Below are 47,321 nucleotides of genomic sequence, written 5' to 3'. Positions count from 1 at the left end.
GGCCTCGGCCGAACGACTGAGCTACCGATCCGGCGGCCCTGCACCGGCGTGGAGCGCGCCCGGCGATCGCCCGCCTCCCTTGCTCGACACGTCCGCCCGCGCCCGCGGTCACCTCCAGGCGCATGCTGAAGGTGTTGTCGTCGTTGACGGTGAGGAGGTCGAGGTCCTCCTCGCGGCCCAGCTCCGTCTGGTTCGGGTCGACGGGCCGCAGGCGTTCGGCGATGTCGGCCCTGGCCCGGGCGTCCGCCTCCCGCAGGAAGGTGCCCGGGATGGTGATGACAAATGTGGTCACGAGAGGGTCCTCCGTTTCTCGGCGCTTGTCGGCGCCGCCTCACAGATGCTCGGCGACGGCCTTCCGGGCGTTCGACGGGAGCACGCGGACGGCGTCGGACGCGCCGCGCAGGGTCCCCGCGGCGTCCCGCCCCGCCCGCCGCGCGGACTTGCGTCCGCTCGCCACGGCGCCGCGCGCCCGGTAGGCGACCGACGGCTTCCCGTGCGTGTCCGCGGCGGCGATGAGCAGGCCGCCGATCAGGGAGAGGTTCTTCATGAACTGCGTCCGCTGCAGCGCGCGCTTCTCGGGGTCCTTCTCCTTCCACCAGGCGTGTCCCGCGAGCGTCGTCGGCACGAGCGAACCGGCGAGCGCGAGCGAGGCGACGCGCGGCATCCTGCCCGCCGCGAGCAGCAGCCCGGCTCCGACCTGCACCGCGGCGTTGATCCTGACGAGCTCCTCGGGATCCTCCGGCAGGGGCGGGACGCGTCGCGCGACGGGCGTCGCCACCGGCTCGGCGGCGGGCGCGACCCGCGCCGGGTCGCGCAGCGTGGTCAGCCCGCTGGTCACGAAGACCGAAGCGAGCATCGGACGTGCGGCTTTCCTCAGTACGGTCATGCCCGCACGTGTTCCCCGGCTCGCCGCGCTCAGTCCGCGACCGTACCCGTCGGGAGCAACGGCGGTCAGGCCGCGGTGGCGTGATGTCCGGACGGCGGCGTCCGGTCGCGGCTCGCGCGCCGTCCGACGGGGACGAGGCGCGGATGGCGTACGCGCCGGCCGGTCGCCGGACGCGTCTCCTCGTTGAGCAGGTCCTCGATCCGGTCCATGGCGATCATCAGGAGCCCCATGACCGGCAAGAGCAAAAGAGCGACAACCAGCATCGGCAGCGTCCTCCTCGCGGCGTCCTGTCCCGACTGCCCCTGAGGGGTGCGCCCAGCGTCCCGGCGATACGAGGACTCCGCAACGGCACTTTCACGGCGTTCGTCCCGACCGGCCGCGTCTCGGCCACCCGAACGGTCCGCGCTCGTACGCCACTACCTGCGTTTGCATTTAACCCGCGTGCGCAACTATTGTTTCCGCTCGTAAGGCGCTCGCGCATCAACCGCGCGGCGCGACCGCACGGCACGTAAGGCAAGGGACGCACACATGTCCACCCTCCCCACCGTCACCCTCAACAACGGCGTCACCATGCCGCAGCTCGGCTTCGGCGTCTTCCAGGTGCCCGACGACGAGACCACCGCCGCCGTGGCCACCGCCCTCGAAGCGGGCTACCGCAGCATCGACACCGCCGCGATCTACGGCAACGAGCGCGGCGTGGGCCGGGCGCTCGCCGAGTCCGGGATCGCCCGCGAAGAGCTGTTCGTCACGACCAAGCTGTGGAACGCCGACCAGGGCTACGACACCACCCTCGCCGCCTTCGACGCCTCCCTCGACAAGCTCGGCCTCGACCACGTCGACCTGTACCTGATCCACTGGCCGACCCCGGCCCGCGACCTCTACGCCGACACCTGGCGCGCCCTGGAGAAGCTGTACGCCGACGGCCGCGCCCGCGCCATCGGCGTCTCCAACTTCCAACCCGCCCACCTGGAGCGCCTCCTCGCCGAGGGCTCGGTCGTCCCGGCCGTCAACCAGATCGAGCTGCACCCCGGGCTCCAGCAGCGCGAACTGCGCGACTTCCACGCGCGGCACGGCATCGTCACCGAGGCGTGGAGCCCGCTCGCCCAGGGCGCCGTCCTCAAGGACGAGGCGGTCACCGCGATCGCCGCGCGCCACGGCAAGAGCCCGGCCCAGGTCGTCCTGCGCTGGCACCTCCAGATCGGCAACGTGGTCATCCCCAAGTCGGTCACCGAGACCCGCATCCGCGAGAACCTCGACGTCTTCGACTTCGAGCTGTCCGCCGACGAGCTGGCCGCGCTCGCCGCCACCGACCGCGGCCTGCGCACGGGCCCGGACCCGGACACCCTGAACTGAGCCCGGCGAGGCGTCAGCCGAGCGTGTGGCCGCCGTTGACCCGTATGCGCTCGCCGGTGACGAACGCCGCCCCCGGCGAGGCGAGGTAGGAGACGGCGGCGGCCACGTCTTCGGGGTCGCCCATGCGGCGCAGCGGGACCGCCGCGGCGTAGGCGGCCAGCGCTTCGGCGGGCGCGCCCGCGTGCCGCTCGACCGGGATCCAGCCCGGCGCGACGGTGTTGACGGTGATCCCGTCGGGGCCGAGCGCGCGGGCCCAGACCTCGGTGAGGCTGTGCTGTGCGGCCTTCGCGGCGGTGTACGCGGACATCTCGGGGAGTACGCGTTCGAGCACGTCGGAGCCGATCTGCACGATGCGGCCGCCGCCGCGCTCCCGCATGGCGGGAACGACCGCCTGCATCAGCAGGGTGGGGCTCTTGACGAAGAAGGTGAGCTGGTCGAGGTGGTCCTGCCAGGTCACCGTCGTCGGGTCGGCCTCGGGCTGCGGCCCGGTGGCGTTGACGACGAGGGTGGTGACGGGGCCGAGCCGGTCGGTGACGTCGGCCACCAGCCGCGTCACCGCGGCCTCGTCCGTCACGTCGGCGGCGAACGCCTCCGCGGTGCCGCCCTTCGCGCGGATGTCCGCCACCACGGCATCCGCCGCCTCCGTGCCCGAGCGGTAGACGACCGCGACCGGGTGCCCGTCGTCCGCGAGGCGGCGGGCGATCACGGCGCCGAGGCCGCGCGACGAGCCGGTGATCAAGGCCGTACCAGGGGTTTCTGCGTGTGTCATGGCGTCAACGTAGGGCTCAGCCGAGCACGAGGGGAAGCCGCCCGGCGAACTCGCCCAGCGCCGTCGTCTGCTCCGCCGTCGGCGCCCGGCGCCCCGTCCCGACCAGCAGGGCGTCGGTGTCGGTGAACGAGGCCGGGAACGCGGCACCGGCGATCGTCTCCAGCGCTGCGCGCGCCACCGCGAGCGTCTCGGCGGGCGGCCGCGGGGCTGCGGGCAGGTGGGCGATCAGGTCCAGGTGGTGCAGGGTCCACTCCAGGACGTACGCGGACAGGTAGTCGCCGACGGTCAGCACCTTGTCCTGGGTCGTGACCAGGGCGGCGGGGTCGGCGAGCGCGGCGGCGCGCCCGGCGGCGGAGCCGACGTCGTCGAGGTGGAAGGCGAGCAGGCGCGGATCGCCGTACGCGGCGGCGAGGCGCGGGATCAGCGCGTCCAGGGGGTCGTCGCCGGACGGCGGCTCGGAGAGGAGGTCCCAGTACCCGGCGGCGTCGACGGTGGCCTCGCCCTCCGCGGGCGTGACCAGGGTGATCAGCACGTCCTGGGCGTCGATGACCAGGTGGCACACCAGGTCCCGGACGAGCCACCCGGCGCAGCCGGACGGTCGCGCGTAGTCCGCGTCGGCGAGGTCCGCGACGGCCGCGCGCAGGGCCGCCCATGCGGTGATGAAGGGGTCCACGGAGGGCACGGTAGGGGCACCGGACGAGCCCGTACAAGCACATACCGGCGCCCGTACAAGCACATGCCGACGCCCTTACAAGCTCACGCCGGACAGCCCCAAAGCGGCGCTATGACATCCCATAACCGCGGCTTATGAGCCCATAGACCGGACCCGCCTGCCAACTAAGGCTCGCCTTACCTTAAGATCAGTGGTGTACTCACGCTTTCCTTCGAAGGGAACCTGCACATGCCTCGCCCCCTGCGGGTCGCCATTGTCGGAGCGGGCCCCGCCGGCATCTACGCCGCCGACGCTCTGCTGAAGTCCGCAGTGGCCACCGAACCCGGCGTGTCCATCGACCTGTTCGAGCGCATGCCCGCCCCCTTCGGTCTCATCCGCTACGGCGTGGCGCCCGACCACCCGCGCATCAAGGGCATCGTCACCGCCCTGCACCAGGTCCTCGACAAGCCGCAGATCCGCCTCTTCGGCAACGTCGACTACCCGCGCGACATCGACCTGGACGACCTGCGCAGCTTCTACGACGCCGTCGTCTTCTCGACCGGCGCCACCGCCGACCGCCACCTCGACATCCCCGGCATCGACCTCGACGGCTCCTACGGCGCCGCCGACTTCGTCTCCTGGTACGACGGCCACCCGGACGTGCCCCGCACCTGGCCGCTGGACGCGGAGAAGGTCGCCGTCCTCGGCGTCGGCAACGTCGCCCTCGACGTCGCCCGCATCCTCGCCAAGACCGCCGAGGAGCTCCTGCCGACCGAGATCCCGCCGAACGTGCACGAGGGCCTGAAGGCCAACAAAGCGCGCGAGATCCACGTCTTCGGCCGCCGCGGGCCCGCGCAGGCCAAGTTCAGCCCCATGGAGCTGCGCGAGCTGGACCACTCGCCCACCATCGAGGTCATCGTCAACCCCGAGGACATCGACTACGACGAGGGCTCCATCGCCACGCGCCGCGCCAACAAGCAGGCCGACATGGTCGCCAAGACCCTGGAGAACTGGGCGATCCGCGACATCGGCGAGCGCCCGCACAAGCTGTTCCTGCACTTCTTCGAGTCGCCCACCGAGATCCTCGGCGAGGACGGCAAGGTCACCGGGCTGCGCACCGAGCGCACCGAGCTGGACGGCACCGGCGGCGTCAAGGGCACCGGGAACTTCACCGACTGGGACGTCACCGCCGTCTACCGCGCGGTCGGCTACCTCTCCGACGAGCTGCCCAAGCTGCCCTGGGACGTGGCCACCGGCACCGTCCCGGACGAGGGCGGCCGCGTCATCCAGGAGTCCGGCGAGCACCTGCAGTCCACCTACGTCACCGGCTGGATCCGGCGCGGCCCGATCGGCCTGATCGGCCACACCAAGGGCGACGCCAACGAGACGGTCGCCAACCTCCTGGAGGACTTCGAGGGCGGCCGGCTGCACACCCCCGCCTCGCCCGACCCGGAGGCCGTCGAGGCGTTCCTGGGCGAGCGCGGTGTCCGCTACACCACCTGGGACGGCTGGTACAAGCTCGACGCGGCCGAGAAGGCGCTCGGCGAGCCGCAGTCCCGCGAGCGCGTGAAGATCGTCGAGCGTGAGGCGATGCTCGACGCCAGTGGCGCCTGACCCGGCGCGCTGAACAGGGAGAAGGCCCCTGCCGCATGGTGCGGCAGGGGCCTTCTCGTCGTTCCGGAGCCGACGCTTCAAAGGCGACGCTTCGGAGGCGACGGTGTCTCAGACCGGCTCGTCGAACGGTGTCACCCGGTGGTACGCGGCCCGCGCGTGCAGCACCCGGCCCGCGACCGTCCCCACGACCGCCGCCGCGAGCAGGCACGCCATCCAGCCCGGATCGCGGTGCCCGGCCCACGACAGCTCACCGGCGGGCTCGGTGCCGAGGACGTTCAGGGACGTCCAGCACAGCAGCGCGGTGCCGGGGGCCGCGATGAAGCGGCCCCGCAGGCCGAGGAGCGCCGCGAGCAGCATGAGCACCAGCAGCGCGAGGCCCGTACGGTCGAGGAAGCCGAGCACGTCGAGCAGGACGACGAGCGCGAAGGCGCCCAGGTAGGCGGCGGTCCATATGAGAGGGGTCGCCCACGGTTCCGGGACCTGCCGGACGCTCCGCCCGATCGGTCTCCACTCCACCATCACCGGCTCCCTCCCGCCCGCCCCGTCCACCGCAGCACGCTACCGCCCGTCGCGGTGTACGGGGTCAGCCGGTGGCCGAGTCCGCGCGCTTCGGCAGCTTCCAGTTCGGGCGGGGGAAGTGGCAGGTGTAGCCGTTCGGGTAGCGCACCAGGTAGTCCTGGTGCTCCGGCTCGGCCTCCCAGAAGTCACCGAGCGGCTGCACCTCGGTGACCACCTTGCCCGGCCAGAGGCCGCTCGCGTCGACGTCGGCGATGGTGTCCTCGGCGACGGCCCGCTGCGCCTCGTCGGCGTAGAAGATGGCCGAGCGGTAGCTGCGGCCGATGTCGTTGCCCTGGCGGTCCCGGGTCGTCGGGTCGTGGATCTGGAAGAAGAACTCCAGCAGATCCCGGTAGCTGGTCACGGACGGATCGAAGATGATCTCGATCGACTCGGCGTGGTCGCCGTGGTTGCGGTAGGTGGCGTTGGGGGTGTCACCGCCGCTATAGCCCACGCGCGTGGAGACCACTCCGGGCTGCTTGCGGATCAGGTCCTCCATGCCCCAGAAGCAGCCTCCGGCCAGCACAGCCCTCTCGGTTCCCACGGTCATGCGAAACTCCTGCCCAGATCGGTGGTGACGGCCCGTTCTCGCTGTTCGGACCACAGCAGCTTCAACGCACGACGGCCCCGGCGGATTCCCTTCCACAACCGGCCCGGAGAACATGCCGCGCAGGCCGCTCCCCGGCGCGCGGTGCATATGTGGTGCATCTCAGGTGCGATTGTGGTTCACTCGGACATCCGGTCCGCGACTCTGCCCACGAGGGAGCCCACCATGGCAGGACACCCCGATCACCCGCCCAGCGAGCGTTTCTCCGTCACCCTTGCGCCGCCCGCCGTCGTCGCCGTCAACGAGTTGGCCGAGACCGGCGGCGTCAGCAAGGCGGACGTCATCAACCGTGCCGTGCTGCTGCTCGGCTTCGTGGAGCGTGAGCGTGCCAAGGGGCACGAGCTCATGATCCGCGGGACGGACGGTGAGCTGGAACGCCTCCACATCCTCTGATCGTTCGCGGGGCGCTCAGTCGTCCGCGCCGGGCAGCCGGGTGTCCCCGTCCGACCAGTGGTTGATCCAGCCGCACCCGCCGCAGGCGTAGCGGCCGTTGATGCCCGCGACGACGGTTCCGCAGCCTCCGCACTGCTTCTCCGTGACCTGCTGCCCGGCCAGGAACTCCGCGGCAGCGGCCGCCGTCTCCACGTTCCGATCATGCGCGTCCATGGCGCGCCCCTACCCCGCGGGGCGCGCCTCAACAATCTTCGACCATCCCCCGCGCCCTACCTCCGGCTGCGTACCAGCAGGTACACGAAGTACGGCGTCCCGATGACGGCCGTCATCAACCCCGCGCCCAACTGCGCCGGCGCGATGACCGTACGGCCGAGCAGGTCGGAGGCGCACACCAGGGTCGCGCCGAGCAGCATCGCGACGGGGACGACCCTGACGTGCCTGCGGCCCACGAGGGCGCGTGCCGCGTGCGGGGCGACGAGGCCGACGAAGCCGATCGTGCCCGCGGCGGCGACGGCCGTGGCGGCGAGGAGCACGCTGAGGACGAGGAAGCCGAGCCGGCCACGCGCGAGGTCGAGGCCGAGCAGGCGCGGCGTGTCCTCGTCGAGGGAGACCAGGTCGAGCTCCCGGCGCCGGGCGACCGCGACGGCGGTGGCGATGACGAGGACCGCCGCCACCGGGAGCACGTCGGTACCGTCCCGACCGTACGTCGAACCCGACAGCCAGATCAGGGCCTTGGTGGCGCTGAACCGGTCGGTGAGCACGATGAGGAGGCTGATCAGCGCGGTCGTGCCGGTGGCGACGCCCATGCCGATGAGGACCAGCCTGCTCTGCTGGAACCCGCCCTTCGCCGCGAGCCCGAACACGAGGGCCGAGCTGAGCGCGGCGCCCGCGAGCGCCGCGCCCGCGACGGCCCAGGCCCCGGCACCCGGCGCGGTGGTGACGAGCAGGACGGCGCCGAGCCCCGCGCCGCCGGAGACGCCGAGGGTGCCGGGTTCGGCGAGCGGGTTGCGGCTGACGGACTGCACGAGGGTGCCGGAGAGGGCGAGCGCCGCGCCCGCGGTGAGGGCGGCCAGGACGCGCGGCACCCGGGTGTCGAGGACGAAGCCGACGGCCTGCCCCGCCTGTCCGGTCAGCCAGTTGGTGACATCGCCCAGGAGGAGCGTGTTGTCGCCGACGAGGACCCCTGCGACCGTCACGCCGACGAGGACGGCCACGAGCACGAGCACGGTGAGGGTGAACGCGGTCCGGCTCGGGATGCGCAGGTGCTCCTGCGCGGCGGCGGCGTCGCCGTCCCGCATCCGTACGGCGATGACGACGAGGAAGACGGCGCCGATGACACTGGTGACGACGCCGGTCGGTACGGTCACGGCGGTCTCGGCGGAGGTCACGGTGCGCAGCAGCACGTCGGCGCCGAGCACGAGCCCCGCGCCGACGAGCCCGGCGACGGGGATCCGCAGCCGGTGTCGTACGAACGGACGGACGCGGCGCGCGAGCGGACGGACGAGGGCCGGTGCGCACAGGCCGACGAAGCCGATGGGCCCGGCGAGCGTGACGGACGCCGCCGAGAGCAGCGCGGCGAGGACGACGGCGGTCACGCGGGTGGAGCGGACGGGGACGCCCAGGCCGCGCGCCGCCTCGTCGCCGAGGGCGAGGGCGTCGACGCGCCGGGCGAGGAAGAGGAGGGCGGTCAGGGCGGCGAGCACGACCGGGGCCATGCGGACGACGCCGCTGAACCCGTTCTGGCCGATGCTGCCCTGGGCCCACTGGTAGAGGCCGTCGGTGGACTCGGGGAAGAGCAGGAGCAGCGCCTCGACGACGGCGTTGAGGCCGAGGGTCAGCGCGCTGCCCGCGAGGACGAGCCGGACGGACCCTGCGCCGCGTCCGGCGAGGCCGAGGACGACGGCGGCCGCCGCGAGGCCGCCGAGGAACGCGACCGATGACGACGCGAGCAGCGGCAGGCTGACGCCGGTCACGGTGAGCACGCCGAGGGCGAGGTAGGAACCGGCGTTGACGGCGAGGGTGTCGGGCGCGGCGAGCACATTGCGGCTCACGGCCTGGAGGACGGCGCCGGCCGCGCCGAGCGCGACGCCGACGAGGACCCCGGCGGCCATGCGCGGCAGCCGGGAGGCGACGACCACGGAGGCGTCGCCCTCCTCGGCGTGGCCGGTGAGCGCCTTCCACACCTGGCTCGCGCCGACGGAGGCGGTGCCCTGGGTGATGTCGACGACGGCGAGCGCGGCGACGACCAGGAGGAGCCCGACCGTCACCGCGACCGCGCCCGTGGGGGACGGGGCCGTGCGCTCGGGCGTGGCGGCGGGGGTTGCGGTGACGGTCATGGCCTACTTCGTGAGAGTGCTGACGACCGCGTCGATGTACAGCTCCATCGACTTCGGCCCACCGAACATCCAGATGCCGTCGTCGAGACGGTGCACGTGGCCGGACTTGACGAAGGGCAGCGACTTCCAGACGGAGTTGTCCGCGAGGTCCTTGGTGAAGACGTCGGTCTCGGACTTGTTGCCGATGTAGAGGAACCGTGTGTCCTCGCCGAGCCCGGTGAGCCCTTCCACGTCGGTGGTGGCGAGGCCGTAGTCCTTGTCGCCCTTGGGCTTCCAGGCGTTCTTCAGGCCGAGCGCCTCGTTGACGGCCCCGAGCTGGGAGCCGCTGGTGTAGGCGCGCACGGAGACCTGGTTGGAGGCGGAGTAGCCGTCGGCCATGGCGACCCGCGTTCCGGCGAGGCCCGCGTCCTTCAGCGCCTTCCTGCCCTCGGCGACCTTGGCCTCGAACTCGGTTCTGGCGGCCTTGGCCGCGGTCTCCTTGCCGGTCGCCTTGGCGATGACGTCGAGCGTGTCGTTCATCTGCCCGATCTGGTCGGCGCCGTTCGCGGACGTGACCTGGAGGACGGGGGCGATCTTCTTCATCTGCTTGACCGCGGACGCCGACAGGTCGGTGGTGGCGACGATCAGGTCGGGGGCGAGCCCGGCGATGGTGTCCATGCTGGGTTCGCCGCGGGTGCCGATGTCCTTGGGCGAGCCGACCAGCGGGGCGGCCTTGTCCCACGTCGTGTAGCCCTTGACGTCGGCGACGCCCACGGGGTCGACGCCGAGGGTGACCAGGGACTCGACGACGTTCCACTCGGTGCCGACGACCTTGGTCGCCGCGTGGTCGAGCGTCACCTTCGCGCCGTCGGCGCCGGTGACGGTGATCTTCTCGGACTTGGCTCCGGCCGAGTCCTTGGCGGGCTCCGACGAACCGCAGCCGGACAGGGCGAGGGCTGCCGCGGTGGCGGCGGCCGCGGTGATGAGGAGTCGTCTCATGGCGTGCTGTGGAGCCTTTCGCTTCTGCTGTGGTGCCGGCCGATCGCGCGGGTGCGCAGCCGGCCGGTGAGAGGGTCGGTGTCGACGTCGATGCGGATGCCGTACGTCGCGGAGAGCCGTTCCGCCTCGAGCACTTGCTCGGGCGGGCCGTCGGCGACGATGCGGCCCGCGCTGAGCAGGGCGATGCGGTCGGCGACGGCGGCGGCCTGGTCGAGGTCGTGCAGGACGACGCCGACGGCGATGCCGTCGTCGTCCGCGAGGTCACGCATCAGGTCGAGGAGTTCGACCTGGTAGCGCAGGTCGAGGTAGGTGGTGGGTTCGTCGAGCAGGAGCACGCCGGTCTGCTGGGCGAGGCAGCCCGCGAGCCACACCCGCTGCAACTGGCCGCCGGACAACTGGTCGACGGCGCGCTCGGCCAACTCCGCGACCCCGGTCATGGCGAGCACGCGCTCGACGACGGCGGCGCCGTCGGGGTCGGTGCGGCCGAAGCGCCCCCGGTACGGGTAGCGGCCGAACTCGACCACGTCGCGGACGGTCAGCCCGGCGGGCGTCGGCCTGCTCTGCGTCAACAGGGCGACCCTGCGCGCGAACTGACGGGTCGTGAGGCCGAACCCGTCGGTCGCGTCGGCCGTTCCGGGGTCGAGGGTCAGCGTGCCCGTGCGGGCGCCCTGGAGCCGGGCGATGGTGCGCAGCAAGGTCGACTTGCCGCTGCCGTTGGGGCCGACCAGGGCGGTCACTTCGCCGGGCCGCAGGACGAGGGCCGCGTCGTGCACGACGTCGACGCCGTCGTACGACACGGTCACCTGCGCGGCGGACAGCTCGTGACCGCGCGGACGTGGGGCGCTGCCTGCGCGTTCACCAGATCTCACGCTTCGAAGGTTAGCCTAACCTTATCTGGCGCGAAACCACCCCTCACCTGTGCACACGCGGCCCGCGCCTCCGCCTGCGTGACGGCAGGGGCGGGTGGTAATGTTCTCGGACCTTTCGCGTGAACCGAGGAGCCGAACATGGTGGGTGACGACGACATCTCCGGATGAGATCCGGAGCTGACAGGCCATCGGCCGGTGCCACGCATGGCGCGCACCTCGCGCATGCCGTGGAGCATCGCACGCCGTCATGGCCTCGCAGTCGTCCCCTTTTCCCTGTTCCGGGTGGCCCGTTCCCTGCCACCCGTCTCGCGCCGTGAGGTCTTCGCATGTCCGACACATCCGTCATCTGCTCGAACCTGTCCTTCTCCTGGCCGGACGACACCCCCGTGCTCGACTCCCTGTCGTTCACCGTGCCCGCGGGCCGCACCGGCCTCGTGGCGCCGAACGGCTCCGGCAAGAGCACCCTGCTGCGGCTCATCGCCGGGGAGCTGAAGCCCACCAAGGGCTCGGTCACCGTCCACGGCGCCCTCGGGTACCTCCCGCAGACGCTCCCGCTCAGCGGCGGCCTGACCGTGGCGGAGGTCCTCGGCGTCGACGCCGTGATCCGCGCCCTGGACGCGGTGGAGTCCGGCGACGTCGCCGAGGAGCACTTCACCGTCATCGGCGACGACTGGGACATCGAGGAGCGCACCCGCGCCCAGCTCGACGCCCTCGGCCTCGGCGGCATCGCCCTCGACCGCCGCCTCCGCACCCTCAGCGGCGGCCAGGCCGTCTCGCTCGGCCTCGCCGCGCAGCTGCTCGGGCGCCCGGACGTGCTGCTCCTGGACGAGCCGACCAACAACCTCGACCTCGACGCCCGCCACCACCTCTACGACGTCCTGGAGCAGTGGTCCGGCACGCTCCTCCTGGTCAGCCACGACCGCGCGCTGCTCGACCGCATGGACCGCATCGCCGAGCTCCACGCCGGTGAACTCCGCCTGTTCGGCGGCAACTTCACCGCCTACGAGGACGCCGTACGGGCCGAGCAGGAGGTCGCCGAGAAGAATGTCCGCAACGCCGAGCAGGAGGTCAAGCGCGAGAAGCGCGAGCTCCAGCAGGCCCGCGAACGCGCCGACCGGCGCGCCTCCAACGCCGCCCGCAACCTCAAGAACGCCGGGCTCCCCCGGATCTTCGCCGGAAACATGAAGCGCGGGGCGCAGGAGGCGGCGGGCCGGGCCGGGCAGACCCACGCCCACCGCGTCGGCGAGGCGCAGGCGCGGCTCGACGCGGCCGAGCGCGCCCTGCGCGACGAGCCCACCCTCGCCCTCGATCTGCCGGACACGCGCGTGCCCGCCGGGCGCACCGTCTTCCACGGCGAGGGGCTGCGCCTCAGGCGCGGCGAGCGGGACCTGTTCGCGGGCGACGGCGTCGACCTGACCGTGCGCGGCCCCGAACGCATCGCGCTCACCGGCCCCAACGGCACGGGCAAGACGTCCCTGCTGCGGCTGGTCCTCGGGGACCTGGAGCCGGACGAGGGCACCGTCCGGCGCGCCGACGGGCGGATCGCCCACCTCTCCCAACGCCTCGACCTGCTCGACCCCGGGCGCACGGTCGCCGAGAACTTCGCCGGCTTCGCGCCGCACCGCCCCGAGGCCGAGCGCATGAACCTCCTGGCCCGCTTCCTCTTCCGCGGGCCGCGCGCCCACCTGCCCGTCGGCGTCCTGTCCGGCGGCGAACTCCTGCGTGCCACCCTCGCCTGCGTCCTGTGCGCCGAACCGGCGCCCCAACTCCTGCTCCTTGACGAGCCGACGAACAACCTGGACCTCGCGGGCGTCGCCCGGCTGGAGAGCGCGCTCACCGCGTACAAGGGCGCGTTCATCGTCGTCAGCCACGACGAGCGGTTCCTCGCGAACATCGGCGTCGACCGCGCGCTGCGCCTCGCCGACGGCCGCCTGACCGAGACCGCCGTGCGGGAGGCGGGCGGCGATGCCTGAACCGGCCCTCCTCGCCCACGACCTCGTCCGCACCTTGGGCGCCCGGCGCGTCCTGGACGGTGTCTCCCTCATCGCGTCGCCCGGCCACCGCATCGGGCTCATCGGCGAGAACGGTGTCGGCAAGTCGACGCTGCTGCGCCTGCTCGCCGGGGCCGACACCCCCGACGCGGGCACCGTCGAACGCCCCCGCGACCTCGGCTTCCTGCACCAGGAGATGGCGTACGACGCCGGGGCGACCCTCGCAGACGTCCTGGACGACGCGCTGCGCGAGGCCCGCGACGACCTCGCCGAGCTCGAACGCCTCGGCGACCTCCTGGCCCGCACGCCCGAGGACGACGCCTCCCACGCGGAGTTGCTCGACTCCTACGGGCGGCGGCTCGAGAGCGCCCAGGCGCGCGAGGTCTGGGACGCCGAGCGGCGCGCCGCGATGGTCCTAGCCGGGCTCGGCCTCGACGCGCTCGCGCCCACCCGGACCCTCGGCTCGCTCTCGGGCGGGCAGCGCGGCCGTCTCGCCCTGGCCGCGCTGCTCGTGCGCCGCCCGTCCGCGCTGCTCCTGGACGAGCCGACGAACCACCTCGACGACGACGCGGCCCGGTTCCTGGAGGAGCAACTGCGGGCGCTGCCCGGCGCGGTGGTGCTCGCCAGCCACGACCGCGCCTTCCTCGACGCCGTCTGCACCGACCTGATCGACCTCGACCCCTCGGTCGACGGGCCCGTGCGCCACGGCGGCAACTACAGCGCCTATCTCGCGCGGAAGCGGGCCGAGCGCGAGCGCTGGGAGCGGCGGTACGCCGAGGAACAGGAGGAGCTGGAGCGGTTGCGGACCTCGGCCGGGGTCACCGCGCACCGCCTGGCCCCCGACCGGGGCATGCGCGACAACGAGAAGATGGGGTACGGCGTCCGGGCGAACCGCGTGCAGAGCCAGATCGCCCGCCGCGTCCGCAACGCCACCCGCCGCCTGGACGACCTGGAGCGCCACCAGGTCGCGGAGCCGCCGCGCCCGCTGCGGTTCCGGCCGGTCACGCTCGGCGCCGCGCCGTCCGGCACGTCCGCACCGGACGAGGCCCTCGTGACGCTGCGCCACGCGCGCGTGCCGGGCAGGCTGTGCCTGGAGCGGCTCGACGTCTCCCCCACCGACCGGCTGCTGGTCACCGGGGTCAACGGCAGCGGCAAGTCGACGCTGCTCGCCGTGCTGGCGGGCCGATTGCCCGTCGCCGAGGGCGAGGTGCGCCGCCGGGTCGGGGCCACGGTCGGACTGCTCGCGCAGGACTCCGACTTCAGCCGGCCGGAGCGGACGGCGCGCGAGACCTACGCGCGCGTGCTCGGCTTCGAGCGGGCCGACGCGGTGCCGCTGCGCTCACTCGGTCTGCTCCACGAGGCCGATCTGGACAAGCCGGTGGGGCAGCTGTCGGTCGGGCAGCGACGGCGGCTCGCGCTCGCCCTGCTCGTGGCCGCCCCGCCCCACCTCCTTCTCCTGGACGAGCCGACGAACCATCTGTCGCCGCGCCTGTGCGACGAGTTGGAGGACGCCATGGGTGCGGGGCCCGGTGCGATCGTGGTCGCCAGCCACGACCGGTGGCTGCGCGGCCGCTGGCAGGGCAGGGAGCTGCGGCTCGGCGACCGCGCACGCTGATCGTGTGCTGGTTTTCCGCCAACGGACCGCACTTTTCACGCTTCCTCGGAGCCGAAACACGGTGTTAACCCGGCGATCACCTTTGCACAGCTAATCTGCTTCTTGACCTTTGGTTGACCAACCATTGGTTTCGTCTTGAAGTTTGGACTCCGCGGGAAGGAGGCGTGCGTTGCGAGGTGGGAGGGCTTGTCCGTGGGTGACACTGGCCGTCGCGGCCGTGCTGACCCTGGCATCCTTCGCTTTCGCACGCGCGTTCGCTCCCGCACATGAGCCGCGACCGTGGGCGGCGCCCGTGGTCGCCGAGCGAGGTCCGGTGGCCGCACCAGGCGGCCTCTCCCACCCCCACGACCTGGCCGAGGTGTTGCGCACCCGGGACCGGCACCGCGCGGCCTCCGGCGGCGCCCACTCCCCCGGCCCCGCACCGCTGTCGGCGGACCGGCGGCGTCCGGACGCCGCCCCCGTCCCGCACATCGCGGACGCGCGCGCCCGGCCGAGCAGAGCCGTGCCGGACCTCACCCCCGCCGCGTTGCAGGTCTTCCTCTGCTGACAGGTGGCTGCCACCCCCCACCGTCCTGTCGGTCCGACGCGCCCCCACGGCGCGCCAGGAGGAAACATCACGTCATGCAGCCCCTCATCGACAACGCCCGTACGTTCGGACAACGCCCTGAGGAGTTCGCCGGGCTCGCCGAAGGGCAGTCCCCCCAGGCCCTGTTCATCACCTGCTCCGACTCGCGGGTCGTGCCCGCGCTGATCACCGGCGCCCGCCCCGGTGAACTCTTCGAGCTGCGCACCGCGGGCAACATCGTGCCCGAGCCCACCGGCGGCCCCTGCGGCGAGGCCGCGACCATCGAGTACGCCGTCGAGGTGCTCGGTGTGCGGGACATCGTGGTGTGCGGGCACTCGCACTGCGGCGCGGTCGGCGCGCTGGTGCGCCGGGAAGACCTCACGGCCGTGCCCGCCGTGCGCGACTGGCTCGCGCACGCCGCGGCCGGTCCCGTCGGCGACAACCCCGCCGAGCACACCGACCCGACGGTCGCGGCGGCCGTGCAGCGCCACGTCGTGGAGCAGTTGGAGCGGCTGCGCACCTACCCGTGTGTGCAGCGGCGGCTCGCGGACGGCCGTGTGCGCCTGCACGGCTGGTACTACGAGGTGCACACGGGCCGCGTCCGTGCGCACCGCTCCGCGACCGACGCCTTCGAGGCGCTGTGAGCGCCCCGGTGCGCGCGGACGCGCGCAAGTACCCCCACCTGCGGGCCGACTTCACCGCGTCCCTCGTCGTCTTCCTCGTCGCGCTGCCGCTGTGCGTGGGCGTCGCCGTCGCCTCGGGCGTCCCGGCCGAGATCGGACTGGTCACCGGCATCGTCGGCGGCATCGTCACCGGTCTGATGCGCGGCAGCAGCCTCCAGGTGTCGGGCCCGGCCGCCGGGCTCACCGTGCTCGTGTACGAGGCCGTGGACGAGTTCGGCCTGCCGGTGCTCGGTGTCATCGTCCTCGCGACCGGGTTGCTCCAGATCGGGATGGGCGCCCTGAAGGTCGGCCGCTGGTTCCGGGCCATCTCGGTCTCGGTGGTCGAGGGGATGCTGGCCGGGATCGGGCTCGTCCTGATCGCGGGTCAGCTCTACACCGTCCTGGACGCGAAGGCGCCCGAGTCGGGGCTCGGCAAGATAGCGGGGCTGCCCGGGGCGCTTATCGAGGTGGCGGGCAGCACGGCGGGGCTCGCCTCCCTGGCGCTCGGCGCGGGGACGGTCGCCGTCCTGGTGCTGTGGAAGCACCTGCCCGCGCGCGTGCGGGTGGTCCCGGGCCCGCTGGCGGCGGTCGGCCTCGCGACGGCGGCGTCGGTGGTCTTCTCCGCGCCCGTGGCGACCGTCGAGGTCAACGGGCTGCTCGGGTCGATCCAGCCGCCGTCCATGGACGCCTTCGGCGAACTCGCCGGGCTCGGCCTGATCGGCACGATCGTGGCGTTCACGCTCATCGCGTCCGCCGAGTCCCTGTTCAGCGCGGCGGCCGTGGACCGGATGCACGACGGGCCCCGGACCGCGTACGACAAGGAGCTGATCGCGCAGGGCGCGGGCAACGCGGTGTGCGGGGTGCTCGGCGCCCTGCCGATGACCGCCGTGATCGTGCGCAGCTCGGCCAACGTCCAGGCGGGGGCCCGCACCAAGGCGTCCCGCGTGCTGCACGGCGTCTGGCTGCTGCTGTTCGCGGCGCTGCTGCCGGGCGTCCTCGCCTACATCCCGCTCCCGGCGCTCGCGGGCGTCCTCGTGCACGCCGGGGCCAAGCTGATCCCGGCGCGGTCGCTGGTCGGGCTGTGGCGCGAGCACCGGGGTGAGGCGTTCATCCTGGTCGTCACGGCGGTGTCGATCGTCGCGGTCAGCATGTTCGAGGGTGTGCTCGTCGGTATCGCCCTGTCCGTCGTCAAGACGGCGTGGGACGCCTCGCACGTGAAGCTGGAGGTCTTCGACAAGGGGGCGGGACCCGTGCAGGCGTATCTGACGGGCAACGCCACGTTCCTGCGGCTGCCGAAGATCCTCGACGACCTGGAGGCGCTGCCGCAGAACCGGCCCGTCGAGCTGCACCTGACCGGGCTCCACCACCTCGACCACGCGTGCAGGACGGCGCTGGAGAACTGGGCGGAGCGGCACAGCTCGGCCGAGACGGAACCGGTCAAGGTGACCACCGCCTGACCGGCCGTCAGTCGTCGAGCACGGCGGCGACCGCCTCGACCTCCACGAGCTGGTCGTGGTAGCCGAGCACCGTGACCCCCATCAGGGTGCTCGGCACGTCGTGCTCGCCGAAGGCGTCGCGGACCACCTGCCACGCCGTCACCAGATCCGCCTGCCGCGCCGAGGCGACGAGCACGCGGGTGCTGATGACGTCCTGGAGGTCCGCGCCCGCCGCGGCGAGCGCGGTGCGCAGGTTCTCGACGCACTTGGCCGCCTGGCCCGCGTAGTCGCCGACGGCGGCGGTCGTGCCGTCCTTCTCCAGCGGGCAGGAACCGGCGAGGAAGATCAGTCGCGCATCGGCCGGCGCGGTCGCCGCGTACGCGTACTCGGCGACGTCGGACAGCGCGTCCGAGCGGACGAGGGTGACGGCACGGACCATGGGTTCCAGCATCCCTTCTGGCCTTTTTACAAGGGCGGCGCGACCGGCCGAAGCCGGTGGCGCCGCCCATCAGATCACGGCTGCCAACGCATGGTCGCGCAGTTATTTCCCGCCGCCTTGCCTTCGAGGCGGTCGGTCAGCCAGTCGATGGCGCTGCCCTGGTCGGTGAGGAGCGGCGCGAAGTGGTTGAGCAGCGCGCGCCCCACGTTCGGCAGGATCACCGGCTTGTACGTGACCTGGGCGCCGCGCCCGCACCAGTCGACGGCCATCCGGCGGGCCTGGCCGTGCGGGACGAGGTTGTCGCTGACACCGGTCGCCACCCGGACGGGACCGGCCGGCTTCATCGTGCCGATCCGCTGCTCGGCGAGGAACGCCTGGAGCTTCGGCTCGGACTCGATGATCTCGGCGAGGGACTTGCCGTCGCTCGTCCACTCCTCGCTGCGGGCCGAGTTGTAGCGGAAGATGGTGTCGCCCACGCACATCGTCGACAAGTCCTTCAGCGCGGCCCGCCCCCTGTCGTTCAGGTGCGCCTCGGCGATCGGCCGCAGCTCCGGGTCGGACTGCAGGAACCCGTTGAGCGACCAGCCGAGGGCGCCCGCGAGATCGGTGCCGTCGATGCCCTTGGTGGTCTCCAGCAGATCGGCGGGCGGCGCCCCCGCGTACGTACCGGCGAGGGTGACGTCCGGCGCGTACGACGGCTGGAGTTCGGCGGCGGCGGCCGTGGCGCCGCCGCCCTGGCTGTAGCCGAACAGGCCGACGCGCGAGTCGGCGGTGACGGTGGAGCCCTGGAGCGCGCGGGCGGCGCGGACCGCGTCGAGCACGGCGTGGCCGCCGTCGAGCCGGTTGACGTAGGTGTGCAGGCGGTCGGTGGCGCCCAGGCCGACGTAGTCGGTGACGACGACCGCGACGCCCGTGGCGAGGAGCCGGTAGATCGACAGATCCTCGTACCCGACCGACACCGTCTCGCCGTTGAGGGTCAGCGGGTGCTCCAGGCCGAGCGAGGCCGCGCACTGGTCGCCCTGGCCCATGGTGCCGGGCGCCACGGCGACGAGCGGCCGGGGCCCGTCGCCGCGCCACTTCGCGGTCGGCTCGATGTAGGCGCCGGTGACGGCGGCGGGGCCGCCGGTCGAGTCGGTCGTGCGGTACATGATGCGGGTCGCCCTGCCGGGCAGCGGGCCGTGCAGCGTGGGCAGGCTGAGGGCCAGCTTGAGCGGCTCGCTGCGGATCAAGGCGCCGTTGGCGGCGGGCAGTTCGGCGGGCGGGTCGTAGAACTCGGGGATCGTGACGCCGCGCGAGACCACGTTCTGCGCGCCGGTCGCCGCGGCGGCGGGCAGGGCCTGCGCGCCGACACAGGCGGCTACGGTGACGGCGGCGGCCAGCAGGCGGGCGGGAGCGGGCATGGCAAACCTCCTGAGTGCAGGCGGAGTCGGGGCTCCGTACCTGGCGGGGTTCGGCCGGGACGGGCAGGCCGAGGACGCGTGCGGCCCGGTCGTCCCACCGTCCCCACGCATCGCGGGGACGGTACCGAGGACAGCGTTACCGCCGGTAGCACCCGGAGGGTTACGTTTCAGTAACTTACTCTCGCGTACACGCGCAGGGGGCGCCGCGCGGGCCCGCTACGCGTTGACGTCGAACGGCACCCCCGGCGGCAGCGCGGCGGCGAGATGACTGGCGAAACTGCTGTCCCGCAGACCGAAGTTGGCGCTCCCGAAGTCGTACGCGCTGAGCTTGTCGCGCAGCCCGGCCGGATATCCGTTCCAGCCGACCAGCGTCGGGAACTGCCACGTCCCCTTGTGGTTCTCGGGTGGCTCGTCGTTCGCGGTCGCGGCGCGGAAGCAGTGGGTGCCGATGCCGTCCTTGTGGTAGACGATCTTGGGGTGGGTGCCGTCCCAGCGGATCTGGTCGCGCGGGTAGATGTGGAACCCGCCGTGGGCGGAGGCGGCGACGTACTCAGCCTGGCCGTCGTGCACCCAGACGACCACGTGCTCCCAGTCGTTGCGGTGCCCGCCGATGCCGCTGCCCGGGAGCGCCTGGTCCTTCTCGAAGTAGAGGCCGTACATCACCGCGCACCAGCCGTTGTCGCACTTCGCGCGGGAGTAGCCGTTGGTGTTGTCGAGGTCGGAGGCGTCGCGGCACTGGCCGTTGAGCGCGCCGCCCGGCTTGAGGCCGCCGTTGACGGTTCCGTCGGGGCCGATGGCGGGCGTGGGGTAGCAGCCGTCGGTGTCGTAGTCGAAGGCGGGCTGGTACGTCTGCTCGGTCGCGTCGGCGTTGCCGGGCAGGGCCGGCGGCGGGGCGGCGAGGGCGCTGCCCGCGAAGCCGATGACGAGGGCGAGGGCGCCGCCGGTGGCGAGGGCGGCGCGGCGGAGGGTTCTGGTCGGGTGCACGGCGTCTCCTGCGCGCGTCGGCGCGGGGCACGGCATGACGCTCGGCGCATGCCGTGCCCCGCGGTCGTTCCGGATGGTCAGGCCGTGTGCAGGGTCAGGCCGTAGCGGCCCAGGATCTCGTTGACGGGCTGGAACCAGGTCTCACCGCCGCTGCCGCAGTTGCCCCAGCCGCCGGAGGTGACGCCCTGGGCCTGGTCGCCGCTGATGAACGAGCCGCCCGAGTCGCCGCCCTCGGCGCACACGCTCGTCTTGGTCATCTGGTGGACGGCGCCCTGGCTGTAGTTGACGGTCTCGTTCTTGGCGAGGACCGTGCCGCAGTGCCAGTGCGTGGTGGACCCGGAGCGGCAGATGGAGGCGCCGACCGGGGCCTCGTTCGAGCCGCGCACGAGCTGGTCGGAGACGGTACCCCAGCCGAGGACGACCGGGACGGTCCACCAGCCGCTGCCGACGTTGACCCAGGCGTAGTCGTTGTCCGGGAACGACGAGCCCTGGAAGTTGCCGATGTAGGAGCGGTCCCAGCCGCTGACGCCCTGCCCGGCACCGCCGCAGTGGCCGGCCGTGACGAAGCCGCCGTGGACGGAGAAGCCGATGGAACAGCGGACGTTGCCGGTGTAGTACGGGTCGCCGCCGACCGTGCCCGCCGCGAACGTGGCCGGGGCGTGCGGGGTCGTGCGCACGGTCACGGGGCCCGCCTTGCCCGCGCGGGCGAGGAACGCCTTGACATCGTTGTCGGACTGCTTGTCGTCGAGTACTTCGACGACGACGCGGTTGGACTGCCAGTCGACGCGCCAACTGCTCACGCCCCGCGGGGCGTCCAGGGCGTCGATGCGCTTCTTGGCGGCGTCGAGCTGGGCGGCGCTGTGGCCGACGAGCTTGACGGTGGCGCCGGTGGCCCGTACCGCCGCGGCCTTGTCCCGGTCGGTGACGGCGACGGTCAGCTCCTGGTCCGTGGGGGTCAACCAGGAACCGGCGTACGCGGAACCGGCGGCTTTCCGGGCCTGCTTCTCGGTGGCGGCCGCCTGCTTCTCGGCCGCGAGCCGTGCCTTGGCCTGCGACGCGGTGAGGCCGAAGTCGCGCTGCATCGCGGCGAGGAGGCCGTCGGAGGCGGGGGCGCGCTCGGCGGTGTTCAGGGTGCTCGGGGTGTCCGCGCCGGCCGCCTGGGCCGGGAGGAACCCGGCGGTGGCGCAGGCGCCGGAGACCAGCAGGGCGGTCAGGACAGCGCGGAGGGGTCTGGTGCGTCGCATGGGTCGGCCCTTCGTCGTTTCCCGTGTGGTGTGGGGTTGGCACAGGGGTGGAACGGCAATTCTGGGTGCGCTCGTGCGGCATTCCTGTGGGGAGCGTAGCGAGTGATCACGGTCAGGTCCATGCCAATGGAGGAACGTGTTCCGGGCAATGTGCGGGGTGGGGGTGAGCGGGGCCGGGCGTTGGTGAACTGCGGTTTCTGGGGTGGGGGTTGAGGGGATGGGTGCGAGGGTGCGGCCTGGCCGGGGGGTGTCTTGATCGCGCCGTAGGGCGTACGGGAGCGGGCCGGGCCCGGAGCCTCGGAATCGGAACGGGCTCCCGGCCGGGGTCGGGTCACTCGTCGCCGGGATCGAGTCGGGCTCGTAGCCTTTTCGCCAGCGCGTCCGCCTGGGCCGGGGGCACCTGTTCCGTCTCGGGGCGGGTGAGGTGGTCGAAGACGCGTGGGCCGCGCTGGGTGGAGGCCAGGTCCGGCATGCGCGGGATGATGTGGAAGTGGACGTGCGCGAAGCCCTCGGCCTCCGCGAACTGGGCGACGTACGTCTTCGCGCACCCCGTCACGTCGCGCAGCGCTCGGGAGACGCGGACCTGCCAGGAGCCGAGCGTGGCGGCCTCCGCGTCGGTCAGGTCGTGCACGGCGGTGACATGGCGCCGGGGCAGCAGCACCAGCCAGCCGGGCAGGGTCGTCCCGAAGGCGTGGGCGAGGCGCCAGTGCGGGTCGGAGGCGATGTGTTCACGCGGTGGCAGACCGTCGAGACCGGCTTCGGCGGCGCAGGCGTGGCAGGCACTGGCGTACGGGGATGGGGCGCGCGGGGTCATGCCGCCACTCTCCCCCGGGGCCCCGGCCTAGGCTGCCACCATGACGGAACCCATGTCGCCGAGTGCCGTGGTGCAGGAGCACGCGGACTTGTTGCGGGAGCGGCTCAAGGAGCGGATCTACGCCTCGCTGACGCTGCTCGCCGTGCTGGTGGGGCAGGCGCAGAGCGGGCATCCCCGGCACGGCGGCGCGGCGGTGTCGGTGGCGGTCACGGCGCTCGGGCTGTGGCTGGCCACGCTCGTCGCGGACCTTCAGGCGCACCCCGTGGCGCACGGCCGGACGCCCCGGCTGCCGGAGATCCGGCACACGATGTTCACCAGCAGCCCCCTGCTGACCAGCGCGATCGGCCCGCTCCTGGTGATCGCGCTGTCCGCCGCGGGCGTCGTGGAGCTGACGGCCGCGCTGTGGATCGCGGTGGGCAGCGAGGTCGCGGCGCTGGCCGCGTGGGGTGTCACCGGCGGGCGGCGGGTCGGGGCGAGTCGGCTCGGCGCGCTGGTCACGGGCGCGCTGAACGCCGTGATCGGGATCGTCGTGGTCGCGGTGAAGCTGGCCGCCGGGCATTGAGCGCACGGCCCGCCCCGGGCGTCACTCCAGCCCCAGGACCTCCTTGACGGTGCGCACGACCCCGTTCTCCGTGTGCGGCGGCGCCTGGTGGCGGGCGCGCCGCCGTACCTCCGGGTGGGCGTTGGCCATCGCGTAGGACCAGTCGGCGGCGTCGAGCATCTCCAGGTCGTTGAGGTAGTCGCCGAACACCATGGTCTGCGCGGCGGTGATGCCCAGGGCGCGCTGGAGACGGCGTACGGCCTCGCCCTTGTTGGCCGAGGGGCTCATGACGTCGACCCAGTGCTCGCTGGAGACGACGACCTGGTGGGACTCGGCGAGCACGCTCAGCGCGGGCGCGGTGGTCTCCTCGGCGCGGCCGAAGTCGAAGAGCGCGACCTTGATCACCTCGTCGTCGACGGCGGTGGCGTCCTCGACGATCTCGTGCCGGTGGTAGTACTTGCGCACCTCGGTCATGAACGCCTCGTCGGACCGCTCGACGTACGCGGACCGCTTGCCGCAGACGACGACGCCCGCGTCCACACCCTGCTCCGTGAGCTGCCGCACCGCCTTGACCAGCCAGGAAGCGGTCTCCTTGGCGAGCGGGTCGGAGCTGAGCTCGACGCCGCCGCGGACGACGTAGGTGCCGTTCTCCGCGATGTAGGCCATGCCACCGTCGTCCACGGCGGCGAACTGGTCGGCGAGCGTCGCGTACTGGCGGCCGCTCGCGGGGCAGAAGACGATGCCGCGCCGGTCCAGCTCGGCGAGGAGCGGCCACAGGGAGTCCGGGATGCGCCCTTCGGCGTCCAGGAGGGTGCCGTCCATGTCGGTGACGACGAGGCGGATGTCGGCCGGGTGGTGCGTGTTCACAAGCGATCCTCAGTACGGGTACCCGTCCAGTCTAGGGAGGCGTCCGGGCTGGTCGCGCCCGTGATCGGGCCGGGCGGCACACAGCGCCCCCGCACGGACGACGCCCACGCCCGTCGAGCCGCCGGCCTCTACGCCGATTCCGTCACCGGTGCCGGTCGCGCCGCCGTCGGCCGTTCCGCCCGGTTCAGGAGTGTCGCCGCGAGCAAGCCGCCCAGCAGCACCGCCGCGGCGCCGACCAGTTGGCCCGTCTCCAGGGCCGAGGCGAAGGCCCGGGTCACCGTGCGGCGTTCCTCCGTCGAGTCCGCCGCGGCCAGGGCGGCCGGGAGGGAGGCCGCCGTCACCGGGGCGAGCGCGGCGAAGCGGGAGCTGAGGACCGCGCCGAGGACGGCGACGCCGAGGCCGCTGCCGAACTCGGTGACCGTGCCCTCGATGCCCGCGCCCGCGCCCGCCTTCTCGCGCGGGATCGCGCCGAGGACGGCGACGGCCATCGCCGGGTTGGCGAACGCGCAGCCGATCCCCATGAGGACCAGACCGGCGAGCAGCCCGCCGTACCCGTCGACGATCCGCCCGGCGAGGGCGACGGCGGCGAGACCGCAGGCCAGCAATGTCATGCCGAGGGCGACGGAGCCCGGGATACCGAGCCGGGTGGTGAGGCGGGCGGAGACGCCGGTGAAGTTGAGCAGGACGACGGTCAGGGCGAAGGGCGCGGTGCGCAGCCCCGCCTCCAGTGGGCCGTAGCCGAGCACGAACTGGAGTTGCTGCGTGAGCAGGAACAGCGCGCCGCCGCTGCCGAAGGTGATGAGCAGCGCGCCGAACACGGCGCCGGTGAACGTCCGGTCGCGGAAGAAGCTCATGTCCAGCATCGGGTGCGCGACGCGGCGCTCCCAGAGGACGAAGGCGGCCAGGGCGCAGGCGCCGACGGCCGCGCCGAGGAGGACGTGGGCCGAGGTCCAGCCGTGGTCGGGGCCGCACACCACGGCGTAGACGAGCGCGGTCATGGCGACGATCGAGAGCAGGGCGCCGGGCAGGTCGGGGCGGTGGCTCTGCTCGGCCCTGCTCTCGGGGACGAGGAGGGTGACCGCGGCGAGGCCGAGGGCGACGACGGGCAGGTTGACGAGGAAGAGGGCGCCCCACCAGAAGTGGTCGAGCAGGACGCCGCCGACGAGCGGTCCCGCGGCGAATCCGAGGGCGTTGACGGCGGCCCAGATGCCGATGGCGCGGACCCGTTCGTCGTCGTCGAAGGTCTGGACGGCGACGGCGAGGGTGGCGGTCAGGAGCAGGGCGCCGCCGACGCCCATGCCCGCGCGGGCGGCGATCAACTGGCCGGTGGTGTCGGAGAGTCCGGCCGCGAGCGAACCGGCGCCGAAGAGGGCGAGCCCGGTGAGGAGGAGGCGCTTGCGTCCGTAGCGGTCGGCGGCGGCCCCGGCGGTGAGCAGGAGTCCGGCCTGGACGAGGACGTACGCGTTGATGATCCACTGGATGCCGGAGGTGCCCGCGCCGAGGTCGTCGGTGAGGGTGGGGACGGCGACGTTCAGGATCGTGTTGTCGAGGATGACGACGAGTTGCGCGAGGCAGATCACGCCGAGGACGAGCCAGCGGCGCGGGTCCCGGGCCGCGGGGGCGTGGTGCGGGATCTCGGCGGCGGACGTCGCCGTCATGCGGGCTCCTTCGGGGGCGGGCGCGGGCCTGCGGGCGGCGCCCCGCGATCCGGGGGCCGACTGGTTAGGCAACCCTAACTCGCGGGTGCCGCGCACGTCACCGGGCCACCGGCCTACAGCGTGCGGTGCATGATGTGCAGCCCGACCCGGCCGTGGCGCGGATGGTCGTACGCGTCCGGCACCGTGCCGAGGACCGTGAATCCGAGCGAACGCCACAGGGCCACGGCCGGGTTGGTCTCGACGACGGCGTTGAAGGCCATCGCGCGATAGCCGTCGGCCTTGGCCTCGGCCAGGACATGTTCGGCGAGCGCGCGGCCGTAGCCGTGTCCGGAACGGTCGGGGTCGACCATGAACCCGGCGTTGGCGACGTCGGCGGCCGGTCCGCCGTAGTTCGCTTTGAGATACGCGCTCGCGACGACGGCCCCGTCCTCGTCGGTGGTGACGAACACCCGGCGTCCGGGGCCGGTCCACAGGGCGCGGGCCTCCGGCTCGGTGGTGTCCGGGTCCCAGGTGTACGTCTCCCCGGCGCGGACGATCCGCCGCCAGAACGGCCAGATGCCGTCCCAGTCCTCGTCCCGGGCGTCTCTGATCTTCATGCGCCCGAGTCTGGCATGGGGGCGCGACCGCTCACTCGCCACTCACTCGTCGCTCACTTGCCGAGCGAGGTGAGGGCGTTCGCGAGCTGGCCCATCATGTCCGTGATCGCCTGTCCCAGCGCGGTCGGGGCGATGAGCACGCCGAGGACGAGGAGGATCACCATCACCAGCGCCGTGTCGCCCCGCTTTCTCGGCTGGACCGGCCGGCGCAGCAGCAGAATGGCGATCACCGCCAGGATCACCGCGACATCGATGGTGACCACGTCTCGGCCCTCCCCGGTCGACCGCGCTCCCCCATTTCTGTGTAGCGGCCCCGGCTCCCGCCGTCCCGGGCTTGCCCGCACTTGGCCCGAACGGACCGGAATGCGCACTGCGCCCCGACATCCCCGCACTCGCCCACCACTCGACCGCACCGGGGTCCCACCCCTCCGCCCCCACGGCCCTCTTCCGGCCGGGACGGCTCAGCCCCCGGGCTCGTACTGCGCCAGCCCGTACCCGAACGACCAGTCGGCCGAGGCGTTCTGGATGAGGGTCACGAGGACGTTCCGCGGTTCCGTACCCGCGTACGCCTGGGCGAGTTCGGCGATGCGCCGGTACAGCGCGCGCTTCACCTCGGGCGCGCGGCCCGCCCGGAGCGTGATCTCCACGAAGACGACGCCGTCGTCGCGCGGCACCCCGAGGTACTGCCCGTACCGCAGCACACTGCGCTCGCCGTGATGGCTCGTCAGCACCTGGAAGAGATCGTCCGGCGGTGAGCCGATCGTCTCCCCCAGCGCCTCGTGCACGGCACGCCCCAGGGCGTGCAGCCGATCGCCGTCGGCGTTCATCGCGTCGATCCTGACCAATGGCATGGGTGCGCTCCTCGATCGCCCGGCAGAGGCTGTACATACTAGTAGTTACAGCTCCTCGGCCCCCGGGCGCCCACCCCCGCCCGACCACCTCCGAAAGCGGACGCGTAGGGTCCCCTTCTGACTCGAACCGCCAGGTGGCAGACCGTGCCGCCAAGATCAGGAGCTCGTACCGTGCCCGCACCGTCCACCGCCCCGGCGCCCATCTACGACCGTCTCGTCGACGAGCAGGGTGACGTGCTCGCCGATGTGCGCGAAGCGGCGCAGCAGACCGAGCGCACCGCGGAGGACGTCCTCGACTTCGACATCCCGAAGGACGCCGAGCAGGAGCGCTGAGCGGCGTGCCCGTCCCGGGCGACGACCGCGTGCACGCCTATTGACGCAAATTCGAACTCGTCGGTAGCTTCAACCATCAGCGCTGAAATCCCCTGCCCCATCCGGAACTTGGCCTTGAGCCGAGCGGGTTTCGAAGGAGCGACAGATGGCGATTCGCGCGTTCGTGAAGCACTGCGCAGCCGTGGCCGCGGCGGCGACGATGGCGGGCCTCGGCCTCACCGTCCCGGCGCAGGCGGCCCCGCAGCCCCTCCCCTACGTCGCGCTCGGGGACAGCTACAGCGCCGCGTCCGGCGTCCTCCCGCTCGACCCGTCGGCGAGCCCGCTCTGCGCCCGCTCCACCGCCAACTACCCGCACGTCATCGCCCAGCGCACCGGCGCCACCCTGAAGGACGTGACCTGCGGCGGAGCCCAGACCAAGGACTACGCCGCCGCGCAGTACCCCGGCGTCCCCCCGCAACTGAACGCCCTCGGCGCCGACACCCGCCTCGTCACCATGACGATCGGCGGCAACGACAACAGCACCTTCATCAGCACCGTCCTGGCCTGCGCCTCCGCGGGGATCGCCACGGCCGGGCAGGGACACCCGTGCGCGTCCCTGTACGGGGACAAGTTCACCGCCGACATAGAGGGCAAGACGTACCCGGCGGTGAAGGCGGCCCTCAAGGCCACCCGGGACAAGGCCCCGCAGGCGCGCGTCGCGATCCTCGGCTACCCGTGGATCATGCCGCCGACGGCGCAGGCGGGCTGTTTCCTGAAGATGCCGATCGCCTCCGGCGACGTACCGTACGTGCGGGACATACAGGCGCACCTGAACGACGCGATACGCCGCGCCGCGGCGGAGACCGGGGCGACCTACGTGGACGTGGCCGGGGCGTCGGAGGGGCACGACGCCTGCCAGGCGTCCGGCACGCGCTGGGTGGAGCCCGCGCTGTTCGGCACGAACTTCGTGCCGGTGCATCCGAACGCGCGCGGCGAGGCGGCGATGGCGGACCTCGCGATGGACGCCCTCGGGCTGTCCTAGGCGCCTATACGAAGTCCACCTCGGGGAAGCGCGCCGACGGGCCGTCGAGGAGGCCGCGGTCCCGGCCCCGTAGATGGCGGTCGAAGAAGGCGGTCACGTAGGCGCGCTGGGCCGTGACCGCGCGGCCGGCGGGGATGGTGCCGACCCAGTCGGCCGGCTTCCCGGGGTCGAGCGGGAGCCGCGCGGCGACCTGCGGCAGCAGGGTCGCCGCGTCGGTGAAGGTGGCGTGCCCGGCGCCTTCGAGGGTGAGGTCGCGGCGCCATCCGGTGCTGTGCCGCCACAGTTCGCGCCAGGAGGGCACGGTGGTCCGGTCGTTGCCGGGGCTGCCCATGAGGAGGACCGGGCGGTCCGTGCCCTCGGCCGCGACGGTGGAGAGATGGCCCTCCTCGTGGTCGTCCCCGACGTAGGCGAGGACGCCGTCGAGGTTGCCCGCGGCGGCGAGGCGACGGTCGTCGTGGAGCGCCTGGACGGAGGCGAAGCCGCCGGCGGACTGGCCGAACGCGCCGATGGGCGCCGGGCGCCATCGGCCGGCCTCGAAGGCGAGCTCCACCGTGTCCACGACGAAGCGGAGATCGGCGACGCGGACCGCCGTGGTCTTCTCCAGGAGCGCGGTCACCGCGTCCGGGCCCGCCTTCTGCGCGGCGGCGAACTCCTCCGGCAGCCTGCTGGTGAGGACGCGCCCGCCCGGCAGTTCGACGGCCGACACGTCGTAGGGGTGGTCGACGGCGAGGACGATGTAGCCCTGGGAGGCGAGTTCGTCGGTCAGGGTGGTGCCGAGGGTGCGCGGGTCGAGGACGCCGGGCGAGTACAGCACGACCGGGTGCGGCGCGTCGCGGTCCAGCGGCACGGAGCGGTGGGCGAAGGTGCGGGTGGCGGCCCAGTCGACGCGGCCGGTGGGCAGCCCCGCGAAGTTGTTGAGCCGGTCGAAGCCCGCCGCCTCCCGCGCCGTCATCTGCGCGGCGCGCGGGTGTCCGGCGACGGTGCGGGCCGGGTAGCGGACGTCGAGCATCAGCTCGCGTGCCGCTCCGCCCGTCCACGGGTCGCGCCGGGCCTTGTCCACGAGGTGGAGCCGGGTGGTGCCGACGGCGTACGGGCCCGTCGGCGCGGGCAGCCGCAGCCGTACGCGCCCGCTCGCGCGGGTCCGCGCGACGGCGGTCGCCGGGGTCGCGCCGAGCGCCAACAGGGCTGCGCCCATGGTCAGTACGGAGCGCCGGGCGGGCCGGAAGGGTGCGGTGCTTGTGTGCTCGTCCATGCGTCCAGCCTGGTCGAGCGGGGTGTGCCGCACCATCCGGCTGCCCCGCCCTGCCGTCTGGGGGGAATCCCCCAGGGTCACCTCGCTGGCGAACCTAAACCCGTCGGTTCAAGTCCGTGAACGTCACACAGCCTTACGGATGACAGCCAGGTGCCGGGCGGGAGCCCGGCTCATGCTCACGCCAAGACCACGTTCGCACCCTCGTATGCTCGGGGGCACGAACGTCGGATCGATCTTGGAGTGACTCAGGTGACCCAGGTGGCACGACGGCCCCGCTGGGCCGGGACGTGGGACCGCTTCGTGGCGTCCGACCCCGGGCTGCTTCGACTGATGGCCGGGCTGCGCACCGTCGCCGCGATCGGCCTCGCCCTCGCGGTGCTCGGGCTGGCCGGGACCCAGGTCACGCACATGGTCGCGGGCGCGATGACGGCGATGGTCGGCACGTTCGCGATCCGCGAGAAGACGGTGCGCGGGCAGGCGGTCACGCTCGCACTCGGCCTTCCGATGGCGCTCGTCGCGCTCTCGCTCGGCGCGCTGCTGCACAGCCGGGTCGTCGCCGGTGACGTGTTCTTCGTCGCGTTGATCTTCGCCGCCGTTTACAGTCGCAGATTCGGCGACCGGGGCACGGCGCTCGGCCTGATCGGCTTCCAGGTCTACTTCGTGTCCCTGTTCGTGAACGCGACGGTCGGTCAACTGCCCAGTCTCTACGGCACGTTGACGATCGCCTTCGCGTGCAGCGCGTTCGCCCGCTTCGTGCTCGTGCCGGAGACGCCGCAGCGCGTCCTCGGGCGGCTGCGCGAGGCGTTCCGGGCCCGGCTCGGCCAGCTCGTCACCGCCCAGACCCGGCTCCTCGACGCGCCGCCCGGGGAGCTGGACGACGTCCTCGACGATGTGCGCCGCCACACCGCGCGGCTGCACGAGGCGGCGCTGATGATCCAGGGCCGCCTGGAGGACGGCGCCCGCGACGACGTCACCGCCGCGCTGATCCAGCGCCGCGTCGCGGACGCCGAGGTCTCCGCCGAACGCCTCGGCATGCTGCTCCTGAACGCCCGCAGCGCCGAACGCGCCGACACGCTCACCCTCCACCTGCCGGGCGCCCCGGTCCCCGCGGCGGGTTCGCCGCTGCCCCGCGAGGACGAGGCGACGGCCGCCCTCCGCCGCGACCTCGGAGCCCTGAACCTGCTGGCGTCGCGCCCCGCCGACGCCAACCGGGGCACCGCCGTCGCCCACGTACGCAACCGGCTGCTCGGCTACCGCGACGAGGAGGCCATCCCGCCGGGCGCCACGCTCGCCGCGCAGGACGTGTTCCGCGGCATCGGTGAGGCGGCCCGCGCCATCCTGGGTCTGCGGCTCGCGCTCGACGGGCCGCAGGACGAGTCCGACGACTCCCCCGCGACGACGCGCTCGCGCGAGGAGTTCGACGCGGAGGACGTGTCGATAACGGCCGAGAAGGAGGCGCCCGCCGCCGTCGAGGAGGCCGAGGAGCCGAAGGGGCTGCGGCGACCGACCACCCGCGCCGCCTTCCAGGTCGCCGTCGGCTCGGCGCTCGCCATCGTCGGCGGCGAGTTCCTCTCCAGCCAGCGCTGGTACTGGGCCGTCCTCACCTGCTGGGTCGTCTTCCTCAACACGGCGTCGACCGGCGAGATCGTCGTCAAGGGCTACCGCCGCGTGCTCGGCACAGTCCTCGGCGTCGTCGCGGGTGTGGTCCTCGCGGGCGCGGTGGGCGACCACACGTGGCTCGCGTTCGCCCTGGTGCTGCTCTGCGTGTTCGCGATGTTCTTCACCGCGCCGCTGTCGTACGCGCTGATGTCGTTCTTCGTGACGGCGATGCTCGGCCTGCTCTACACACTCCTGAACACCTACAGCTTCGACGTGCTGATCCTGCGCATCGAGGAGACGGCCCTCGGCGCGGCGTGCGGGATCATAGCCGCCGTCCTGATCCTCCCGGTGAGGACCGACAGCCGCACCGACGAACTGCTCGCCACCGTCCTCGAACGCCTCGGTGACGTCGTCGCGGGCGCCGTGAGCCAGCTCAGCGGCGGCCCGGCCGCCGACCTGCTCGACAAGGCCCGCGACCTGGACACCGCCCTGGACGACCTACGGGCCTCCACGCGCCCCCTGACCCATCCGATCACGCCGCTGCGGGAGCGCCGCCAGACCGTCCGCTACCTGGTGGCGCTCCTGGAGACCTCGGCGTACCACGCCCGCTCCCTCGCGGCCACCGCCGAGCTGGTCCCGTACAGCAAGCGCGTCGGCGCGGACCCGCGCCTCGGCCGGGCCGCGCGGCGCATCGCCCACAACATCGACGTGCTCGTCGCGCACGTCAAGGAGACGGACACGACGGGCAGCGTCGAGTCGGGGGCGAGCATCGCCGCGATGCTGGAGACCGACGGCCTCGGCGTCCCGGCCGCGAACACCGTCACCTTCCGCGTCCTGCGTCACCTGCAACGCCTCGACGAGGGCATCACGGGCCTGGCCAGGCCGCTGGACGTGCCGGTGGGTCCGCGCAAGTAGGACCGGCGCTCCAGGGTCTCCCTACTGACCGGCCCAGCGCTTGATGGTCGCGGTCGCCGCGTCCCGCTGGTCCGCCGGGAGCGCGGAGATGCGGGCGTTGTGGTTGGAGTTCGGTACGACGTACTTGTACGAGTCGCGCTTGCTCGGACTGAACTGCTCGGCGCTCCACGGGTCGTTCTGCCCGTACACGAACAGCATCCGCTGCGACTGCGTCCGCACCCACTTGTCGACGCCCTTGATCACGGTGCCGTCGTAGCCCGTGCGCATGTCGGCGGGGAGCACCGAGTTCGGCTGGTAGATGTCCGGGTAGTGGCGCACGCCCTTGAGGTGCTTGAAGGCGAGGTCGGCCCAGCCGAGCTGGGCGGCGGCCTGGCGGTAGTAGGGGCCGGAGCCGTTGGCGCCGAGCGACGAGTCCTCGTAGATGGACAGGCCGTGGTCGAGGGACCACTGGTAGAGGTCGTCGTCGGAGGCGGTTCTCGCGTCGGGCACGGTCGGGCAGTCGTCGACGGTGCCGGACTGCCAGAAGTTCCAGACCTGGTCCAGGACGGCGAACTCGTAGGCGCGGTCGGTGGTGCCGAGGGTGTGGGTGAAGGTGTACCCGGCGTCCTTCGCGGTCTTCTCGAACTTCGGCAGGAGCGCGTCTCGGCGGACGAGCATCTCGCGCTGGACGGCGTCCAGCGCGGTGCGGCACTCCTTCGTGCCGACCGTCTCGAAGAAGCGGTCGTACGTGCTGTCGTCCCTGTTGTTCGCGTCGTTCGGGGCGACGTAGGCGATGACGCCGTCGTAGTCGCGCGGGTAGAAGCGGTAGTGGTAGGTGGCGGTCATGCCGCCCTTGCTGCCGCCGGTCGCGAGCCACTTCGAGGACGTCGCGTACAGGGGGCGGACGGCGCGCACGATGGCGTGCTCGTCGGCGGCCTCCTGCTGGACGGTCATCTTCTTCCACGGGGTGGCGCCGGCCGGGACGGACGGGCCGAAGAAGCGGTGCTCGACGCTGAGCTGGTTGGCGTCGAGGAGCGTGGTGGGCTCGCGGGTGGTGGAGGACAGGCCGTAGCCGCCGGTGTAGAGGACGACGGGCTTGGCCGCCGACTTGTGCCAGAGGGTGAAGCGCTGCTGGAAGGTGCCCGCGCGGGGGTGGTCGTGGTCGACCGGCTGGGTGATCGACAGGGAGTAGAGGGGGAAGCCCTCCTTGTCCGTGACGCCGGTGACGGTGACCCCGGGTATCGCGCGCAACCGGTCCTCGAAGGACGCGGTGGCGCGGGTCGCGGCGCTCGCCGGTGCCGCGGTGGCGGCGAGGGCGCCCGCGGTGAGCACGGCGGACAGGAGCAGCGTGGGCAGAGTGCGCAGACGCACGGGGCCTCCCGGGTCGGGGAACGTGGAGTGGATCTCTGGTGCGGTGACCGAGACCTTAACCCGGGGGGCGCGGGACGGGGCGGGGCCGGACGGAAAAGCCCGGAGCCGGGGCCCGCCTGTGCGGCGGGGCCCCGGCTCCGGGCGTTCGTGTCCGGGTCGGCGGCAGCCGGTCAGAGCTGGCCGGACTCCGCGATGGTGATCTTGGCGGAGGTGGCGCCGCTGCGGGAGCCGAGGGCCTCGATCTTCTTCACGAGCTCCATGCTGGACTCGTCCGCGACCTCGCCGAAGACGACGTGCTTGCCGTCGAGCCAGTCGGTGACGATCGTGGTGATGAAGAACTGCGAGCCGTTGGTGTTCGGGCCGGCGTTGGCCATCGAGAGCAGGCCCGGCTTGGTGTGCTTGAGCTGGAAGTTCTCGTCGGCGAACTTCTCGCCGTAGATGCTCTTGCCGCCCGTGCCGTTGCCGGCGGTGAAGTCGCCGCCCTGGAGCATGAACTGCGGGATGACGCGGTGGAAGGACGAACCGGCGTAGCCGAAGCCCTTCTCACCGGTGCACAGCGCGCGGAAGTTCTCCACGGTCTTCGGGACGACGTCCTCGAAGAGGTTGAACGTGATCCGCCCGGCGGGCTCGTCGTTGATCGTGATGTCGAAGTAGGTCTTGATTGCCATGGCGCAATCCTTGCATCACGACCTCTGAAACACCGATTCGCCCCGGCATCCTGGCCATGTCCGTACGTTCCGTGACGACATCTACGCGCCCCGCGACCGATCCGCGCCCCGCCGGGACCGCGACCGCATGAGAAAGGCCCCGTCGCCTCACAGGGGGGGAGAGGAGGCGGCGGGGCCACAGACTCGAGCGCCCGGGGGGGGTGGGGTGCTGGAGCCGCTCACCCTGCGGGTGCCCGGGTTCGGCGGGGTCATGCACTCCATCCGGGAATTTTTTTTCGCGGCTCTCGGCGGCGGTCGGGCGATCCCGGGGGCGGAGGGTGCCGCGCGCCCGCAGACGTTGGCCGAAAGACTTCGGTCACGGCCGGGTCACGGTGGCCGTGAGGCGCGGTGCGGTGCGGCCGCCGCAGAGCGTCGCCGTCCCGGGTGGTCCCGAAACGCCCGGTTCACGAGGTCGGGACGGGGTCGGGGCGGGCGGCCCGGGAGGTAGCATGCCGCGGCTGTTCGACGGCGACTTCACGACGAAGTCACCGGTGGGGCGGACTATCCGGCTTGTCCGGTCTGCTCGGCCCGCTCCATGACTAGCATGAACGCCGTACGGTCCGGAAGATCGGCGTCCCCTTCGGCGCCCGCTGGCCGGATCCGCAGCCGACTCGACCGGTCGGCTCGTCGCTTCCCACTCAAGGACCGAGGGACCCGCGGAATGTCAGTGCCTGCACCCCCCAGCCCGCACGCGATGGCGAAGGCGGAACGCTCCCCGCTCGGCGCGGCGCTCGTCGTGCTCGTGGTGGCGGCCGCCGCCGCGGGGGCCGCGGCGGCCCTCGCCCCGTCGGCCGCCCGCACCTGGGCGTTGTGGACGGCCGTGGTCTTCTGGGGGTGCCTGGCCGTCGCCGTCGTCACGGGCACCGTCCTGCTCGGCCGCGCCCGCCGCTCCGACGCGCGGGCGCGGCGTGAACTGGCGCTGGCGCAGGGCCGGTTGACCCAGCAGTCCGCCGAGGCGGCGCAGTTGGTGAACGTGACGCTCCCCGGTGTCGTGCGCCAGCTCCGGGAGACGGCGGGCGCGGGCCCGGTCACGGCGCCCTCCGACCCGCAACTGCGCCGGATCCTGGACGAGTTCACGGCGGCCGTCGAGGCATCCGTACGGGAGGCCGTGCGGGCCACGGCGGAGCGCGATGCGGCGCGGGGCGAACTGGAGCAGGCGGAGCGGGAGTTGCGGCAACTCACCGCGGAAACGTTTCCCGCCGCGGTCGCCCGGCTGCGCGAGGGCTCCTCCGCCGAGACCGTCCTCACCGAACTCGCCTGGCCGCAAAGCCCCCTCCTGCGCGTGCCCGCCGAGGCGTTCCTGCGGGAACTGGCCCTCAGCGAGCGGCGATCGGCCGCCGCCCAGGCCGCCTCCGCCAAGGCGCTCAGCCGCGTCCAGGCGAAGTCCGTCAGCATGCTCGCCGACCTGCGCTCCATGCAGGAGCGCCACGGCGAGGAGGTCTTCGGCGACCTGCTGCGCCTGGACCACGCCACGTCGCAGCTCGGCCTGATGACGGACCGGCTCGCGCTGCTCATGGGCGGCCGCTCCAGCCGCGCCTGGAACAAGCCGATCGTGATGGAGAGCGTGCTGCGCGGCGCCGTCGGCCGGATCGCCGCCTACCAGCGGGTGCGGCTGCACTGCGCCACGGACGCGGCGATCGCCGGGTTCGCGGCGGAGGGCGTCATGCACCTGCTCGCCGAGCTGATGGACAACGCGGCCAACTTCTCGCCGCCCATCGACGAGGTCCACGTCTACGTGGAGGAACGCTCCGCCGGGATCGTCGTGACCATCGAGGACAGCGGCCTGAAGATGGCCGACGCGGCGATGCGCCGCGCCGAGCAGGCGGTCTCCGGGCAGATCACCGACCTCGCCTCGCTCCAGGGCACCCGGCTCGGGCTCGCCGTCGTCGGCCGGCTCGCCGCCAAGTACCGCATCGACGTCAACTACCGCCCGTCCTCGCGCGGCGGCACCGGCGTCGTCGTCCTGCTCCCGCCGCAGCTCCTCGCGCAACAGCGCGACCTCGCGCAGTCCCCCGGGCTGCCCGCGCCGCGCCCGGCCCCCGCCGAGACCCACGAGCGCGCCGCCGAGCCCGTCGCGGACCCCGGCCCGGGCGAACCCCGGCCCGCCGAGCCCGCGTCGGCCACCCCGAACGGGCTGCCGGTGCGCCCGCCGGGCCGCACGATGGCCGCCGCCGAGCAGGAGCGCGGGCGGCAGGCGGCCAAGCCCGCCGCGGACCGGGCCACCCCGCCCGGCCGGGACGCGGGCTCCCGCTTCGGCGCCTTCCACCGCGGCCGCAAGGGCGGCAAGGAAACCGACCGCCCCGAGTAGGCCGCCCCCGACATCTGCCAACCCCCCGCACTACACCGTGAGATTGGAGGCACGGGCGGTGTCCGGCCGAGCCGGACGACAAGCCGCCCGACCCCGCCATGCAGACCACTGACACCAGCCTGACCTGGCTCCTGGAGAGCCTGCTCCAGCGCACCCCCGGCACCCGGCACGCCCTCGTCCTCTCCCGCGACGGGCTCAAGCTGTGCTGGAGCGAGCACCTCACCCTCGACCAGGCCGACCAGCTCGCGGCGATCTGCTCCGGCATCCAGGCCCTCGCGCAGGGCGCCTCCGTCGAGTTCGGCGACGGGACCGGCGGCGTACGGCACTCGATGACGGAGTTCCACGGCGGCCTGCTGTTCATCGTGGACGCGGGCGAGGGCGCGCACCTGGCGGTCGTCGCCGCCGAGGACGCCGACCCGGGCGTCGTCGGGCACCAGATGACGGAGCTGGTCGAGCAGATCGGTGAGCACCTGCGGGCCGAGCCGCGTCAGTCGCCCGCCGGGGGCGGCGCCTCATGACGCGGCGGCCGGTGGACATCGGCGACCCGGACCGGCTCTACACGGTCACGGGGGGCCGCAGCCGCGTCGACGACACCTCGTTCGACCTGGTGACGCTGGTGGTCAGCGAGTGCGAGCCGGTCGCGGGGATGCAGTCCGAGCACGTACGGATCCTGGAGATGTGCCGGCGGCCGGCCGCCGTCGTGGAGATCGCGGCCGAGCTGAAGCTGCCCATCACGGTCGTCCGGATCCTCCTCGGTGACCTCCTGGCGGCGGGCAAGGTCACCGCCCGGCATCCGCGCGCGGCCGCCACCGTCGCCTCGCTCCCCGATTCCGACCTTCTCAAGGAGGTGCTCCATGGGCTCCGCAACCTCTGAACTGCCCGCACGCACGCCGCTCGGCGCCCTCGCGGACACCGGCCTGAAGATCGTCGTGGTCGGCGGCTTCGGCGTCGGCAAGACGACGCTCGTCCGCTCCGTCAGCGAGATCCGGCCGCTGAACACCGAGGAGGTGATGACGCAGGCCGGGGTCGGCGTCGACGAGACGACCGGCGTGGCGTCGAAGACCACGACCACGGTCGCCTTCGACTTCGGCCGCATCAGCCTCAACGACCGCATGGTCCTGTACTTGTTCGGCGCCCCCGGCCAGGAGCGGTTCTGGTTCCTGTGGGACCGGCTGTTCTCGGGGACGCTCGGCGCGGTCGTCCTCGTCGACACCCGCCGGATGGACGACTCCTGGTACGCGATCGACCGCCTGGAGCACCACGGCACGCCGTTCGTGGTGGCCGTCAACCGGTTCGACGACGAGCCGGTGCGCCACTCCCTCGACGAGATACGGCAGGCCCTCGCGCTGCCGGAGCACGTGCCGATGGTCGACTGCGACGCCCGCGTCAGGTCGTCCGGCAAGGACGTGCTCATCACCCTCGTGGACCACCTCTACGCACGGGCCATCGCCCAGGAGACGACACCGTGACCGAGCAGAGCCCGACCCCCGCCGCGGGCGCCGCGCCGCCCGAGTGCCCCGCGCACGCGGGCGCGATCCCGCTGAGCGGCCTGGAGTACCAGCAGACGCCGTCCCAGCTCTACCGCGCGCTGCGCCGCGAGCACGGCCCGGTCGCGCCGGTTCTGCTCGACGGCGACGTGCCCGCGTGGCTGGTCCTCGGCTACTCCGAGGTGAGCTATGTGACCGCGCACGACGAGCTGTTCGCGCGGGACTCGCGACGCTGGAACCAGTGGGAGCACATCCCCGAGGACTGGCCGCTGCTCCCGTTCGTCGGCTACCAGCCCTCGGTCCTCTTCACGGAGGGCGCCGAGCACCGGCGGCGCGCGGGCGTCATCACGCACGCCCTGGAACAGGTCGACCAGTTCGAGCTGGCCCGGGAGTGCGCGCTCATCGCAGACCGGCTGATCTCCGCTTTCGCGGGCAGCGGCCAGGCGGAGCTGATGGCCGCGTTCACGCATCCGCTGGCCATGCTCGCGGCGGTGCGGATGTGCGGGATGCCGCTCGCGGGCACGGAGACCCAGGACCTCGTGGACGATCTGCGGATCTCCCTGGACGCGGCCGAGGGCGACGACCCGGTGGCCGCGTACGTACGGGTCGGCGAGCGCATCCAGCGGCTGGTGAAGGAGAAGCGGGAGCGGCCCGGCGCGGACGTCACCTCGCGGATGATCCAGGACCCGGCGGGGCTGACCGACGAGGAGATCGTGCAGGACCTGATCTCGGTGATCGCGGCGGCCCAGCAGCCGACGGCGAACTGGATCTGCAACACGCTGCGGCTGCTCCTCACGGACGAGCGGTTCGCCCTCAATGTCTCGGGCGGGCGGCTCAGCGTCGGCGAGGCGCTCAACGAGGTGCTGTGGCTGGACACCCCGACCCAGAACTTCATCGGGCGCTGGGCGGTGCGCGACACGCAGCTCGGCGGCCGGCGGATCCGGGCGGGCGACTGCCTGGTCCTCGGGCTCGCCGCGGCCAACACCGATCCGCAGATCTGGCCGGAGTCCCACGTGGGCGCGGAGAACGCGGCGCACCTGTCGTTCAGCAACGGCGAGCACCGCTGCCCGTACCCCGCGCCCCTGCTGGCGGACGTCATCGCGCGCACGGCGGTGGAGACGCTCCTCGACCGGCTGCCGGACCTGGTCCTGGCGGTGGATCCGGCGGAGCTGCGGTGGCGGCCGTCGATCTGGATGCGCGGCCTCGTCGAGCTGCCGGTCTCCTTCACGCCGGTCGTGCAGTGAGCCGGGCTGCCCGCCCGCTCCTCACGAGCCCTCAGTAGTCGGCGCGCATGGCGGCGCGCACGTCCTTCAGCGTCGCGTCGGCCACCGCGTTGGCCCGCTCGTTCCCGGCCCGGAGCACCTCCCTGACATATGTGCGGTCCTCCGCGTAGGCGGCACGGCGGGCCCGGATCGGGGCGAGGCGGCCGTTGACGGCGTCGGTGACGCGGCGCTTCAGCGCGGCCCCTCCCCCGGCGCCGATCTCCTGCGCCACCTGGCGCGGGTCGGCGTCCTCGCACAGCGCGGCGAGCAGGACCAGTGAGGAGACCTCGGGCCGGTTGTCCGGGTCGTAGGTGATGTGGCGCTCGGCGTCCGTCTTGGCGCCCCGGATCAGACGGGCGGTCTCGTCGGCGTCGGCGGAGAGGGCGATGGCGTTGCCGCGGCTCTTGCTCATCTTCGTGCCGTCGGTGCCGAGCAGCAGCGGCGCGGTGGACAGCAGCGCCTCGGGCAGCGGGAAGACCTGTTCGCCGTGGCCGTAGCGCTCGTTGAAGCGGCGGGCGACGGTGCGGGTGATCTCCAGGTGGGGCAGTTGGTCCTGGCCGACGGGCACGACGTTCGCCTTGCAGAAGAGGATGTCGGCGGCCTGGTGCACCGGATAGGTGAACATCAGCCCGCTGACCGCCGCCTGCCGCGAGTGCGCGATCTCGTCCTTGACCGTGGGGTTGCGGCTCAGCTCGGACACGGAGACGAGGCTGAGGAAGGGCAGCAGGAGCTGGTTGAGCGCGGGCACGGCGCTGTGCGCGAAGATCGTGGAGCGGTCCGGGTCGATGCCGACGGCGAGGTGGTCGAGGACCAGCTCCTCCACGTACTCCGTGAGGTTCTCGGCCACGTCGCGGTCGGTGAGCACCTGGTAGTCGGCGACGAGGACGAACGTCTCGACGCCCAGGTCCTGGAGTCTGACCCGGTTGTGCAGGGTGCCGAAGTAGTGGCCGAGATGGAGGCGTCCGGTGGGGCGGTCGCCGGTGAGGACGCGGTGGCGGCCGGGCTCCTTGCGGATCAGTTCCTCGGTGCTGGTCATCTTTCTCTCCCTGGGTCATGGGGTCCTCGGGACGGCATGACTTCCGCGGGAAGAGAAAAGGGCCGTCCAGGGACGGCCCTTGTGGTGCGTGCATGGCTGTGGCCGCCTCTAAGCGAGGCGCCACCAGCACAGACACGAGAAGTCGGACATACGACGAGCTTAACACCCGCCGGGTACGGGGTTCAGGGTGCCAGCGGCGTGAACCGGACCGGCAGCGACTGCGGCCCGCGCGTGAACACGCCCTGCTCGACGGGGTCGAAGCCGTCGGCGAGCCGGACGTCGGGCATGGCGTCGAGAAGCTGGTTCACCCCGGTCTCCACCTCCGCCTTGGCGAGCAGCGCGCCGACGCAGAAGTGCCGGCCGAGGGCGAAGGCGAGGTGGTCGGCGGCGGCCGAGAACGCCGTGGTGGCCGTCAGGTCGGAGCGGAAGATGTCGAAGCGGTCGGGGTCCGTGTAGCGGTCCTCGTCGCGGTTGGCGGCGCCGATGAGGCAGGTGACGGTGGACCCGGCGGGGATCGTACCGCCGGACACCTCCACGTCGACCGCCGACTGACGCATGATCATGTGAACGGGCGGGGTGTGGCGCAGCGTCTCGGCGAAGGCGCGCTCGATCAGCGAGCGGTCCTCGCGGACGGCGGCCAACTGCTCGGGGTGGGCGAGGAGGTTGGCGAAGATGCTGGCGATGGCCTTGTCGGTGGTCTCGCCGCCGGCGGCGAGCAGCAGGCTGCAGAACGCCTTGATGTCCTCGTCGCTCATGCGGACGCCGTCGACCTCGGCGGCGCACAGCGCGGAGAGCAGGTCGTCGCCGAGGTTCTCGCGGCGGTCCTGGATGATCGGGATCATGTACTCGGCGAACTCGACGCGGGTGCGCTCGCCCGCCGCCGTGACCTCGGGGTCGCCCGCCAGATTGCCGAGGAAGGCGATGACGGCGGTGTACCAGCCGTGGAAGCGGGCGTGGTCGGCCTTGTCCAGGCCGAGCATGTCGGCGATGACGTTGACCGGGAACCGGGTGGCGTAGTCGTGCACGAGGTCGGCGGCGCCGGCGGCGCGGAACTGGTCTATCAGGGCGCGGGAGTTGGCCTCGATGACGGGGAGGAACTTCTCCTGGAGGTCGCTGCCGCGGAAGGCCGGGGCGACGAGCGCGCGGCGCACGGCGTGCTCGCGCCCGCTGAGCTGGAGGATCGTCTTGCCGTGGACGGGCTCGAGCTGCCAGTCGTAGTTGTCGGTGGTGAACTGGCCTTCCCTGTCCTTGAAGACCCGTTCCACGTCGGCGTACCGCGAGATGATCCAGCTCTGCGTCGGCTCGTGCCAGAAGAGGGGCGCGGAGGCGCGCATCTCGCGGTACGCGGGGTAGGGGTTCGCGGCGAATTCCGGCGAGAGGATGTCGGGGACTTGCGCGGTGGACATGGAACTCCCTGAGTGGGTGACGGACGATCCGTCGCCCAGGCTAAGGACCACCCGCCACCCGGAACAGCCCCCTCCGGGCCGTCAGTTGACGATTACACGAACCGCGTGGCCGAAATCGCACGGGCCGACGGCCGGTGTCAGCCGTCGGGCGGGATCACCGCGCGCCCGTGTGCAGCCACTCGCAGGCGAGCGGCGCCTCGTCGAGCGCGCTTCGGCGTCGAACAGGATCGCCTCGTACGCGCCGACCGTTCGGGCCAGGGCCAGCTTGTCCTCGGGGACGTCGAGGGCGATGACGCGCGTCGCGGACATGGCGCGCAACAACTGGATGGCGACGTGGCCGAGGCCGCCGGTGCCGCTCACGACGGCGGTCGAGCCGCCCGCGTCGGTGAGGGGGACGGTGGCGTCGACGAGCATGTACTCGGCCATGGAGCCCGGGACGCCGGGGCCGGGCGGGCGGGCGGATGCCGAACCCGTCGGCACGCAGGCAGTAGTTCTCCGTGCCCTGCGCGCAAGGGGCGCAGGTGCCGCACCCCCAGGGCCCGTGGACGGCGACGGAGTCGCCCTCCTCCAGGCCGCTGACGCCCGCGCCGAGTGCGGCGACGATGCCCTCGTGGCCGAGGGTGAGCGGCAGCTCGACCTTCAGGAGAACCTGCCCGGAGCCGGGCTCCGGGTCGGGGACGGTGACGGCCTCGGGCGCTGGACCGGCGGGCGCAAAAAAAGACCCCGACCGTACGGGGGAGAACGGTCGGGGTCTCGTGGATAAGTTTAACAGCGAACCAACCCGGTTCGGTACACCCGATCATGGTGGGCCGCGTGAGGTCGGACACACAGGAACATCGGCGGCGATTCACCCCATTTGGCGCGCCCCGACCCGCGGACGCAGAGCGCGCCCGTACGGACGGCACGATTCCGGTCGGAGTGCCAGGACACCCCGCCCACCGCCCCGCCCGATATCGGCCGCCGCCCGACCCGGACGACACCCGGGCCGAGGGCCTGCCGCCGCATGGAAGCCCGGCTTCCAAGACGCGGCACACCCGCTCCCCCGGCCGCCGCGCCAGGACCGGCGGCACCATCATGACCTGCGGCGCCGCGCGACGACCGCGTACGCCGGAGGCCGTCAGCCCCACGTTCCCCATGGACGCGGACAGGCCCCCCGCGCACGCACCCCGCCATCGAACGCGTGCGAAAGGCCCCGGCCAGATCCTCCGCCGGGCGGAACTGGCCGGTCTTCCCGTCGACCAGGTAGATGCCTCAGGCATCCAATGGTGAGGGAGCGCGGAACGACCAGCTCCGCGCGCACGGACGAGCACTGCGAGGCGATCCGATCCATGACGGAATCCACGACGGAACCGGCCCGCCAGGACCTCCACCCCCCGATCCCCGCGCCCCAGGTCGCCTTCCCGCAGGACCGGGGCTGCCCCTACCACCCGCCCGCCGCCTACGCGCCGCTGCGCGAGGCGCGGCCCCTCGGCCGGATCACCCTCTTCGACGGCAGCTGGGCCCACGTCGTCACCGGGCACGCCCTGGCCCGGCAGCTCCTGGCCGACCCCCGGCTCTCCAGCGACCGCACGCGGGCCGACTTCCCGGTGACGACCGAACGGCTCGCGGAGACCAGGGCGCGCCGGGTGGCGCTGCTCGGCGTCGACGACCCCGAGCACAACGCCCAGCGCCGCCTGCTGATCCCGAGCTTCTCGGTGAAGCGGATCGCCGCGCTGCGCCCGCGCATCCAGGAGACGGTGGACCGGCTGCTCGACGCGATGGAGCGGCAGGGGCCACCGGCCGAGCTGGTCGGCGCGTTCGCCCTGCCGGTGCCCTCGATGGTGATCTGCTCGCTGCTCGGCGTCCCCTACGCCGACCACGAGTTCTTCGAGGAGCGCTCCCGGCGCCTGCTGCGCGGGCCCGCCGCGTCCGACGTGGAGAAGGCCAGGATCGAGCTGGAGGGCTACCTCGGCGACCTGATCGACCGCAAGCGGCGCGAACCCGGCGACGGTCTGCTCGACGAACTCATCCACCGGGAGTCACCGGACGGCCCGCCCGACCGCGAGCAGCTCATCTCCTACGCGGTGATCCTGCTTATCGCCGGGCACGAGACGACGGCGAACATGATCTCCCTCGGTACGTTCACCCTGCTGCGCCACCCCGAACAGCTGGCGGCGCTGCGGTCCGGGACGACGAGCACGGCCGTCGTCGTGGAGGAGCTGCTGCGCTACCTGTCGATCGCGGACGGGCTGCTGCGCGTCGCCCGCGAGGACATCGAGGTCGCCGGGGAGACGATCCGGGCCGGCGAGGGCGTCGTCTTCTCGACGTCCCTCGTCAACCGGGACGAGGAGGCGTTCCCGGGGGCGGACGTCCTCGACTGGGACCGCTCGGCCCGCCACCACCTCGCGTTCGGCTTCGGCATCCACCAGTGCCTGGGCCAGAACCTCGCCCGCGCCGAGCTGGAGATCGCGCTGCACACCCTGTTCGAGCGGCTTCCGGGGCTCCGCCTCGCGGCACCCGCCGAGGAGATCCCGTTCAAGCCCGGTGACACGATCCAGGGCATGCTCGAACTGCCCGTGGCGTGGTGAGCGCCGTGCGGATCGAGGTCGACAAGGAACGCTGCGTGGGCGCGGGCATGTGCGCCCTGACCGCCCCCGACGTCTTCACCCAGGACGACGACGGCTTCAGCGAAGTGCTCCCCGGCGCCGCCGAACGGGCCGGTGAGCATCCGATGGTCAAGGAGGCGGTACGGGCCTGCCCCGTGCAGGCGGTCACCGTCACCGAGAGCTGAGCCGGGTCGGCTCAGGCGTGCGGCACCACGGCCACCGGGCACGGCGCGTGGTGCAGCACCGCGTGGGCGACCGAGCCGATCCGGGCGCCGACGGCGGTGCGGCGGGCGCGGCGCCCGACGACCAGGAGCTGCGCCCGCTGCGCCACCGACAGCAGCACCTGCCCGGCGCTGCCGATCTCGACGTGCTCGACGACGTGCACGTCGGGGTACCGCTCCCGCCACGGGGCGAGAGCCGCGCCGAGCGCCTTCTTCTCGTACGGCTCCATGCCGCCCGCCTCGTCGAGCAGTTCGAGGGAGGCGGCACTGTAGGCGAAGACCGGCGGGAGGTTCCAGGCGCGGACCGCCCGGACGCTCGCGCCGCGGGCCGCCGCCGTGCGGAAGGCGAACTCCAGGGCGGCGGCGCTGTCCTCGGGGTCGCCTTCCTGCCCGACGACCACTTCGTGCGCCGCCGCCTCGGTGAGGGCGCGGTCGTCCGCGCGGACCAGCACCACGGGCCGCTCGGTGCGGGCGATGACCTGCTGGCCGACCGAGCCGAGCAAGAAGCCGACGAGGGGACCGTGCCCGCGCGAGCCGAGCGCGAGCAGTTCCGCGTCCCGGGCCACGGCGAGGAGGGCGTCGGCGGCGCCGTCCGCGTCGAGCACGTCGGTGGTGACGGCGAGGCCCTTGTGGCGCTCGGCGATCCGCTGCTCCGTCTCGTCCAGGAGGTCACGGGCCCAGCGGGCCTGCGCGTCCGCGTCGGCGGCGAGCGCGAGCGGCTCCGGCGCGGGCGTGCCGACGTGCACCAGGCGCAGCGGCCGGTCGTGCCGCACCGCCTCGCGCGCCGCCCAGGCCGCAGCGGCCTCGCTCTCGGGTGATCCGTCCACTCCCGCGGTGATCGGCCGGGTCATGGTGGGGCCTCCTGTCGGGTCCGTCGCCGCGTCGTGCGGCTGCCGCCGTACACCGACGATCTTGCCCTACGTCGCGGCGCGGGCGCCGGTCGCCCCCGTGGGCTCGTCGGGCTTCCCGGGCTTGTCGGGCTTGACGGGCTTGACGGGCTTGACGGGCTTGTCGGGGCGCAGGAAGCGGTGCCAGCCTCCCGGCGGCCGCTCCCCCACGTCCAGGCCGCGCAGCTTGGCGAGGATCGCGGGGTCCTGCGCGTCGAGCCAGTCGACGAACTGCCGGAAGGAGACGAGCCGTACGTCCTTCTTGTCGGCGACCCGCTTGAGCGTCTCCTCGACGGCGTCCATGTAGATGCCGCCGTTCCACTCCTCGAAGTGGTTGCCGATGAAGAACGGGGCCCGGTTCGTCTCGTAGGCGCGGCGGAAGCCCGCCAGGTACGCCTCCGTGGCCTGGGTGCGCCAGCCCGGGTAGTTGTGGGAGGGGGCGCGGGTGGAGTTCCTCGACTGGTTGGCGAGGATGTTGTAGTCCATCGACAGGACCTCGAAGCGGTGGCCGGGGAAGGGGACGGCCTGGAGCGGCAGGTCCCACACGCCGTGCTTCTTGTCGGGCCAGCGCTGTTCGCCGCCGGGCGAGGAGGCGTCGTAGCGCCAGCCGAGCTCGCGGGCGACCGGCAGGAGGTTGTCCTGGCCGAGCAGGCAGGGGGTGCGGCCGCCGATCAGCTCCTGGTCGTAGTCGAAGGGCAGCGACGGGTGCTCGTGCCAGCCGGTGTTGGAGCGCCAGGTCTTGACGAACGCCTGGGCCTGCTCGATCTCGCTGCGCCAGTGCGCGGCGCCCCAGTTGGCGACGGATCCGGCGCCGCCGCAGAAGTGCCCGTTGAAGTGCGTGCCGATCTCGTGGCCCTCCAGCCACGCCTGGTGGACGTACGTGAGGGTCTCCTTGACGTGCTCGTTCGTCAGGTAGCCGATGTCGGAGGCGCCGACCGGGTTGTTGGGCGGGCGGTACAGGCGCTTCTTCTCCTCGGGGAGCAGATAGAGGCCCGAGAGGAAGAAGGTCATGTGCGCGTCGTGGGCGCGGGCCAGCTCCAGGAAGCGGGGGAAGAGGCCGTTGCCGACCTCGCCCGCGCCGTCCCAGGAGAAGACGACGAACTGCGGGGGCCGCTCGCCGGTCTCCAGGGGGGTGGGCGCGGCGGGCTGGCGCGGCTGCTTACCGGTGTAGGAGGTGGAACCGTCGCCGATCAGCCGTGGCGTGATCTTCTTCGGCGCCCCTTCCTCCCGCTGCCCCGGGCCCGCCGGAGGCCGGCCGCCTCCGTCGCCGTGGCCGCACCCCGCGAGCGTCGTGGCGGCGGCGCCGAGGCCGATCCCGAGCCCCAGTCGTGCCGCGTCCCTGCGGCTGATTCCACTCATGCACGTCCCCATCCGCGCCGAGCGAGGCGCGTTGTGTGTTCCCCGACGACATCGACCTTCGCACCGTAAATCCGATAAACGAACAAAACGGATTTTTAGTGCGCCTCGCCGGGCGAACGGGTGACAGGGGGCGCCAACGGGTGACATCACGTGCGGGGACCGGCGCTCGCGGGCAGCACGTCCACGCGTCCGCGGACCGTGCCTGCTGTTTCTGCCGTGTTGATGTCGTACCTGCACGGCGCGGCCGCATGACCGGCGAGGCGCCGGGTAAGCCCCGGACACCACGAGGGGACAGCGCTTCGCGCCGCGAACGGCCGGGAGGGACGATGGGCTCCACCACGAGGGGGACACACGTGAGCGCGGACACGGACGCACGGACCCCGCTCCCCCATGTCCCGGACCCCACGCGCGTGACACCGCAGGACGCGCGGGAGCTCTCCCGCCTCTTCTTCCGGCGCCTCGCGGAGCTGGAGGAGGGCACGCGCGCGTACCAGTACACGCGCAACACGCTGATCGAGATGAACATGTCGCTGGTCCGCTTCGCGGCGGGGCGCTACCGCCACCGGGGCGACTCCATGGAGGACATCGTCCAGGTCGGCATGATCGGTCTGATCAAGGCCATCGACCGGTTCGACATCTCCCGCGAGGTCGAGTTCACCTCGTTCGTGCTGCCGTACATCAGCGGGGAGATCAAGCGCTTCTTCCGCGACACGACATGGGCGGTGCACGTGCCGCGGCGGCTCCAGGAGCTGCGGACCGAACTCGCCAAGGCGCACGACGAGCTGCGCACCCGCCTGGACCGCGAGCCCACCACGGCCGAGCTGGCCACGCTCATGAACCTGACGGAGGCCGAGATCCGCGAGGTCCGTCTGGCTTCGAACGGCTATACGTCCGCGTCACTCGACGCGGCGCTGGGCG

At 72.7% G+C, this 47,321-nt stretch carries 48 protein-coding genes and 1 pseudogene (1 of these 49 running past the window's edge); 20 read left to right on the top strand and 29 right to left on the bottom strand.

Annotated elements, in window-relative coordinates:
• The 3 genes from ABZ877_RS17030 to ABZ877_RS17020 all read right to left on the bottom strand — a co-directional run.
• A partial coding sequence (locus ABZ877_RS17030) for a hypothetical protein (RefSeq protein WP_361071077.1) occupies nt 1-292 on the bottom strand: 292 nt, incomplete at its 3' end.
• Nucleotides 293-331: 39 nt separating this feature from the next.
• On the bottom strand, nt 332-886 hold the full coding sequence (locus ABZ877_RS17025; protein ID WP_361071074.1) for a DoxX family protein: 555 nt from the start codon (nt 884-886) through the stop codon (nt 332-334).
• 65 nt (nt 887-951) lie between these two features.
• A complete protein-coding gene (locus ABZ877_RS17020; RefSeq protein ID WP_361071071.1) occupies nt 952-1,149 on the bottom strand; it encodes a hypothetical protein in 198 nt (65 codons plus the stop codon).
• Nucleotides 1,150-1,414: 265 nt separating this feature from the next.
• On the opposite strand from ABZ877_RS17020, the gene ABZ877_RS17015 reads away from it, so the two are divergent.
• Nucleotides 1,415-2,239, top strand: a complete 825-nt coding sequence (locus tag ABZ877_RS17015) for an aldo/keto reductase (protein WP_361071068.1) — start codon at nt 1,415-1,417, stop codon at nt 2,237-2,239.
• A gap of 13 nt (nt 2,240-2,252) precedes the next feature.
• On the opposite strand, the gene ABZ877_RS17010 is transcribed toward ABZ877_RS17015, so the two are convergent.
• Both ABZ877_RS17010 and ABZ877_RS17005 read right to left on the bottom strand, forming a co-directional pair.
• Nucleotides 2,253-3,008 carry an SDR family oxidoreductase gene (locus tag ABZ877_RS17010; protein WP_361071065.1) on the bottom strand — a complete coding sequence of 252 codons (756 nt, stop codon included), beginning with the start codon at nt 3,006-3,008 and terminating at the stop codon, nt 2,253-2,255.
• A 16-nt stretch (nt 3,009-3,024) separates the two neighbouring features.
• The gene (locus ABZ877_RS17005; protein WP_361071062.1) at nt 3,025-3,681 is read right to left on the bottom strand and encodes a maleylpyruvate isomerase N-terminal domain-containing protein; all 657 of its coding nucleotides are present in this window, start codon (nt 3,679-3,681) and stop codon (nt 3,025-3,027) included.
• A 228-nt stretch (nt 3,682-3,909) separates the two neighbouring features.
• Between ABZ877_RS17005 and ABZ877_RS17000 the strand changes: the two genes are divergently transcribed.
• Nucleotides 3,910-5,274: an FAD-dependent oxidoreductase gene (locus ABZ877_RS17000; RefSeq protein WP_361071059.1), complete on the top strand. Its 1,365-nt coding sequence runs from the start codon at nt 3,910-3,912 to the stop codon at nt 5,272-5,274.
• Between the two features lie 108 nt (nt 5,275-5,382).
• Here ABZ877_RS17000 and ABZ877_RS16995 read toward each other — a convergent pair whose 3' ends face one another.
• Both ABZ877_RS16995 and msrA read right to left on the bottom strand, forming a co-directional pair.
• Nucleotides 5,383-5,793 carry a hypothetical protein gene (locus tag ABZ877_RS16995; RefSeq protein ID WP_361071056.1) on the bottom strand — a complete coding sequence of 137 codons (411 nt, stop codon included), beginning with the start codon at nt 5,791-5,793 and terminating at the stop codon, nt 5,383-5,385.
• Nucleotides 5,794-5,857: 64 nt separating this feature from the next.
• The gene (gene msrA, locus ABZ877_RS16990) at nt 5,858-6,379 is read right to left on the bottom strand and encodes a peptide-methionine (S)-S-oxide reductase MsrA (RefSeq protein ID WP_361071054.1); all 522 of its coding nucleotides are present in this window, start codon (nt 6,377-6,379) and stop codon (nt 5,858-5,860) included.
• A gap of 222 nt (nt 6,380-6,601) precedes the next feature.
• Here msrA and ABZ877_RS16985 point away from each other — a divergent pair, with 222 nt between their 5' ends.
• Nucleotides 6,602-6,829: a CopG family transcriptional regulator gene (locus tag ABZ877_RS16985; RefSeq protein ID WP_361071051.1), complete on the top strand. Its 228-nt coding sequence runs from the start codon at nt 6,602-6,604 to the stop codon at nt 6,827-6,829.
• 15 nt (nt 6,830-6,844) lie between these two features.
• Here the strand turns inward: ABZ877_RS16985 and ABZ877_RS16980 are convergent, their stop codons facing one another.
• Genes ABZ877_RS16980 through ABZ877_RS16965 form a run of 4 tightly spaced genes read right to left on the bottom strand, consistent with a single transcriptional unit; the run spans nt 6,845 to nt 11,012 of the window.
• Entirely contained in the window at nt 6,845-7,042 is a 198-nt protein-coding gene (locus ABZ877_RS16980) for a hypothetical protein (RefSeq protein ID WP_361071049.1), read from the bottom strand.
• A 56-nt stretch (nt 7,043-7,098) separates the two neighbouring features.
• On the bottom strand, nt 7,099-9,165 hold the full coding sequence (locus ABZ877_RS16975) for an iron ABC transporter permease (protein WP_361071046.1): 2,067 nt from the start codon (nt 9,163-9,165) through the stop codon (nt 7,099-7,101).
• 3 nt (nt 9,166-9,168) lie between these two features.
• A complete protein-coding gene (locus ABZ877_RS16970) occupies nt 9,169-10,143 on the bottom strand; it encodes an iron-siderophore ABC transporter substrate-binding protein (protein ID WP_361071043.1) in 975 nt (324 codons plus the stop codon).
• Entirely contained in the window at nt 10,140-11,012 is an 873-nt protein-coding gene (locus ABZ877_RS16965) for an ABC transporter ATP-binding protein (RefSeq protein WP_361071040.1), read from the bottom strand. The genes ABZ877_RS16970 and ABZ877_RS16965 overlap by 4 nt, the downstream gene beginning before the upstream one ends.
• A gap of 326 nt (nt 11,013-11,338) precedes the next feature.
• On the opposite strand from ABZ877_RS16965, the gene ABZ877_RS16960 reads away from it, so the two are divergent.
• The 5 genes from ABZ877_RS16960 to ABZ877_RS16940 all read left to right on the top strand — a co-directional run bounded on the left by ABZ877_RS16960 (nt 11,339) and on the right by ABZ877_RS16940 (nt 17,302).
• Complete coding sequence (locus tag ABZ877_RS16960) at nt 11,339-12,985, top strand: ABC-F family ATP-binding cassette domain-containing protein (RefSeq protein ID WP_361071037.1); 1,647 nt, start codon at nt 11,339-11,341, stop codon at nt 12,983-12,985.
• Nucleotides 12,978-14,618 carry an ABC-F family ATP-binding cassette domain-containing protein gene (locus ABZ877_RS16955; protein WP_361071034.1) on the top strand — a complete coding sequence of 547 codons (1,641 nt, stop codon included), beginning with the start codon at nt 12,978-12,980 and terminating at the stop codon, nt 14,616-14,618. Before ABZ877_RS16960 ends, ABZ877_RS16955 begins: the two co-directional genes overlap by 8 nt.
• Nucleotides 14,619-14,931: 313 nt before the next feature.
• Nucleotides 14,932-15,165 carry a hypothetical protein gene (locus ABZ877_RS16950; RefSeq protein WP_361071032.1) on the top strand — a complete coding sequence of 78 codons (234 nt, stop codon included), beginning with the start codon at nt 14,932-14,934 and terminating at the stop codon, nt 15,163-15,165.
• Nucleotides 15,166-15,239: 74 nt separating this feature from the next.
• Nucleotides 15,240-15,827, top strand: a complete 588-nt coding sequence (locus ABZ877_RS16945; protein ID WP_361071029.1) for a carbonic anhydrase — start codon at nt 15,240-15,242, stop codon at nt 15,825-15,827.
• Entirely contained in the window at nt 15,824-17,302 is a 1,479-nt protein-coding gene (locus ABZ877_RS16940) for a SulP family inorganic anion transporter (RefSeq protein WP_361071026.1), read from the top strand. The genes ABZ877_RS16945 and ABZ877_RS16940 overlap by 4 nt, the downstream gene beginning before the upstream one ends.
• Nucleotides 17,303-17,309: 7 nt before the next feature.
• On the opposite strand, the gene ABZ877_RS16935 is transcribed toward ABZ877_RS16940, so the two are convergent.
• The 5 genes from ABZ877_RS16935 to ABZ877_RS16915 all read right to left on the bottom strand — a co-directional run bounded on the left by ABZ877_RS16935 (nt 17,310) and on the right by ABZ877_RS16915 (nt 22,162).
• Nucleotides 17,310-17,720, bottom strand: coding sequence for a Rid family hydrolase (locus ABZ877_RS16935; protein ID WP_361071023.1), 411 nt, complete (start codon nt 17,718-17,720; stop codon nt 17,310-17,312).
• A gap of 74 nt (nt 17,721-17,794) precedes the next feature.
• Nucleotides 17,795-19,120, bottom strand: a complete 1,326-nt coding sequence (locus tag ABZ877_RS16930) for a lipase family protein (protein WP_361071020.1) — start codon at nt 19,118-19,120, stop codon at nt 17,795-17,797.
• A 216-nt stretch (nt 19,121-19,336) separates the two neighbouring features.
• Nucleotides 19,337-20,140, bottom strand: coding sequence for an NPP1 family protein (locus ABZ877_RS16925; protein ID WP_361071018.1), 804 nt, complete (start codon nt 20,138-20,140; stop codon nt 19,337-19,339).
• Nucleotides 20,141-20,181: 41 nt separating this feature from the next.
• Nucleotides 20,182-21,348 carry a S1 family peptidase gene (locus ABZ877_RS16920; protein WP_361071015.1) on the bottom strand — a complete coding sequence of 389 codons (1,167 nt, stop codon included), beginning with the start codon at nt 21,346-21,348 and terminating at the stop codon, nt 20,182-20,184.
• 331 nt (nt 21,349-21,679) lie between these two features.
• Complete coding sequence (locus tag ABZ877_RS16915; RefSeq protein ID WP_361071013.1) at nt 21,680-22,162, bottom strand: HIT family protein; 483 nt, start codon at nt 22,160-22,162, stop codon at nt 21,680-21,682.
• A 40-nt stretch (nt 22,163-22,202) separates the two neighbouring features.
• Between ABZ877_RS16915 and ABZ877_RS16910 the strand changes: the two genes are divergently transcribed.
• The gene (locus ABZ877_RS16910; protein WP_361071010.1) at nt 22,203-22,724 is read left to right on the top strand and encodes a hypothetical protein; all 522 of its coding nucleotides are present in this window, start codon (nt 22,203-22,205) and stop codon (nt 22,722-22,724) included.
• 21 nt (nt 22,725-22,745) lie between these two features.
• Here the strand turns inward: ABZ877_RS16910 and ABZ877_RS16905 are convergent, their stop codons facing one another.
• The 5 genes from ABZ877_RS16905 to ABZ877_RS16885 all read right to left on the bottom strand — a co-directional run bounded on the left by ABZ877_RS16905 (nt 22,746) and on the right by ABZ877_RS16885 (nt 26,675).
• Nucleotides 22,746-23,570: a Cof-type HAD-IIB family hydrolase gene (locus ABZ877_RS16905; RefSeq protein WP_361071007.1), complete on the bottom strand. Its 825-nt coding sequence runs from the start codon at nt 23,568-23,570 to the stop codon at nt 22,746-22,748.
• A gap of 128 nt (nt 23,571-23,698) precedes the next feature.
• A complete protein-coding gene (locus ABZ877_RS16900; RefSeq protein ID WP_361071004.1) occupies nt 23,699-25,228 on the bottom strand; it encodes an MFS transporter in 1,530 nt (509 codons plus the stop codon).
• Between the two features lie 113 nt (nt 25,229-25,341).
• Nucleotides 25,342-25,824: a GNAT family N-acetyltransferase gene (locus ABZ877_RS16895; protein ID WP_361071002.1), complete on the bottom strand. Its 483-nt coding sequence runs from the start codon at nt 25,822-25,824 to the stop codon at nt 25,342-25,344.
• Between the two features lie 53 nt (nt 25,825-25,877).
• Nucleotides 25,878-26,087, bottom strand: a complete 210-nt coding sequence (locus tag ABZ877_RS16890) for a hypothetical protein (protein WP_361070999.1) — start codon at nt 26,085-26,087, stop codon at nt 25,878-25,880.
• Between the two features lie 198 nt (nt 26,088-26,285).
• Nucleotides 26,286-26,675, bottom strand: coding sequence for a tautomerase family protein (locus ABZ877_RS16885; RefSeq protein WP_361070996.1), 390 nt, complete (start codon nt 26,673-26,675; stop codon nt 26,286-26,288).
• Nucleotides 26,676-26,846: 171 nt separating this feature from the next.
• Here ABZ877_RS16885 and ABZ877_RS16880 point away from each other — a divergent pair, with 171 nt between their 5' ends.
• Both ABZ877_RS16880 and ABZ877_RS16875 read left to right on the top strand, forming a co-directional pair.
• Entirely contained in the window at nt 26,847-27,008 is a 162-nt protein-coding gene (locus tag ABZ877_RS16880; RefSeq protein ID WP_361070993.1) for a hypothetical protein, read from the top strand.
• Between the two features lie 145 nt (nt 27,009-27,153).
• A complete protein-coding gene (locus ABZ877_RS16875) occupies nt 27,154-28,029 on the top strand; it encodes an SGNH/GDSL hydrolase family protein (RefSeq protein WP_361070991.1) in 876 nt (291 codons plus the stop codon).
• Nucleotides 28,030-28,033: 4 nt separating this feature from the next.
• Here the strand turns inward: ABZ877_RS16875 and ABZ877_RS16870 are convergent, their stop codons facing one another.
• Nucleotides 28,034-29,281 (bottom strand): hydrolase, encoded by a 1,248-nt coding sequence (locus ABZ877_RS16870; protein WP_361070988.1) that lies wholly within the window; start codon nt 29,279-29,281, stop codon nt 28,034-28,036.
• Nucleotides 29,282-29,611: 330 nt separating this feature from the next.
• On the opposite strand from ABZ877_RS16870, the gene ABZ877_RS16865 reads away from it, so the two are divergent.
• Nucleotides 29,612-31,795, top strand: a complete 2,184-nt coding sequence (locus ABZ877_RS16865; RefSeq protein WP_361071101.1) for an FUSC family protein — start codon at nt 29,612-29,614, stop codon at nt 31,793-31,795.
• Between the two features lie 21 nt (nt 31,796-31,816).
• Here ABZ877_RS16865 and ABZ877_RS16860 read toward each other — a convergent pair whose 3' ends face one another.
• Nucleotides 31,817-33,145 (bottom strand): S28 family serine protease, encoded by a 1,329-nt coding sequence (locus ABZ877_RS16860; protein ID WP_361070985.1) that lies wholly within the window; start codon nt 33,143-33,145, stop codon nt 31,817-31,819.
• A gap of 170 nt (nt 33,146-33,315) precedes the next feature.
• Entirely contained in the window at nt 33,316-33,813 is a 498-nt protein-coding gene (locus tag ABZ877_RS16855) for a peptidylprolyl isomerase (protein ID WP_361070982.1), read from the bottom strand.
• 733 nt (nt 33,814-34,546) lie between these two features.
• On the opposite strand from ABZ877_RS16855, the gene ABZ877_RS16850 reads away from it, so the two are divergent.
• The 5 genes from ABZ877_RS16850 (at nt 34,547) to ABZ877_RS16830 (ending at nt 38,891) form a co-directional block, all read left to right on the top strand.
• Nucleotides 34,547-36,160, top strand: coding sequence for an ATP-binding protein (locus ABZ877_RS16850; protein WP_361071098.1), 1,614 nt, complete (start codon nt 34,547-34,549; stop codon nt 36,158-36,160).
• A gap of 98 nt (nt 36,161-36,258) precedes the next feature.
• On the top strand, nt 36,259-36,678 hold the full coding sequence (locus ABZ877_RS16845) for a roadblock/LC7 domain-containing protein (protein ID WP_361070979.1): 420 nt from the start codon (nt 36,259-36,261) through the stop codon (nt 36,676-36,678).
• Nucleotides 36,675-37,034 carry a DUF742 domain-containing protein gene (locus ABZ877_RS16840; RefSeq protein ID WP_361070977.1) on the top strand — a complete coding sequence of 120 codons (360 nt, stop codon included), beginning with the start codon at nt 36,675-36,677 and terminating at the stop codon, nt 37,032-37,034. Before ABZ877_RS16845 ends, ABZ877_RS16840 begins: the two co-directional genes overlap by 4 nt.
• Nucleotides 37,015-37,629, top strand: a complete 615-nt coding sequence (locus ABZ877_RS16835) for an ATP/GTP-binding protein (RefSeq protein WP_361070975.1) — start codon at nt 37,015-37,017, stop codon at nt 37,627-37,629. Before ABZ877_RS16840 ends, ABZ877_RS16835 begins: the two co-directional genes overlap by 20 nt.
• Nucleotides 37,626-38,891, top strand: coding sequence for a cytochrome P450 (locus ABZ877_RS16830; RefSeq protein WP_361070972.1), 1,266 nt, complete (start codon nt 37,626-37,628; stop codon nt 38,889-38,891). Before ABZ877_RS16835 ends, ABZ877_RS16830 begins: the two co-directional genes overlap by 4 nt.
• A 31-nt stretch (nt 38,892-38,922) precedes the next feature.
• Here the strand turns inward: ABZ877_RS16830 and trpS are convergent, their stop codons facing one another.
• The 3 genes and pseudogenes from trpS to ABZ877_RS16815 all read right to left on the bottom strand — a co-directional run.
• The gene (gene trpS / locus ABZ877_RS16825) at nt 38,923-39,945 is read right to left on the bottom strand and encodes a tryptophan--tRNA ligase (protein ID WP_361070969.1); all 1,023 of its coding nucleotides are present in this window, start codon (nt 39,943-39,945) and stop codon (nt 38,923-38,925) included.
• A 182-nt stretch (nt 39,946-40,127) separates the two neighbouring features.
• Entirely contained in the window at nt 40,128-41,351 is a 1,224-nt protein-coding gene (locus tag ABZ877_RS16820) for a cytochrome P450 (RefSeq protein WP_361070966.1), read from the bottom strand.
• A gap of 207 nt (nt 41,352-41,558) precedes the next feature.
• Nucleotides 41,559-42,054, bottom strand: a pseudogene (locus ABZ877_RS16815) (alcohol dehydrogenase catalytic domain-containing protein); the annotation flags it as partial.
• 625 nt (nt 42,055-42,679) lie between these two features.
• On the opposite strand from ABZ877_RS16815, the gene ABZ877_RS16810 reads away from it, so the two are divergent.
• Entirely contained in the window at nt 42,680-43,918 is a 1,239-nt protein-coding gene (locus ABZ877_RS16810) for a cytochrome P450 (RefSeq protein WP_361070963.1), read from the top strand.
• Nucleotides 43,915-44,121 (top strand): ferredoxin, encoded by a 207-nt coding sequence (locus ABZ877_RS16805; protein ID WP_361070960.1) that lies wholly within the window; start codon nt 43,915-43,917, stop codon nt 44,119-44,121. The genes ABZ877_RS16810 and ABZ877_RS16805 overlap by 4 nt, the downstream gene beginning before the upstream one ends.
• A gap of 11 nt (nt 44,122-44,132) precedes the next feature.
• Here the strand turns inward: ABZ877_RS16805 and ABZ877_RS16800 are convergent, their stop codons facing one another.
• Entirely contained in the window at nt 44,133-45,008 is an 876-nt protein-coding gene (locus ABZ877_RS16800; protein ID WP_361070957.1) for a universal stress protein, read from the bottom strand.
• Nucleotides 45,009-45,074: 66 nt separating this feature from the next.
• Complete coding sequence (locus ABZ877_RS16795) at nt 45,075-46,403, bottom strand: hypothetical protein (RefSeq protein WP_361070954.1); 1,329 nt, start codon at nt 46,401-46,403, stop codon at nt 45,075-45,077.
• A gap of 326 nt (nt 46,404-46,729) precedes the next feature.
• Between ABZ877_RS16795 and ABZ877_RS16790 the strand changes: the two genes are divergently transcribed.
• On the top strand, nt 46,730-47,321 hold the 5' portion of the coding sequence (locus ABZ877_RS16790) for a SigB/SigF/SigG family RNA polymerase sigma factor (protein ID WP_361070952.1). The gene runs 269 nt beyond the window's last position; 592 of the gene's 861 nt are visible here — the first part of the coding sequence; the start codon lies at nt 46,730-46,732; its stop codon lies off the right edge, out of view.

Origin of the sequence: Streptomyces sp. NPDC046939, from assembly GCF_040644575.1 — a bacterium.
In the GTDB taxonomy this organism is placed as follows: Bacteria; Actinomycetota; Actinomycetes; order Streptomycetales; family Streptomycetaceae; genus Streptomyces.
Note: the sequence above shows the minus strand (reverse complement) of the source record. Positions and strands in the feature narration are given on the sequence as shown.

Excerpts from the sequence above, each read along its gene's own strand:
- ABZ877_RS16985 (WP_361071051.1), top strand. The coding sequence starts at position 6,602 with ATGGCAGGACACCCCGATCACCCGCCCAGCGAGCGTTTCTCCGTCACC.
- ABZ877_RS16945 (WP_361071029.1), top strand. The coding sequence starts at position 15,240 with ATGCAGCCCCTCATCGACAACGCCCGTACGTTCGGACAACGCCCTGAG.
- ABZ877_RS16980 (WP_361071049.1), bottom strand. The coding sequence starts at position 7,042 with ATGGACGCGCATGATCGGAACGTGGAGACGGCGGCCGCTGCCGCGGAG.
- ABZ877_RS16960 (WP_361071037.1), top strand. The coding sequence starts at position 11,339 with ATGTCCGACACATCCGTCATCTGCTCGAACCTGTCCTTCTCCTGGCCG.
- ABZ877_RS17015 (WP_361071068.1), top strand. The coding sequence starts at position 1,415 with ATGTCCACCCTCCCCACCGTCACCCTCAACAACGGCGTCACCATGCCG.
- ABZ877_RS16835 (WP_361070975.1), top strand. The coding sequence starts at position 37,015 with ATGGGCTCCGCAACCTCTGAACTGCCCGCACGCACGCCGCTCGGCGCC.
- ABZ877_RS17000 (WP_361071059.1), top strand. The coding sequence starts at position 3,910 with ATGCCTCGCCCCCTGCGGGTCGCCATTGTCGGAGCGGGCCCCGCCGGC.
- ABZ877_RS16800 (WP_361070957.1), bottom strand. The coding sequence starts at position 45,008 with ATGACCCGGCCGATCACCGCGGGAGTGGACGGATCACCCGAGAGCGAG.
- ABZ877_RS17010 (WP_361071065.1), bottom strand. The coding sequence starts at position 3,008 with ATGACACACGCAGAAACCCCTGGTACGGCCTTGATCACCGGCTCGTCG.
- msrA (WP_361071054.1), bottom strand. The coding sequence starts at position 6,379 with ATGACCGTGGGAACCGAGAGGGCTGTGCTGGCCGGAGGCTGCTTCTGG.
- ABZ877_RS17025 (WP_361071074.1), bottom strand. The coding sequence starts at position 886 with ATGACCGTACTGAGGAAAGCCGCACGTCCGATGCTCGCTTCGGTCTTC.
- ABZ877_RS16900 (WP_361071004.1), bottom strand. The coding sequence starts at position 25,228 with ATGACGGCGACGTCCGCCGCCGAGATCCCGCACCACGCCCCCGCGGCC.
- ABZ877_RS16810 (WP_361070963.1), top strand. The coding sequence starts at position 42,680 with ATGACGGAATCCACGACGGAACCGGCCCGCCAGGACCTCCACCCCCCG.
- ABZ877_RS16875 (WP_361070991.1), top strand. The coding sequence starts at position 27,154 with ATGGCGATTCGCGCGTTCGTGAAGCACTGCGCAGCCGTGGCCGCGGCG.
- ABZ877_RS17020 (WP_361071071.1), bottom strand. The coding sequence starts at position 1,149 with ATGCTGGTTGTCGCTCTTTTGCTCTTGCCGGTCATGGGGCTCCTGATG.
- ABZ877_RS16970 (WP_361071043.1), bottom strand. The coding sequence starts at position 10,143 with ATGAGACGACTCCTCATCACCGCGGCCGCCGCCACCGCGGCAGCCCTC.
- ABZ877_RS16975 (WP_361071046.1), bottom strand. The coding sequence starts at position 9,165 with ATGACCGTCACCGCAACCCCCGCCGCCACGCCCGAGCGCACGGCCCCG.
- ABZ877_RS16995 (WP_361071056.1), bottom strand. The coding sequence starts at position 5,793 with ATGGTGGAGTGGAGACCGATCGGGCGGAGCGTCCGGCAGGTCCCGGAA.
- ABZ877_RS16955 (WP_361071034.1), top strand. The coding sequence starts at position 12,978 with ATGCCTGAACCGGCCCTCCTCGCCCACGACCTCGTCCGCACCTTGGGC.
- trpS (WP_361070969.1), bottom strand. The coding sequence starts at position 39,945 with ATGACCAGCACCGAGGAACTGATCCGCAAGGAGCCCGGCCGCCACCGC.
- ABZ877_RS16865 (WP_361071101.1), top strand. The coding sequence starts at position 29,612 with ATGGCCGGGCTGCGCACCGTCGCCGCGATCGGCCTCGCCCTCGCGGTG.
- ABZ877_RS16910 (WP_361071010.1), top strand. The coding sequence starts at position 22,203 with ATGACGGAACCCATGTCGCCGAGTGCCGTGGTGCAGGAGCACGCGGAC.
- ABZ877_RS16895 (WP_361071002.1), bottom strand. The coding sequence starts at position 25,824 with ATGAAGATCAGAGACGCCCGGGACGAGGACTGGGACGGCATCTGGCCG.
- ABZ877_RS16855 (WP_361070982.1), bottom strand. The coding sequence starts at position 33,813 with ATGGCAATCAAGACCTACTTCGACATCACGATCAACGACGAGCCCGCC.
- ABZ877_RS16885 (WP_361070996.1), bottom strand. The coding sequence starts at position 26,675 with ATGCCATTGGTCAGGATCGACGCGATGAACGCCGACGGCGATCGGCTG.
- ABZ877_RS16930 (WP_361071020.1), bottom strand. The coding sequence starts at position 19,120 with ATGCCCGCTCCCGCCCGCCTGCTGGCCGCCGCCGTCACCGTAGCCGCC.
- ABZ877_RS16820 (WP_361070966.1), bottom strand. The coding sequence starts at position 41,351 with ATGTCCACCGCGCAAGTCCCCGACATCCTCTCGCCGGAATTCGCCGCG.
- ABZ877_RS16925 (WP_361071018.1), bottom strand. The coding sequence starts at position 20,140 with ATGCCGTGCCCCGCGCCGACGCGCGCAGGAGACGCCGTGCACCCGACC.
- ABZ877_RS16920 (WP_361071015.1), bottom strand. The coding sequence starts at position 21,348 with ATGCGACGCACCAGACCCCTCCGCGCTGTCCTGACCGCCCTGCTGGTC.
- ABZ877_RS16845 (WP_361070979.1), top strand. The coding sequence starts at position 36,259 with ATGCAGACCACTGACACCAGCCTGACCTGGCTCCTGGAGAGCCTGCTC.
- ABZ877_RS16795 (WP_361070954.1), bottom strand. The coding sequence starts at position 46,403 with ATGAGTGGAATCAGCCGCAGGGACGCGGCACGACTGGGGCTCGGGATC.
- ABZ877_RS16915 (WP_361071013.1), bottom strand. The coding sequence starts at position 22,162 with ATGACCCCGCGCGCCCCATCCCCGTACGCCAGTGCCTGCCACGCCTGC.
- ABZ877_RS16850 (WP_361071098.1), top strand. The coding sequence starts at position 34,547 with ATGGCGAAGGCGGAACGCTCCCCGCTCGGCGCGGCGCTCGTCGTGCTC.
- ABZ877_RS16840 (WP_361070977.1), top strand. The coding sequence starts at position 36,675 with ATGACGCGGCGGCCGGTGGACATCGGCGACCCGGACCGGCTCTACACG.
- ABZ877_RS16935 (WP_361071023.1), bottom strand. The coding sequence starts at position 17,720 with ATGGTCCGTGCCGTCACCCTCGTCCGCTCGGACGCGCTGTCCGACGTC.
- ABZ877_RS16870 (WP_361070988.1), bottom strand. The coding sequence starts at position 29,281 with ATGGACGAGCACACAAGCACCGCACCCTTCCGGCCCGCCCGGCGCTCC.